We start from the raw sequence: 56,365 nt of genomic DNA, 5'->3' as shown, positions 1-56,365 counted from the left end.
ATGTCGGTACGCATGATTCGTCTGCACCTTTCGATCGGGGGCACGCGACACACACCAAGGGGGGCGGGTGCGCCACGGGAAAGGAAAGGTCGAGATATCAAGAGGGCCGGGTGCGGTCACCCGCTCGGTGGCCCGGGGATGTAACCACCGTGGGCGGCCGGTCATTCCGGCGGCCCGGCACCCGGTCATCCCGACGCGGGTACTCGGTGGTCCGGGGGATGTAACCACGCCGGCCCGGTCCGCATTCCGCCGACCACCGGGCCGGCGAGCGGCCGGGTCACGCGGCCACGATGGTTACAACGACCCGGCGCCCCGGCCCATGCCCACCCCACCCGTGGCGCCCACCACCACAAACCCGGCATACAGGCATCATGCGCCCGATCGGTCGCGGCAGGGGCGAGTGCGTGCCGGTCGTGGTGAGGCGCGAAACGCCCAGACCGGCCACCTGCCGACACCACGCCTGCATGGTCGAACGGGGTGTGCGCGGGACGGGCGGCCGGACGTGGGCCGGGCGGGGCCCGCACGCCGGCAGCGCCGCTGCGCGGGTGGAGCCGCACAGTTGCGGGAGGCGGGTCAGGTGGTGGGCGGCAGGCGGCGCTCGATGGTGACGGTGGTGCCCTCGGCGGTGGAGACCAGGCGCACGTCGCCGTACGCGTTCATCAGCGTGGCGCCCCGCCCCCGGTCCATGGCCGGACGACGGTCCCGCCAGGTGCCGAAGTCGCGCACCGAGATCCGTACCGTGCCATCGGTCACCCGCAGTCGTACCCGCACCTCGGGACGGGAGGGGCGTTGGGCGTGCTCGACGGCGTTGTTGACCGCCTCGGAGGCGGCCAGCAGGAGATCAGCCACGGTGTCCGGATCGACGTCCAGGCTCTCCAGCGAGGTGCGCACGTCCCGGCGCATCGCGGCGGCGGAGGTGGGCTGCGAGGGGTACGTCCAGCCCGTGTCCAGCACGGCCGGGTGCTCGGGAGCCGGCCGCCGGGCCCCGTTGTGCGGGTGCTCCCCGTTGCGACCGCCCGACGTGCCGACGCCCGGCGCGGCAGGTGGGCCGCTCACCGGACCGCCACCCACGTCCACGGGACCGCCACCCGAGGCCGGTGACCCGGCCGGAGCACCCTGCGTGTCCGGGGTGCCGCCGCCGACGGCTTCGGCCGACGTCGCCGGCCGCGCCCCGGCCGCCGACCCGGGCGCGGTCCCGCCGAGGCCGCCCGCGTCGGCTGCCGTGCCGCCGGGGCCGCCCGCCGTGCCGCCGGGGCCGCCCGCGTCGGACGCCGTGCCGCCGGGGCCGTCCGGTTCGCGTGGCGGGCCGCCTGGGCCGTCCGCGACGGACGCCGTCCCGTCCCGGTGGTGCCCCCGGGTGCGGGCGCCGTGCAGGGCGGACCGGATCCGGGCGATCAGCTCGGCCGCGGCGAAGGGCTTGACGACGTAGTCGTCGGCGCCCAGGTCGAGCCCCTCCACGCTGGCGTCCCCGCCGGCGCGCGCGGAGAGCACCACCACCGGCAGCGTCCGGGTACCGGCCTGTCCGCGCAGTCGACGGACCAGCTCGAAGCCGTCGATCCCGGGCATCATCACGTCGGTGAGCACCAGGTCCGGCTGTTCCCGGCGGATCGCCTCCAGGGCCTGCCGGCCGTCACCGACCGTCTCCACCCGCCAGCCCTGCTCGCCCAGCAACCGGGCCAGGTACGCGCGCATGTCGGCGTTGTCGTCGGCGACGAGGATCCGCGCGTGCCGCAGCGCGTCCGCGCCACCGTACGCCGGCAGCGGCGGCCCGGCCGGCGCGGACGCCCCCGCCTGCGCCGGGTCGGCCAGCCAGCCGACCGCCTCCTGGACGGCGGCCCGGGCGGCGTCCCCGACCCCCTCCACGTCGGCGGCCGGCCGGGCGGTCCGCCGCGCGGCGGACCAGGGCAGCGCCACCGTGAACGTCGTCCCCGTCCCGACCCGGCTCTCCACCCGCACGTCGCCGCCTTCGAGGCGGGCCAGCTCGCGGACCAGGGCGAGCCCGATGCCGGTGCCCTCGTGGCTGCGCGACCGCGTGCCCTGCACCCGGTGGAAGCGTTCGAAGAGCCGGGGCAGATCCTCCTCGGCGATGCCGATGCCCGTGTCGGCGACGGTCAGCCGCACCTCCTCGTCGTCGGCGGTCAGCCCGACCCGGATCCGGCCGACGAAGGTGTACTTCAGCGCGTTCGACAGCAGGTTGGTGACGATGCGTTCCCAGTTGACCGGGTCGACGGAGACCGCGCGGGGCAGCGGCGGGCAGTCGACCTCCAGGCGCAGCCCGGCGCGTTCGACGGCCGCCCGGAAGACGCTCGCCAGCTCGGTGGTGAGCCCGGCCAGGTCGACCTCGCGAGCGTGGCTGTGTGCCTGCCCGGCCTCCAGGCTGGAGAACGTGAGCAGACTGTTGACGAGGGTGAGCAGCCGGGTGGCGTTGCGCCAGGCGGTGTCGACCCGTTCCCGCTGCGTCGCCGGCAGGGGATGCTCGTTGTCGTTGAGGGCGTCGGCCAGCGGGCCGAGCATCAGCGTCAGCGGGGTCCGGAACTCGTGGCTGACGTTGGTGAAGAAGCCCGTCTTGACCCGGTCCAGCTCGGCGAGCGCCTCGGCCCGCCGGCGCTCCTCCTCGTACGCCTGCGCGTTGCGCACGGCGACGGCCACCTGCTGGGCCAGCAGCGCGTGGAACGACCGGTACGCCTCGTCCAGCCCCCGGCTCGGGCTGACCCCGACCAGCAGCACCCCGAGGGGCTGGCCCGCCTCGGCGGACGGCAGCGGCAGGGCGAGGGCGGTGCCGACCGGGTCGCCCCACGGCCCTGCGGGCAGGGCGAGCCGCCGGGCGACGCCGGTCACCTCGGTCGTCGTGCCGGCGGCGGCCGCCGCCAGCCCCCACTCGTGCTCCTCGCCCGCCGGCAGCGTGCCGGGCAGGGCGGCGGCCACGGGACCTCCGCCGACGTGCGCGGCGCGGCGCAGCAGCGCGCCCTCGCGCAGGTAGATCGCGGCGAACGGGACGTCCAGCGGGTGCCCGCCGATGGCCTCGGCGAGCCGCGCGCAGGTGCTCTCGACGTCGACGGTCCGCCCGTCGCCGCCGACGGACAGGTCGCGCAGCAGGCGCAGCCGGCGCTCGCCGACAACCTGTTCGGTGACCTCGCTGCACACGGTGAGCACCCCCACCGTGCGTCCCTCGTCGTCGCGGGCGGGGGCGTGCGAGACGCTGAAGTACGCCTCCTCGCGGTAGCCGGCGCGGTCGAGCAGCAGTTGCAGGGCCGGCACCCAGCTGGCGACCCCGGTCGCCATCGCCTCGTCGATCAGGGGGGCCAGCACGTCCCAGCCCTCGGCCAGGGTGACCCGCACGTCGCCGCCGAGCGCGTCGGGGTGCTTGTCGCCGATCAGGGCGGAGTACGCGTCGTTGTAGAGCTGGGTGAAGCGGTCCCCCCACAGCAGCAGCATCGGGTAGCGGGAGGAGAGGACCATCCGGACGGCGGCGCGCAGGCTCTGCGGCCAGCCGTCGACCGGGCCGAGTGGGGTGGCGGCCCAGTCCAGGCGCGCCATCAGCCGCCCGGTCCCACCACCGTCGGCGAACAGGTCCCCCGTGGGTCGCGTCACCCTCGGTCGCACCCCATCGCAGCCCTCACTTCCGGGCCCCGACGACCCTTGCTGGTGTTACCCGCACATCCTGGCACCCGGCTTCAGCTGCACGTCCGCCGGCACCCCAGCGGGTGTCTGTACCCAGGCCTCCGCGTTTCCACACCTCGACCCATCAGGCCGGGTCGCAGGGGCGGACGGCGGGCCTCCTCCGGCGTCCAGACGCGTCCCCGCGTGGGCCGGAGCGGTCAGCCCTCGGCGGCCGCCCGGCGGCGCAGCAGCTCGACCGCCTCGTCGACCAGGCCGCCCTCGGTGAGCAGCGTCAGCAGCAGCGGCAGGTGCCGCCAGTCGCCGCCGTCGACGGCCTGCCGCAGCAGGTCGATTGCCTCGTCGCGCCGGCCGCGGGCGGCCAGCAGGGCGGCCAGCTCGTCTCGGGCGCGCGGATCACCCTGCTCGGCGGCGATCCGCCAGTATCGTTCGGCCTCGTCGGTGCGGCCCTCCCCGGCGAGCAGCGCGGCGAGCCGGGTGGCGGCGTGCCAGTCGCCGTGCTCGGCGCGGATCCGCAACTCATCCGTCCGCCCCCGGTCCGCCAGCAGGTCGACCAGGACGCTGCCCGCCCCGTTCGCGCCGGCGCGGTCGAGGTCGCGCAGGTAACCGGTCGGGTCGGGCACCGCCACCAGCCCGGCGGACTCCGGGCCGAAGAAGCGGCTGCCGCCGAACTCCCGCCGGAGCTGGTCGTCGAGGTCGTCGGCGAGCGCGATCATGGCCCGCAGGGCCAGCAGCAGATGGGTGGGGGCGAAGTCCTGCCCGAAGACGGGGATGGACGCCCAGACGGTGTCGCCGGTGCAGTAGACCCGCCCGACCACGAGCCCGTTGGTGAGGTCGGAGAGCCGCCGGTACAGGGACTCGGTCGGGTCGACGCCGGTGAGCAGCGGGGAGAACACGTCGACCAGCGGCGGGTCGTCCTGCGCCCGTACGAAGATCATGGCCGAGCCGGCGCGGATGCCGACGTCGCCGTCGGCGTCGACGCGCAACTGGTCGGTGGTGACGCCGAGGAGGCCGGCGAGCACCGCCCTGACCCGGTGGGTCAGCTTCCCGCCGCCGTCGTCCTCGGCGTCGGGGCGGGGGAGCGGGCCGGTGCCGCGGGCGGTGACCGGCCGCGCGGCCAGCGCGGCGGCGAGCCTCGTCCGGGCCGGTACGGGTACGGCCGTGGCGGTGGTGGCCGGGCGGGCGGCCAGCGCGGAGACGAACCTGCCCAGCAGGTCCTCACGCGGCGTCATCGTGCTCGCCGCTCGTGCCGCTCGTGCCGTCCCGACCGCTGTCGGCCGGTCGTTCCGCCACCCGGACCTGGTCGAACATCTTGGCGATCACCAGCGGGGCCGCGACCCCGAACGTGAAGCTGGCGAAGGCCGTGGTGGCCAGGCCACCCGCCCCGGCCGCGGCGGCGAGGCCGGTGCCGGCCACGGTCCTGAGCAGCACCGCGAACACGACGATCGGGGCATCCCGCCGGTCCCGCCACGGCCACTGCCACCGGCCCCCGGACTCGCTGGTCGGGCGCATCATCCCGGAGAGGTTCAGCGCCTCGGCCACCGCGCTGCCGACCAGTCCCCACATCGCGGCCATCCATAGAGACACATCCCTACCGTACTGACCGCCCGCCGCGGCGGTCGCACCAGCCCTCGGCTTCTCCGGCGGCCACGTCGACGCCATCCCCGACGGTAGGGCGCGGGGGCAACGGGCCGCCAGTCGACGCTCCGCGGTCCCGTCTTCTCGCCGTCGGCGACGGCTCGTATCCTTTCCGCGAACCTTCGGTGGGCTTTCGAGGATGAAAGGACACGGTGTGAGCAACCGGGCCGAGACGTTGGAGTTCCAGGCCGAGGCGCGTCAGCTGCTCCAGCTGATGGTCCACTCGATCTATTCGAACAAGGACGTCTTCCTGCGTGAACTGATCTCGAACGCCTCGGACGCGCTGGATAAGCTGCGTCTGGCGTCGATGGTCGACAAGGAACTGGAGGTCGACACCTCCGACCTGCACATCGAGATCGAGGTCGACAAGGCGGCGCGCACGCTGACCGTGCGGGACAACGGCATCGGCATGTCCCGCGACGAGGTGGTCCAGGTGATCGGCACGATCGCCAAGTCCGGGACCGCCGAGCTGCTGCGCAAGCTGCGCGAGTCCTCCGACGCCGGGGCGCGGCAGGAGCTGATCGGCCAGTTCGGCGTGGGCTTCTACGCGGCGTTCATGGTCGCCGACCGGGTGGAGCTGGTGACCCGCCGGGCGGGGGAGAGCGGCGGCACCCGGTGGGAGTCGGCCGGTGAGGGCACGTACTCCGTCGAGTCGGTCGAACAGGCGCCGCAGGGCACCTCGGTGACCCTGCACCTCAAGCCGGCCGACGACGAGGACAACCTGCACGACTACACCGCCGAGTGGACGATCCGGGAGATCGTCAAGCGGTACTCGGACTTCATCGCCTGGCCGATCCGGATGACCGTCGAGCGACCCGGCGAGGGCGACCAGACCAGCACCGAGACCCAGACGCTCAACTCGATGAAGGCGCTCTGGGCCCGGTCCCGCGACGAGGTCGACGAGGCCGAGTACAAGGAGTTCTACAAGCACGTCAGCCACGACTGGGCCGACCCGCTGGACATCGTGCACATGAAGGGCGAGGGCACCTTCGAGTACGAGGCCCTGCTGTTCATCCCGTCGCACGCGCCGCTGGACCTGTTCGCCCCGCAGGGCCGCCGCGGCGTGCAGCTCTACGTCAAGCGCGTCTTCATCATGGACGACTGCGAAGCGCTCATGCCGAACTACCTGCGCTTCGTCAAGGGCGTCGTGGACGCGCACGACCTGTCGCTGAACATCTCCCGGGAGATCCTCCAGCAGGACCGGCAGATCCAGGTCGTCCGCCGCCGGCTGGTCAAGAAGATCCTGTCCACCGTCAAGGACATGAAGGCCAACCACGCCGAGCGCTACCGGACCTTCTGGACCGAGTTCGGGGCCGCCGTCAAGGAGGGCCTGATCGACGACACGGAGAACCGGGACACTCTCCTGGAGATCCTGTCGGTCGGCTCCACCAACGACCCGGCCGAGCCCACCGACCTCGCCGGCTACGTCGGCCGGATGAAGGACGGGCAGACCGACATCTACTACGCCACCGGCGACTCGCGCACGATGATCGAGAACTCGCCGCACATGGAGGCGTTCCGCGCCAAGGGCTACGAGGTGCTGCTGCTCACCGACCCGGTCGACGAGGTGTGGATCGAGCGCGTCGGCCAGTACGACGGCAAGACGCTGCGCTCCATCGCCAAGGGCCAGGTCGACCTGGACACCGAGGAGGAGAAGAAGGAGGCCGAGGCCGAGCGCGAGCAGCAGCGCAAGGACTTCGCCGACCTGCTCACCTGGATGGGCGCCACCCTCGCCGACTCCGTCAAGGAGGTCCGCCTCTCCTCCCGGCTGACCACCTCGCCCGCCTGCGTCGTCGGCGACGCCCACGACATCACCCCGACGCTGGAGAAGATGTACCGGGCGATGGGGCACGAGGTGCCGACGGTGAAGCGGATCCTGGAACTCAACCCCGGGCACCCGCTGGTCACCGGCCTGCGCAAGGCACACGAGCAGGGCGGCGCCGAGGAGTCGCTGAAGGAGATCGCCGAGCTGCTCCACGGTCTGGCGCTGCTCGCCGAGGGCGGGGAGCTGGCCGACCCGTCCCGGTTCACCCGCGTGCTCGCCGACCGCCTCGCCCGTACCCTCTAGCACCACGCACGGGCCGGTCGGCGGAGCGCCGCCGGCCGGCCCGTGACCGGTCGGCTCCCACGCCCCGGCGGGCCGCGGGTGGCCCGTCGCCGGTCGCCGGTCGCGGGCCGACCGCGCGTCGTCCTGCTCGGCGAGCACACCGCCGTCCGCGTCGCGCCACGCGCGGACCCGAGTCGTCCTCGTAATCCGCCGCGTCCTACCGGGGAAAAATCCTGCCGGCATTCGGTCGGCCGTTCACGGAACGCATCGTGAGCCCTGTTTCTGGTACGCGTGCGAACGCCCGTCGGCTTTTCGCGGCCATCCCATCGGCCGATGTCGCACCGCCTTTCCGCCTGGCCGTCCGGGACACGCGGGACCGTGGCGCGACGGAGTGCCCGATGTCGGCGGCTGCGTCGTCTACCCTGTTCATCGCCGCGACCGGCGAGCAAGGAACATCCCGCAACTTGCAGGACGACGCGGTGCACGCGTGACCGAAGGCGTGGAAATTGCGCATCGGCACATTGAAGAACGCTGATATTGACTTGCTCTCGGAATGGGCGCACCGTGAAGGCGTGCGGCGATAACCGGATCCTCGGAAGTCGTTCGGCAATTCCGTTCGTGACCATGGCGCTCCAGGAGGCGGTCATGCGATTGGATCCGTTCGCGGGGGCGTATCTCGTCGATCCGGCACAGGTGTGGCGGCGGCTGCTCGACGAGCCCGAGGGGGTGCACCACGACCCGGATCTGGGGCTGTGGCTGATCACCCGGCACGCCGACGTCCGCCGCGCGCTGAGTGACGCGGAGGCCTTCGGCAACGCCCTCACCCTCGCTCCGATCTACGACGTCTGCCCCGAGGCGATGGAGTTCATCGCCCGCATCGACGCGCCGCCCACCACCGCCGCCGCGGACCCCCCGGTGCACCCCAGGACCCGCCGGGCCCTGCGGGCGACCTTCGCCAACACCGCCGAACGCGTGGAGCGCCGGTACGGTGCGATCGTCCAGCGTCGGGTCGACGAGCTGGTGTCCCGGCTCGTCGACCGCCCCGGCGGGCGGGCGAACCTCGTCGGCGAGTTCACCACCGAGCTGCCCCTGCTGGTCCTGCTCGACATCCTCGGCGTGCCGGAGGAGGACATCGGGCGGGTCAGGGCCTGGGGGGACGGTCAGATCGCGTTGCTCTGGGGGCAGCCGGAGCCGGCCGAACAGGTCCGGCTGGCCCGGGGTCTGTGGGAGTTCTGGTGCTACTGCGAGCAGTTGGTCGGCGCCCGGCTCGGCGGTGGCCGGTACGGCGACGACTACGTCAGCCAGTTGCTGGCGTACCGCGACGGCGACGACGAGGTGCTCACGGTGGCCGAGGTGTCGAGCATCGTGTTCAACCTCCTGGTCGCCGGGCACGAGACCACGGCCGGGCTGCTCGCCCACGCGCTGGACCAGGCGCTGTCGAGCCCGGACAGGTGGCGGGAGCTCGGCGAGGACCCGCGACGGATACCCGCGTTCCTGACCGAGACGCTGCGCTTCGCGCCCGCCATCGACGGTTGGCTGCGGGTGACCCGCCGGTCCGTGACCCTGGACGGCGTCACCATTCCGGCGGGTGCGCGCTGCCTGCTGCTGATCGGCGCCGCGAATCGGGATCCGGCGGTGTTCGCCCGTCCGGAGCAGTTCGATCCGCACCGGTCCGACGCGGACGGGCACCTGTCGTTCGGGCACGGGCCGCATTTCTGTATCGGCGCGGCGCTGGCCCGGCTGGAGGCGAGGATGGCGTTGACCCGGCTCTGCCGGGCGGTTCCCGGACTGCGCCTGACCCCCGACCATCGCCGTTCGTACAAGGCCAACATCGCCTTCCGCGCGCACCGGAGCCTGCCGGTGGTCATCGACGCGACGGTGCCGTCCGGTCCTCCGCCGGCGCCCGTCGCCGGGTGACCGGTCGCCTCGCGGCTGCGCCGGTCCTGATGCCCGGGCGGGTGTGCGTCGGCCCGTGCCGTGCGGCGCTGGGCCGGCTGTGCGCGGACCCGTCGGGTCGGTGGGGCCGGCCCGGTGGCCTCCGGCGGGCGACTACCCTCCGAAGTCACGTCTTCACACCCGTCGGCTGATGGGTTAAGAATTGTCCCCTGCGAATACCCATTCATCGCCCAATATCTATTGATGCCGACGCCGGCCGGTCGGCGTCGTGAAGGTGAACACATGGATCGCACGCCCCCGTCGAGCGCCGACCGCTCCGGTGCCATCCACCGGTTCCGCTCCGAGCTGCGCACCTGGCGTACCCGTCAGGGGTTGACCCAGCGGGCGCTCGCGGAGCGGGTGCGGTTCAGCCGCGAGACGGTCGCGGCGGTCGAGTCCGGTCGCCGGTACGGCAGTCACGAGTTCGCCGTCCGCTGCGACGAGGTGCTCGGCACCGGCGGTTGCCTGGCAGCGTTGTGGCCGCAGGTCGCGGCGGAGCAGCTGGCGGCGGACGGCCGCCGGGGCCCCCGGTTCGCAGTGGCGGGGCTCGACCAGATTCCCGCGCCACCGGTGGCGCGGCGGGACGCGCGCGACCCGGAGGCGGTCGTGGCCGCGATCGACGAACTGCGGGAGTTGATCGGCCAGGTGCTCGGCGGGCAGCCGGAGGCGGACCTCCCGCCGCACCCGTCAGGCGAGCGGTCCGGACGCCCCTGACCTGCCCGGGATCGGGGTCGCGGGGCGGGCCCGGCGCTGCTGACGCTGGGTACAGATGCCGGTACGGGCCGTTTGTACCACCGTCAGGTCTTCTCTGCGGGCGCGGGTTCCGGCGGAATGAGACGTGCAAATGGCAAGGTGCGCATTGGCCGTCTTGGATGAGTCGCGGGAGTCAATCTTGGCGTCGAGCACGAGGTCCCACGCGGCCCGACCCTACCCGACCGGCCGCCGCGGCTGGAAGATCGGCACCCGGATGCGCCTCATCGTGGCGGCCCCGCTGGTCGCCGTGATGGGATTCGCCGGGCTCGCGTTGACCGAGAGCGTCCGCCAGACGACCCGCGCGAGCGACCTCGGACTCCTGGCGCACCTCGGCGCCGACGCGGGCGACCTGGCCCACCGGCTGCAACGCGAGCGCGTCGTCGCCGCCGACCTGCTCAGCCGGGGCGCGGCCGAGCAGCAGGAAGCCTTCGCCGACGCCACCGGGAGCACCGACGACGCCGTCGCCCGCTACCGCCGGCAGCGGGCGCTGGTGCCCCCCGGACCCGCCGCCGGCCAGACCGCGCTCCAGCGGATCGACCTGGCGCTGGAGGGCCTGCCGCCGCTGCGCGCGCAGGTGCGTACGGCGGCGCACGCCTCGGTGTCGGCGATGACCTTCAGCTACCGGATCGTGATCGCCGACCTGCTCAGCCTCCGCGAGAGCGTCACCCTCGGCGCGGTCAACGCCCGGATCACCGACGGCATGCGGGCCTCGGCGGTGCTGTCCAAGGCGGCCGAGGCGGCCGGCCAGCAGCAGGTCGCCGTCCTGCGCGCGGTCGCGGCCGACCAGCTGACCCCCGCCATGCAGCAGGACATCACCGCCGCCCGGTCCGGCTTCACCGAGTCGAGCCTGTCCTTCCTGGCCCTCGCCCGGCCCGCCTGGCGGGGCTGGTGGGAGCAGGCCGGCAGCGGCGAGGACGCCCTGCTGCTCCAACGGCTGCAGGACGAGGTGTCCAGGACCCGCGCGGGGAGCCGGTTGCGGCTGGACCTCGGCGCCTGGGTCGCCGCGACCCAGCAGTGGTCCGTCCGCCTGGCCGAGCTGCGTCAACGGGTCGACGCGGCGGTGCTCGACGACATCCGGTCCGCGCACGCCGACCAGCGGCGGCGCACGGCCGTGGAGGCGGCGGCCGTGGTGCTGGCCCTGTTGCTCACGGCCCTGGTCACCTGGGCGGTGGCCCGGCAGATCACGCGGCGCCTACGTCGGCTGCGGGACGCGGCGAACGCCGTCGCCTTCGAACGGCTGCCGCAGGTGGTGGCCCGGCTCCAGCACCCGGACAGCTCGTCGGTGGACCCCGACGAGCTGGCCCGCCGGCAGTCCGAGGACGCCCTGGAGCCGTCGCGCGGCGACGAGATCGGCGAGGTGGGGGAGGCGTTCGCGGCCGTGCACCGGGCGGCCGTGCGTACCGCGGCCGAGCAGGCGGTCATGCGGGCCAACACGGCCGACATCTTCATCCACCTCAGTCGCCGCGAGCAGCGGCTGGTCGACGCGGTGCTGGCCCAGGTCGACAGGGTCGAGCGGGACGAGACCGACCCCGAGCGGCTGGACCAGCTCTACACGCTGGACAACCTCGCCACCCGGATGGGACGGATCAACGCCAGCCTGCTGGTGCTGGGCGGGGTGGGGGTCGGGCGGGTACGCCAGCACGACGTGCCGCTGCAACAGGTGTGCCAGGCCGCGCAGAGCCAGATCGAGCACTACGCCAGGATCCGCCTCGGCATGGTCGACGGCGACGTCGCCGTCGCGGCCGACTCCGTCGACGAGGTCGTGCACCTGCTGGCCGAGCTGATGGACAACGCCACCGGCTACTCCGCGCCGGATACCGAGGCGTGGGTGACCGGCCGCAGCCTCGGCGACCGGGTGATCGTCCAGGTCAGCGACGAGGGCGTGGGGCTGTCCCCGCAGCGTCGGCAACAGCTCAACGACCTGCTGGCCCGCCCGCCCGCCATCGACGTCGCGGCCGTGCGGGCGATGGGGCTGGTCGTCGTGGGACAGCTCGCCGCCCGGCTGGGCGTGGCCGTCCAGCTCCGTCCGGGCCCCCGCCGCGGCACCATCGCCGAGGCGGCGCTCCCGGGGGCGATCATCCGACCGCTGCCCCCGGAGGAGTTCCTGCTCACGCCCACCAGGCCGTCGCGGCGGGCGGCGCGGAGCACCCTCGCGTCGCCCGCGTACACCGCGGCCCCGGAACCGTGGGCGGGGAGCCCGGCGCAACCGTGGGCGGGCAGGCCGCCGGCCGAGCGGGCACTGCCGGTGGCGCCGGTGTTCCGGCCCGCGCCCGCGCCGGCCGGGCGAGGTGACGAGCCCACCGAGGAACTCGTCATCTTCGAGGAGGTCAACCACTGGTTCCAGGCCGGCCACGACGACGCCACGAACGGCGGTCCGTGGGCCAGCCCCGCCGACGAGGCCTGGCGGACCGCCGCCAGGGCCGACGCGCCCGAGGTCGTCGCCACCACCACGTCCGGTCTGCCGCGGCGTCAGCCGCAACAGCACCTCGTCCCGGGCGGCGTCGCCGTGCCGCAGCAGCGCTCCGCGCACCGCGACCCGACCCAGGTGGCCACCGCGATGGCCGCGTACGCGCGGGGCGTCGCGGGCCGCCGGCCCAACCTGATCAACAACTGACCCGACAGGGAGAGCACGTGACCGACCACCAGGATCTCGGCTGGCTGCTGGACGCCTTCGCCGAGCGCGCCACCGAGGTCAGCCATGCGATCGCGATCTCCAGCGACGGCCTGATGGTGGCCGCCACCAGGGGCCTCCCGCCGGACCGGGCGGACCAGTTGGCGGCGACCGGTAGCGGGCTGGTGAGCCTGCTGCGCGGGGCGGCGGCCTTCTTCGACGCCGGCGCGGTGATCTCCAACGTGACCCAGCTCGAGGGCGGCTTCATGTTCTCGATGGCCTTCAACGACGGCGCGTCCCTGCTCGTGCTCGCCGACCCGCAGTGCGACGTCGGCAAGGTCTCCTACGAGATGACCGAGCTGGCGAACCGCATCGGCGACGCGCTGACCCCGGCGGCGCGGGCGGCACTCAGCCGCAGCCGCTGACACCCCGGCACCTCACGCCGGGACCCCCATCCCTTCTGGAGAAGACATGTCGCTGACCATCCCCCGGCGCAGCCGTGCCCGCACCGCGGCCCTGCTCGCCCTCGTCCTGTTCGCCGCGACCGCCTGTGCCGACGGCGGACGCGGCGCCGGCGCCGCCGGATCGATCAAGATCGGCCTGCTCGCGTCGCTGTCCGGCACGTACCAGGCGGTCGGCAAGGAGATCCGCGCCGGCTTCGAGCTCTACCTGGCCACCCACGACGGCAAGCTCGGCGGCCGGCAGGTGGAACTCGTCGTCGCCGACGAGGGCAACGGCGCCGCGACCGCGGTGCCCGCCGCGACGAAACTGCTCAAGCAGGACCGCGTGGTCGCGCTCACCGGGATCGTCGGCGGTGGCTCGGTGGCCGCGGTCTATCCGCTGCTCAACGAGACCAAGGTGCCGTTCGTCGGCTCGAACGGCCGCCCGGAACTCAAGGACGTGTCCCGGATCTGGCACACCTCGTACCTCTCCGACGAGCCCGGCGAGGCGATCGCCCGCCACGTGCGCGACAACGTCGAGGGCAGCGTCTACGCCATCGGCCCCGACTACCAGGGCGGCTGGGACGAGCTGCGCGGCTTCACCGACGCCTTCGTCAAGGAGGGCGGCAGGCTCGCCAACGCCGACGGTAAGACCACCTTCACCCCGTTCCCGACGACCACCAACTTCACCCCGTACTTCGCCCGGATCAAGGCCTCCGGGGCGGACGCCGTCTACACGTTCTACGCGGGCAGCGCGGCCGTCGACTTCGTCAAGCAGTACGCGCAGTCGGAGATCAGCGACCTGCCGCTCTACGCCGCCGGGTTCCTGACCGAGGGCGGGGTGCTCGACGCCCAGGGCGAGGCCGCCCGCGACGTCTACTCGGTGCTCAACTACTCGCCGGACCTGGACAACGCGGAGAACCGTGCCTTCGTGGCCGCCTGGAAGGCGAAGAACGACGGCTCCCCGACCACGTACGCCATGGCCTCCTACGACGCCGCGGCCGTGCTGGACCGGGCCATCGAGGCGGCGGGGGACGACCCGACCCCGGAGAGCATCAACGCGGCCATCGGTCAGCTGGGCCAGATCGCCAGCCCGCGCGGCACCTGGCAGTTCTCGCCGAGCACGCACGCGCCGGTGCAGAAGTGGTACCTGCGCCAGGTGCGCCAGGACGGCCGGGCGCTGTCCAACACCGTCGTGGGTGACCTCGCCACCGTCGGCGGGTGAGCGCCGTGGCGGGCGGCATCCGGATCGACCCGTACCTGGTCCCGGCCCTGGACGGGGTGGCCTACGGGCTGCTGGTCTTCGTCGCCGCGGCGGGACTGGTGCTCTGCTTCGGCGTCGCCGGCATCCTGAACCTGGCGCACGGCACCCTGTACGCGATCGGCGGGTACACCGCCGCCGCGCTGCTGGACGGCGGCTGGCCGAGCCTGGTGCTGGCGCTGGCCGTCGGGACCGTCGCCGCCACCGCGGCCGGCGCGCTGGTCGCCGGCCTGCTCACCCGGGTCGCCGCGCGCAGTCATCTCACGCAGGCGCTGCTGACCTTCGGGGTGGCGCTGGCCGGGGGCAGCCTGCTCGTGGGGGCGTTCGGGCCGGACGACCCGCCGGTGCGCGTGCCGGCGGCGCTGGACGGGTCGGTGGTTGTGGCCGGGCACCGCTACGCGGCGTACCGGCTGGTCTTCATCGTCGTCGCCGCCGTGCTCGCCGGCCTGCTCCACGTCGCGGTGCGCCGCACCCGGGCCGGGATGCTGGTCCGCGCGGCCGTCGACGACGCCGAGATGGTCGCCGTGCTCGGCGTGAACCCGGCGTGGATCCGCGTCGGCGTGCTCGCCGTCGCCGGGGCGCTGGCCGGCGCCGCGGGCGTGCTCGGCGCGCCGATCATCGGTCCCGGGCCGGACACCGCCGACGCGGTGCTGCTGCTGTCGCTGGTGGTCGTCGTCCTCGGCGGGCTCGGGTCGATGACCGGCACGCTGCTCGCGGCCCTGGCGGTCGGGCAGATCCAGACCCTCGGGGTGGCGCTCGCCCCGTCGGCCGCCCCGTTCCTGCTCTTCGCCGCCATGGCCGCCGTCCTCGCGGTGCGGGCGCGGGGCCTGGCCACGGCCCGGAGGGCGAGGTGAGGGACGAGGCGGTACGCGCGCTGCGGCGCGGTGTCGCCGTCCTCGTCCTGGCCGGCCTGGTGCTGGCGCCGTGGGCGGTCGACGACTACACCGTGGCGCTGCTGGCCCGTACCCTCGCGCTGGGCCTGGTGGGGGTGAGCGTCGCCCTGCTCACCGGCGTCGCGGGGCTGCCCACCCTGGGGCAGACCGCGCCCTACGCGGCGGGCGCGTACGCCAGCGCGGTCGTCGGCAGCCGGCTCTCCGACGTGGCGGTGGTGCACCTGGTCGTCGCGGCGGTGGCCGGGGCGGCGCTGGCGGCGGCGACCGTCCCGCTCGTGGTGCACGCCCGCGGTGTGATCGTCCTGATGATCACCCTGGCGATCGGCGAGCTGGTGGTGACCGTCGTGGGGCGGTGGCGCTCGGTGACCGGCGGCACCGACGGGCTCGCCGGGGTTCCGCCGGTGCGTCCCCTGTGGGGGCTGCCGGTGCTGGCCACCGACCGTGCCCGCTACCTGTACGCCCTGGTGGTCGTCGCCGTGCTGGTCGGCGCGGTGCTGCTGGTCCTGCGCACCCGGGTCGGCCTGCTGCTGCGGGCCGGCCGCGACGACGAGGCGCGGCTGCGGGCCAGCGGCCACCGGGTGCCGGCCCACGTGGCGGCCGTGCACGTGGCCGCGGGGGCGGTCGCGGGCGCCGCGGGCTCGCTGCTGGTGGTCGCCCAGCAGTTCGTCTCGCCGGCCGACTTCGGCTTCGACACCTCCGCCCTCCTGCTGCTCGGGGTGGTGGCCGGCGGCATCGCGTCCGTGGGTGGCGCCCTGGTCGGCACCGCGATCGTGATCGCCGCCCGGGACTGGCTGTTCGGCGTGCTCCCCGGGCACGCGCCCCTGGTGCTGGGGGTGGCGTTCGTCGTCACCGTCTACCTGCTGCCCGGCGACGGGCGCCGGCCGGCCGGGGTGCGGGGCCGGCTGCTGCCGGGACTGCCGGCGGGCCCTCCTGGTGCGGAGCGGCCGGCGCCGACGGGGGCACGCGCATGACGCCGCTGTTGTCCGCCGGGGGCGTCACGGTTCGCTACGGATCGCTGGTCGCGCTGGACGGGGTCGACCTGCGGATCGACCACGGTCAGCGGCACGCCCTGATCGGGCCCAACGGCGCCGGCAAGAGCACGTTGCTCGACGTGCTCGGCGGGGCGACCCCGGCGGGCGGCGGCCGGGTGCTCCTCGCCGGCCGGGACGTCACCCGGCTCGGCCCGGCCGCCCGGGCCCGGCGGGGCATCGGCCGGATCCACCAGCGTCCCGCCGTCTGGTCGACCCTGACCGCCACCGAGAACGTGGTGGTCGCCGCGCTGCCCCACGCGGTGCGGCCCGGCCGGTGGCGGCCGGGCGCGCGGCGGTGCGCCGCCGAGCGTACGGCGGGCGCGTGGTTGGAGCGGATGGGCCTGCGCGACCTCGGCGCGACTCCCGCCGGTCAGCTCGCCCACGGGCAGCGCCGGCAACTCGAGATCGCCATGGCGCTGGCCGGTCGCCCGCGGCTGCTGCTGCTCGACGAGCCTGCCGCCGGCCTGTCCGTCGTCGAGGTCGGCCGGCTGGTGGAGTTCCTGCGGACCCTGCCGCGCGCCGTCGCGGTGCTGCTGGTGGAGCACCGGCTGGACCTGGTGTACGCGCTCTGCGACCAGGTGACCGTGCTGCGGGACGGCCGGACGGTGGCCACCGGGACGCCGGCCGAGATCCGTGCCTCCGGTCCGGTCCGGCAGGCATACGCGGAGGGGGTGTCGTGATGCTGCGGACGGAGCGGCTCTGCGCCGGCTACGGCGGTGGGATCGTGCTGCACGAGGTCACGCTCGACGTGGCGGCCGGCACCGTGCAGGCGGTGGTGGGCCGCAACGGGGCCGGCAAGAGCACCCTCGTGCACGCCGTCGCCGGGCTCGTGCGGCCCTCCGGGGGGCGGATCGAGGTCGACGGCGTGCCGGTCGCCGGCCGGCAGCCGCACCGGATCGCCCGGTGCGGGGTCGGCCTCGTCCCGCAGGGCCGGCGGGTCTTCTCCCGGTTGACCGTGGCCGAGCACCTCGCCCTGGCGGCGGTGCCGTGGCGCGCGGCGACACCCGGGGGCGAGGGGTGGACCGTCGCGCGGATCCTGGAGCTGCTGCCCCGGCTGGCGGCCCGGCTGCGCCACCGCGGCGACCAGCTCTCCGGCGGCGAGCAGCAGATGCTGGCGATCGCCCGGGCCCTGCTCGGCCAGCCCAGGGTGCTGCTGCTCGACGAGCCGTGCGAAGGGCTCGCGCCGGGCCTGGCCGCCCGGGTGCGCGACCTCGTCGGCACCCTGGCCGGCACCGGGCTGGCCGTGCTCCTCGTCGAGCAGCAGCTCCAGCACGCCGTCGAGATCGCGGACCGGATCGCGGTGCTCGAGTACGGCCGGGTGGTCTACGACCGCCCGGCGGACGAGGCCCGGGCCGAACCGGGCCGGCTGGCGGCGATGCTCAGCGTCGCCGTCGTCGCGGAGCTGCCGGCTCCCCGACCGGTGCCCGGGCTCTGGGCCGATCCCGTGCACCTGACCCGACCACCTTCCACAGGGATGAGCGACGATGCCGACAGACATCCGTGACACCGAGTACACCTTCGACAACGGTTCCCCGGAGGCGGTGCCCCAGCTGCGGGCGCTGGAGTCCTTCCTGGATCCGATCACGGCGGCCCGGATCGGCGCACCGGTGCTCGCCCCGGGCGCGGTGTGCTGGGAGATCGGCGCCGGCGGGGGCTCGGTCGCCCGGAGCATGGCCGAGGCGGTCGGCCCGGCGGGGCGCGTGCTGGCGACCGACATCGACGTCGCGCGCCTCGCCCCCGCGGCCAACCTCGACGTCCGTCGGCACGACGTGCGCAGCGAGCCGCCGCCCGGCGACGCCTTCGACCTCATCCACGCCCGGCTGGTGCTGCTCCACCTGCCGGAGCGGCGGCGCGTGCTGGCCTCGCTGACCGGCGCGCTGGCCCCAGGCGGGTGGCTGGTGGTCGAGGAGTTCGACTGCACCGCCCCGCTGCGCGTGCTGACCGCGCCGAGCGACGACGCGGCGAAGCTCTTCGCCCACGTGACGGACGCGATGCTCGGCGTCCTGCAGAGCAACGGCGCGGACCTGGCCTGGGCGCAGGACGTGCACGGGCACCTCGCGTCGGCGGGACTGGTCGAGGTCGACACGGTCACCCACTCGCGGAGCTGGCCCGGCGGCTCGCTCGGCGCCTCGCTGTACGAGACGAACTCCCGGCAGCTGGAGCCGGAGCTGATCGAGGCGGGGGTGTCCCCGGGGCAGCTGGAGGCGTTCCGCCGGCTTCTGCGCGACCCCGGGTTCGTCGTGATGTCGTATCAGTTCGTGTCGACCCGGGGGCGGCGTCCGGCCCGACGATGAGGCCGCCCGCCTCGCTCGCGCCGCCCGTCGGCCGCAGGCGGCGCGGGCGGTGCCCGGGGCGCTGACGGTCGGCTGCCCCGGGCCCGCTCCCTGCGCGTCAGCGGAGGCCGTGGATCTCCACCTCGAAGATCCGGGCCAACCCGTCGGTCGGGCTGGGTTCGGTGAACACGAGCCGGACCTGTCGGACCCCGGCCGGCGCGCCGCCGAGGTCGACCCGGGCCGGGCTGGCGGTGTTCGCCCCGGCCGAACCGATGGTCGTCCAGGCCCCGTCGACCAGGGCCTCCACCCGGAACGCCCGCACCCGCAGGCTCTCCGAGCCGGCCACACCGCTGTAGAGGTCGAGCCGCTGGAGCTCCGCCGGCCCACCGAGATCCAGGGTGAGCGTCGGCGCCGGGTCGGCTGAGCCGGAGATCCAGCGGGCGCCCGTCCGGTCGCCGTCCACCGCGTTGGCGGCGACGTTGCCGGAGAGCACCGAACTCGCCCGCACGGCGGCGCCCCGGGCGAGGTTCTCCCCGGTCACGCCCACCCGCAGGGTCTGCGCGATCTCCTGCCGGTGGCCGGCCCGGGTGAACGAGACGGTCAACCGGACCGTGCCGTCGGTCACCGCGTCGGCGGGGACCTGCACGCTCACCGCGACCGGCGTGGTGGCGCCCGCGGGCAGCCGTGCGGTGTCCGGCCGCGCCCGCACCTGCCAGCCGGCCGGCGCGTCGGCGCCGACGGTCACGGCGGTGACCGGGCCGGGGCCGTCGTTGCGTACCCGCAGCACGGTGCCCCCGGTCCGGCCGGGCAGCACCCGGATCTCCGGCGCGTCCAGCGCGACGTGGGCGCCGGCCGGGCCGGGCGTCGCGCCGGTCACCCCGACCCCCAGGTACGCCACCTCGATCTCGGGCACGGTCCGGCCGGTCGTCACGTCGGCGACGGTGGCGCCCCACCGGGTGTTGGCCACGTTGTCCGGCCGGTAGCCCCGGGTGCCCCGGATCACGATCCCGCTGCTGTCGCGCAGCCCCACCGCGTACGGGTACGGGCCCTGCACGGTGGCGACGCGGAAGAAGACCGTGTTGCCGAACAGGACGTCGTGCACGTCGTCCAGCTCGACGGCCTGGGAGCGCCAGCCGTAGATGTGGTCCTCGGTCTGCAACGCGTGCAGCTGCCAGTTGCGGACGCGACGCAGCACGACCTCGCGGTGCTCGTGGTGCTCGACGGAGACCTCGTACATCCGGCCGCGCACCGAGGTGTTCTCGACGAGGAACCCGTTGTCGGCCCAGCCGGCGACGCTCCAGATGTTGGCGAAGGTCCCGCCGCCGCCCTGCACCCAGAAGCTGTACTTGTGCCGGCCCCGGTACTGGTAGCCGGGATCACCGGCGCCGGGGTCGCCGGGCGCGGTCTGCTCCGGGTGCCACTTGACGAACTGGGTGGCGATGTCGGCGAGGTAGCTCTGCGCGCCGGAGCGCCAGTGCACCTGCACCGAACCCGCGGTCTGCTGCGCGGAGTCCAGGCCGAGGCCGGTCACCTGGTTCCTCCCGCCGGGCGGGGTCTGGACCATCGCCTTCGGCCGGTCCGGGTCGGTGAATCCGGCGGCGCCGTCCGGCAGCTTCAGCCAGGTCTGGCGGGGATGCAGGCCGATCAGGTTGTTCTGCGGCCGCAGCCGCAGGGTGTCGCCGATCAGGTACCGCCCCATCGGCACGTACACGGTGTCGTGCTCGTCGAGGGCCCGCTGGAAGACGGCGTGGTCGTCGCTGGTGCCGGTGCCGACCGTGACGCCCCTGGCGGCGGCGTACTCGACCACGTTGACCCAGCCGCCGGTGGCCGGTGGCAGGGGCGCGTCGGTGCGTAGCAGCCGGGCGAAGCTCGCCGGCGCGGCCGGTGTCGCGGAGACCAGGACGCCGTCGGTGCGCCGCTCGGTGTCGCCGAGCGCGTCGTCGACCCGGAGCCCGAGCGTGGCGTCCCGCACCAGGTACGACGGGCCGGGGCCGACCCAGGTGCGTCCGCTGGGCACGGTCGTCAGCAGCGCGCCGGTCCCGGTGACCCCGGTGTCGACCACGTTGAGCTGGTTCTGGGCGCGGAAGAGTTCCGGCTCGCCGCCACCCGCGACGGATTCGCTGTCGTTGAGGGTGATCGCCGCCCCGCTGATGTTCTCGAAGACCGAGTCCTGCACGTAGAGGCGCTGGGTCTGGTTCGCGGTGGCGACGATGCCGGCCGGCGAGTCGACGAAGCGGTTGCGGATCAGGCTCAGCTTGCTGTCCGTGTGCAGCTTGACGGCCGCCTCGCGCTGACCGGTGAAGGTGGTGTCCAGCAGGGTGGTCTGCCAGCCGGGCGAGGCGGCGAAGGCCAGCATGCCGACGGTGCCGCCGTACACGTTGACCCGTTGGATCAGGTTGGCGTTGTGGTCGATCCCGGCGTATCCCGTACCCACGTGGATGTCGAGGTCCTGGAGCACGAACATCTGCGCGCCGCTGAAGCGTACGGCCACCGCGGCGGGGTTGCCGGGCTCGATCCGGATGTCCAGGTTGACCAGGCCGGTGCCGAAGGTGTCGTTGTTGCCGAAGCTGCGGGGCGCGTCGGGCTGGAAGGGCCGGCGCAGCGCGGCGAAGAGGAAGGACTGGTTGCCGTCCTGGAAGCCGGGGGTGGACTCGCCGAGGACGAACTCGGGCCGCTCGGCGCCGAAGCCGACCAGGCGTACCGAGGCGTGCAGGTCCACCTGCCGGGAGAGGCGGTAACGCCCTTCCGGCACGAAGACCACGCCGCCGCCGTCGCCGACGGTGACGTTGCGTGCCCCGCCGACGATGTTGCCCAGCCAGTTCTCGCCGCCCCGGCGGGAGGCCTCGTCGATGGCGGCCTGCACCGAGGCCGTGTCGTCGCCGACGCCGTCGCCGTGCACCGGGAACCGCGCGCTGCCGAGGACGACGGCGGTCGGGTCGGTCGGCATGCTCCGGTACACGGAGGTCGAGGCGGCCGGTCGGGTGAGGGCTGCCGCCGGCGGGGCGGCGACCGCCGGCGCCACGGCCGTGGCGGCCAGGAGGAGGGAACCGGCCAGCACGCCGACCCGTGCCCGGCCCGCTGGGGGTCGGCGGCCGGCTGCCCGCCGGGGTGGAGCTTGGATCATCGGTACGCCTTTCCTGCCCCTGCCGGGACCGGTCGGCGACCATGTGGTCATGCGCATAACCAGAATGTTTCCGCAGGCCCGAGCTGTCAAGAGCCGGGCCGCCAGAATATGAAACCCCCGCGTAACATTGACTCTCGGCGGCCCATGGGCTGATCATTCACGGCAGCCCGCTCCCGAGACGTCGCCGTGTGCGATCGTGTGGTCATGCGCATGACCAGCCGGGGCGACGGCGCGGGAGCGGGCCCCCGGCCAGCGGCCGGGACACGGAGGTGACGACGATGCCAGGCACCAACGGACGGGCCACCCAGGCCGATGTCGCCCGGCTCGCCGGTGTCAGCCAGGCGACCGTGTCACTGATCCTCAAGGGGGGCGACACGGGTCGCCGACGCGTCGGTGAGCAGACCCGTCAGCGCGTGCTCGACGCGATCCGGATGACCGGGTACGTCGCGAACCCCGCCGCGCAACGCCTGGCCGGGGGACGCACCCGGATCATCGGCGTCTTCACCTACGAGCCGGTCTTCCCGCGCGACAGCCGGGACTTCTACCACCCGTTCCTCGTCGGGGTCGAGGCCCAGGCCGAGGAGCTCGGTTGCGACCTGCTCTTCTTCACCAGCACCCCGTCCCGGCAGGGGCGGCGCCTGCTCGGCGACGGATCCCGCCGGCTCGGCGTCGCCGACGGCTGCGTCCTGCTCGGCCGGCACGACGACAAGCGTGACCTGGCGGACCTGCTCGGCCGCGACTTCCCGTTCGCCTTCATCGGCCGACGGGAGTCCGACGCCGGCACCGTGCCGTACGTCGGAGCCGACTACGTGACCGCCACCCGTCAGGTGGTCGAGCGGCTGTTCGCCCTCGGCCACGAGCGGGTCGGGTTCCTCGGCGACCTCCGCCGGGACGAGCCGTCGGCCGACCGCGCGCAGGGCTACCACCAGGCGGTACGCGCCGCCCGCAGCCGCCCGGTGGTGCTGGACGGCACCGGGCTGACCGGCGGCGAGGCGCTCGACCTGCTCGACGACAACGGGCTCACCGCGGCGGTCGTCTGGCCCTCCGGGTTGGCCCCGCGGATCCGGGCGGCGGCGCTGGCCCGGGGGATGTCCGTTCCCGGGGACCTGTCGCTGGCCCAGCTCGGCGACGTCGAGGACGGCAGTCCCGGTGATGTCGACTGGACCGGTTTCCGGATTCCCCGCGAGCAGATGGGCGCGGGCGCGGTGCGCCTCCTCTTCGAACAGCTGGTCGGTCCCGCGCCGGGCGCCGACGCCCTGCAACGCAGCCTGCCGTGCGCCATCGTGCCCGGCACCACCGCCGCGGCGCCGGCGGGCACCCGGCCACGCGCCGTCAGGTGAGCCGGGCCCCCGCCGGGGTGGCCGGCACCAGGCGACGGGTGATCCACAGCGGCGAGGTGACCGCGTTGCCCATCACCACCGAGTGGGCGCCCGCCGCGAACGCCTGCCCGATCTGCTCGGCGCTGCGGTAGCGGCCCTCGGCGATCACCGGCACGGACAGCACGCCGGCGAGCCGGGCCAGCAGCGTCAGGTCCGGTCCGTCGGTCGGCGGGCTGGCCGGGGTGTAGCCGGAGAGGGTGGTCGCGACGGCGTCCGCACCGTCCCGCACGGCGGCCACGCCCTCCTCGAGGGTGGAGACGTCGGCGAGAATCAGCGCGTCGGTCCGCTCCCGGACCGCCCGGACGGTGTCGGCGAAGCTGCGCCCGTCCGGGCGGGGACGGCCGGTGGCGTCGACGGCGACGATGTGCGCGCCGGCAGCGGCGACGTCGAGCGCGTGCGCCGCCGTGGGGGTGATGAACACCCCGTCGACACCCTGCTTGTGCAACCCGATGACCGGCACGTCGACGGCGGCGCGGATCGCCCGGACGTCGGCGGTGCCGTTGGCCCGGACGGCCACCGCGCCGCCCCGTACCACCGCCGCGGCCACCCGGGCCTGGACGTACGGGTCGCGCATCGGGTCGTCGGGATCGTCGAGCACCGGCTGGCAGGAGACCACGAGGCCGCCGGCCAGCTCGTCGAACACGTTCACGCTCTCGTCCTCTCGTCGGTGACCACGGCGGGGCTGTCGCCCGCCAGCCGGCCGTGGCCGGGGTGGTGGCCCGCCAGCCGGGCGGCGCCCACGACGACCGCGTCGGCGCCGAGCGCCGCGGGGAGCAGGGGCACGTCCGCCCAGGCCACGGGCAGTTCGGCGGTGAAGGCGGCGCGGGCGCCGGGGAGCAGCGCGTCGGCCGCCCCGCCCGCGAGCACCACCGCCTGCGGGTCGAGCAGGGCGACCAGCCCCGCGAGGGCCCGGCCGAGGGCCGTGGCGGCGCGGTCCACCACCTCCCGGGCGGTCGGTTCACCGGCCGCCGCCCGCTCGGCCACGGCCCGGCCGGTGATCCGCAGGCCGGTCCCGAGGGCGTACGCGGCGGACAGCCCCGTGCCCGAGGCGACGCCCTCCAGGTGCCCGTACCGGCCGCATCCGCAGCGCAACCGCTCGGCGCCGGGAGCCGGGAGGTGCCCGACCTCGCCGGCGCCGCCCCGGGAGCCCGTGGCGATCCGGCCGTGCTGGAGCATCGCGCCGCCCAGGCCCGTGCCGACGGCGACCAGCAGCAGGTCCCGCCGGTCCCGGCCCGCGCCGACCCAGCTCTCGCCGAGCGCGGCGGCGTTCACGTCGTTGGTGACCCGGACCGGTCGGGCAAGCCGCTCGGCCAACTCGTCGGCGACCGGCGTGCCGGACCAGCCGGGCAGGCTGTCGGTGGCGTACCGGATGGTGCCGGTGGCCGGATCGACCGTGCCGGCGGTGCCCACGCCGACCGGGCCGGCGCCGCCCCGGTCGAGCAGTTCCCGGGCGAGCCGCGCGGCGGTGTCCAGCACGGCGGCCGGCCCCGACCCGGCAGGGGTGGGTGCCAGGCGACGACCGAGCACCTCCCCGTCGGGTCCGACCAGCGCCGCCGCCGTCTTGGTGCCGCCGATGTCGAGGCCCACCAGGGGCGCCGGCACCGTCATCCCTTGAGCCCGGTGTGCGCCAGGCCCTCGACGAACTGCTTCTGCGCGATGACGAAGACCACCAGGACCGGCAGCGCGGTCATCGACGCCGCGGCGAGCTGGACGTTCCACATCGGGCCGCCGTAGGCGTCGACGAACTGGGTGAGCGCCTGCGGCAGGGTGAACTTCTCCGGCGAGGAGAGGAACACGATCGGTTCCAGGTAGAGGTTCCAGCTGTGCAGGAAGGTGAAGATGGCGACCGCGCCCAGCGCGGGCCGGGACAGCGGCAGGGCGATCTTCCAGAAGGTGGCGAACCGACCCAGCCCGTCCACCCGGGCCGCCTCCTCCAGTTCGCCGGGGAGGCTGATGAAGAACTGCCGCATGATGAAGGTCGCCAGCACGCTCGGCGCGCCGAGGATCGGCACCAGGATCAGCGGCCAGTGGGTGTCGACCAGGCCCAGCTTGAAGAACATCTGGAACAGCGGCACGATCGTCACCTCGCTCGGGATGAGCAGGCCGGCGAGGATCACCAGGAAGAGCACGTTCTGGCCGCGGAAGCGGATCCGGGCGAAGGCGTACCCGGCCAGCGCCGCCACCGCCAGGGTGCCGACGGTGACCACCAGCGCGATGTAGAGGCTGTTCAGGTACTGCTGGCCGAACGGCTGCAACTCGAACACCCGCCGGTACGCGTCCAGCTCCGCGTCGACCGGCAGTAGTTTCGGCGGGAAGGCGAAGATGTCCGCCACCGGCTTCAGCGACGAGGTGACCATCCACCAGGTCGGGAAGACGAAGGGGACCGCCAGGACCATCAGCACCCCGTAGAGCACCAGCTTGGTCCGGCGCGACAGCTCACGACTCATGGTGGACCCACCTCTTACGCATCTGCCACTGGAGCACGGTGAGCGCGAGCACGATGACGAACAGGACGATCGACAGGGTGGCGCCGTAACCGAAGTGGTGGAACTGGAACGCCTGCTGGTACAGGTAGTAGACGAGCACCGTGGTGGAGGTGCCGGGGCCGCCCTGGGTGAGCACCGCGATCTGCGCGAAGACCTGCAACGAACCGACCACCGTGATGATCGACGTGAGCAGGATGGTCGGGCTGATCATCGGTACGGTGATCCGCCAGAACTGGCGCAGCCGGCTCGCCCCGTCCACCTCGGCGGCCTCGTACAGCTCGGCCGGCACGCCCTGGAGCGCGGCCAGGAAGAGCACCATGTTGAGGCCGACGTTCTTGAACACCTGCACCACGACGACCGAGAGCATGGCGGTGCCCTCACCGCGCAGCCAGTTCGGCCCGTCCACGCCGACCGTGTCGAGCAGGCCGTTCACGCCGCCGTTGTCCTGCAGCAGGAACCCCCACACGATGGTCCAGGCGACCAGCGAGACGACCACGGGGGAGAAGAACAGGGTGCGGAACACGATCGTCCCGCGCAGCTTCTGGTTGAGCAGTACGGCGAGCAGCAGAGCCAGGCCGAGGTTGAACACCACCAGCCCGACCGAGAAGAGGCCGGTGGCCCGCAGCACCGAGCCGAGGTTGGTGTCGTCGGCGAGGTTCGCGTAGTTCTCGGTGCCGACGAACTCGAACGTGCCGGCCAGCACGTTCCACTCGTGCAGGCTGTACCAGACCACCAGGATCAGCGGCAGGATCACGAAGACGGCGCTACCGAGCAGTTGGGGAGCGATGAACAGGTAAGCGGTGAGCTGGTCGCGGCGGCGGCTGGTCCAGTACGGCCGCGACCGGTCCCGGGTGGGCGGGGCCTCGACCCCGCCCACCGTCGTGTCCGTCTGGGACATGGTCAGGCTGCCCTACTTCGCCAGCAGCGGCTGGATCTTGGTGCAGACACCGTCGAGGACGGCCTTGACGTCCGCGTCGGCCTTCCAGAGCGGGTCGAGCCCGGCGCGCACCTGCTGGCTGAGCTCGGCCTGCCCGGCGTGACTGGGCTTGACCACGCCGTTGGTGATGCCGTCGATGACGACCTTCTGCAACTGCTCGGGCTTGAGCGTCGGGTTCGACTTGGCCAGCGTCTCCGCGGTGAGCTGCGACTGGCGCGGCGGCGGGAAGAACTGGGCCAGCTTGGCCGAGTTGGTGGGGTTCGTCAGGAAGGCGAGGAAGTCCGCCGCCGCGTCCGCGTTCTTGCTCTTCTTCATCACGCCGACGCCGGCCTGACCGACCACGGAGTAGTTGCCCTTCGGCCCGGCCGGCAGCGGCACCAGGTCCCAGCCGAAGCCGTCCGGCTTCAGCAGCGAGGCGCGGGAGATCTGGGTGACCGTCATGGCGGCGTCACCGGCGAAGAAGTCGGCGGTCGTACCCGGGCCGGGCAGCGCCTTGCCGGTGAAGATCGCCTTGTGCAGGGTGGTCATCGCCTCGACCATCTCCGGGGCGGCGAAGCCGCAGGACTTGCCGTCCTCGCTCCACGCCTGGGCGCCCCAACCCGTCCACACGGTCGACAGGTTGTCCCAGCCCTTGTAGTCGAAGTCGCGGATCACCAGGCCGGCCTTGCCGGTCGCACCGGCGGTGGCGCCGGCGACGGTCAGCGCGGTGTCCCAGTTCCACTGCCCGGCCGCGATCAGCTCGGCCGGGGTCTTCTGCCCGGCCTTCTTGAGCATGTCGGTGTTGACGAAGACCCCGAACGGCGAGGTGGAGAACGGGTACGCATACAGCTTGCCCCCGTCCTGCCAGAGCTTGAGCGTGGCGGGGGAGATGTCCTCGTACTGGTAGCCCTCGGTCTTCTTGAGCCTGTCGTCCAGCGGCAGCAGCGCGCCGGAGGCGACGAAGTCGGGGGCCGAGTTCTCGAACACCCAGGCCAGGTCGGGCGCGTTGCCACCGGCGATCTGCGTGGTCAGCGTCGTGGTGTAGTTCTCGAACGGCAGCGGGTCGAACTTGATCGCCGCGACGTCCGGGTGGGTCTTGCGGTACTCGTCGGCGATCTCGTTGAACAGCTTGAGGTGCGCCTCGTTGGCGGACCAGATGGTCATCCGCAGACTCGCCGGCCCCTTGTTCTCGGCCTCGTCACCGCCACCGCAGGCGGTCAGCGCGAGGACACCGGCCAGTGTCGCCGCGACACCGCGCACAGCCTTTCCCAATCTCATGATCTTCTCCTAAACGGGGGTGTTCAGTAGCCCGCGATCTGAGGCCAGCGCAGTTCCACGCCGGCCGCCGAGAGGCGGTCCTGGAAGTCGGCCAGCAGGCGGGGGGTGCCGCGGACCGCGCGCGGGGACTCGCCCCGCGCCAGACAGAAGTCGGCGAGCAGGCCGGCGACCTCGCCGACGTTCCACTCGACCGGGTGCAGCCGGTAGCTGCCGTTGGTGATGTGGGTGGTGCCGATGTTCTTGCCGGCCGGGAGCAGGTTCTCGACCCGCTGCGGGATCAGCGCGCCCAGCGGGATCTCGAACGGGCACGACCCGACGTCGATGTAGTTGTCGCCACCGGTGGAGGGGTGCAGGTCGATGCGGTACATCCCGACGCCGATCGAGTCGGGGTAGGCGACCGCGCCGTGCTCGCCGCGCACGGCCAGCGACAGGTCCTGCTCGACCACCGTGTACTCGGCCCGGATGCGGCGCGACTCCCGGATGTAGGGCGCCTGCGCCAGGCCGTCACGGCTGCCGGTCACGTCGCCGCGCAGGCGCAGGCCGGGGAAGCCGGTCCCGCCGTCCGGCCGGGGCGCCTCGGTCTGCATCCAGTAGAGCACCGAGTACGACAGCTCGCGGGCCTTGCTCAGGTGCCACGACGCGTTGGGCACGTCGATGACCGGACCCTCGAAGTAGTCGATCATCGGCCAGTTCACCAGCGTGATGTCGCTGTCGTACGCGCCGTCGGTGAAGTTGCGCCGGGCGGCGATGCGCCGGAACGTCCAGAGGTTGCCGTCGCCGGGGTTGAGCCGCTGGTCGGCGTTGACGGCCAGCGGGTCGTCGTCCGGGTTGGGGGTGAAGCTGCGCTCGACGATCTCCAGGGTGCGCGGGTGCGGCGACCGCCAGGACAGCAGCCGGTCGCCCCAGAAGTCGGGCTTGTAGTCGCGCCAGAAGTCGTAGTTCGCCGGCCGCTCGATGGTGTGGTCGCCGTCGACGTGGTCGAGGGCGAAGCAGACGGAGACGGCCTGCATGTTCATCGGCTGCGCCTCGGCCGGCGCGCTGGGCTCGCCGGTGTCGGCCTGCGACTCGAAGCCGGTGACGTACTCGGTGCCGGTCAGCGGCAGCAGTTCGCCGGTCTCCGTCGCGTCGAGGATGTACGGCGCGACGAGGTCGATCCGCTCGTCGCGGTCGCGGTGCGCGACGGTCACGCCGACCACCCGGTCCCCGTCGGTCTCCGCGGCGACCGGCCGGTACGGCTGGAGCACCCTCAGCCGGCCGGAGCCGAGGAACGGCGCCAGCATCTGCTCGATGACGGCGACGGCCACCCGGGGCTCGTGACAGACCCGGCTCACCCAGCCGGCTCCCGGGTTGAGGTCGGTCCAGGCCCGCGACCGCTCGGTGAGCGGGTAGTGCCGGCGGTAGTAGTCGCGGATCCCGGTGCGCAGGGCCCGGTAGCTCGCGGTGGCTCCGAACTGTTCGATCCAGGAGTGCTCGTCCGGCGGGACGGCCTGGCTGGTGAGCTGTCCGCCGAGCCAGTCGAACTCCTCGGTCAGGATGACCGACCGGCCGGCCCGGGCCGCGGCGAGCGCCGCCGCCACCCCGCCCAGCCCGCCCCCGACGACGAGGACGTCCGCACGCATCTGTACCACTTGCTTCCTTCCGGGTTGCACGGTCACCGCTCAGCTGCGGTGGACCGCCGATCAGGGGTGCCGAGGGTGTCGCCCTCGACGAGTTCGCAGGGCAGGAGCCGCTGCTGGACGCCGACGGCGCTGCCGTCGATGACGCTGGCGAGCACCTCGACCGACTGCCGGCCCATCTCCTCGCGGGGGATGCGGAATCCGGTGAACGCGAGGTCGGTGGGAACCGGCACCGTCGGGTCGCCGAGCGTCAGGATCGACAGGTCGCCGGGCACGCTCAGGCCGCGCCGCCGGCTGGCCAGTTCCAGCGCCACGGCGGTGGCGAAGTCCTCGACGAAGGCCACCGTGGTCCGGTCGGCCAGCAGGTCGTCGAGGATGGCCTCGGCGTCCCGGGCGACGGTCGTCAGGTGGCGGGCGCTCTCCGTGGCCGTCGCGGCCTCGACGAACCCGCGCCGCCGGTCCGCCGAGGACTCCGCGCTCAGGTCCGTGTTCAGGTAGGCCAGGCGCCGGTGGCCGCGGGCGAGGGCCAGGGCCACCAGCTCGCCCACCGCGGCCGCGTAGTCGGCACCGACGTAGGGCACCGGGCCGCCCGCGTCGTCGCGGCGCCCGACGGCGACGTACGGGAAACCGTCGCGGTTGAGCCGGTGCAGCTCCGTGGCGTCGATCTCGCGCCCGAGCAGGATGCAACCGTCGGCGAGGCGGAGCCGGTTGTCCTGATGGAAGATGCGTCGCCGCCCGTCGACCACCGGGGCGCTGGTGAACAGCAGCAGGTCGCAGCCGGCCCGCTCCGCGTACTCCTCGATGCCCAGCAGGAAGGGGTGGAAGAAGTCGCGGCTGCCGCTGGGGAAGGCGGGCTCGTAGGTGAACACGCCGATGATCCGGTTGAACCGTGCGGCGAGCCGGCGGGCCACGGGATCGGCGGCGTACCCGGTCTCGGCGATGGTCCGCAGCACGCGGTCGCGGGTCTCGGGGGCGATGCGGACGTCGGCGTCGGCCCGGTTGTTGAGCACCAGCGACACGGTCGCCTGACTGACGCCGGCCAGCCGGGCGATGTCACGCTGCGTGACGCGTCGGGGTGTAGAGGGCACAACAGGTCCTTCCGGTGCGGCTAATGCGTATTAGCGCTCGGCGTTGGGGAGGAGCCTGGCGGGCCGACCGGGTTTGTGTCAAGGGGTGGGCGCAGAGATTTCGTGAAGATGAAGTCCCTGGAGTAATGCGGATTAGCTTGGGTCTATCGACGCGACGTTCGGGGGTGAGCGGCCCCCGACGGGTCCGATGGGCCGTCCCGCCGGGGCCGGCGGCCGACCTCTTGACAAGACTCGCCCGGGTCGAGCAACATTCGAGAAGCATTGATGGTAATACGTATTAGCAATCGAGGCGGACGGCCCGCTCACCGTCGTGGTGGCCGGCCGTCTCACGCAGCGTGACTTCGTGCCGCCCTGCGGCGGCGTGCCGCCCGACGTCCACAGTCGTCACCGGTGGGGACCCGTCCCCGCCCCCTGAAGCTTTCCGTCGACGGCCCGTGCGCCGGCAGCCCGTACCGGGGCGGCCGGGGAGCCCCACCACCCACCGACAGAGCAGGAACAGCGATGACGAAAGCACCCGTCCGAGTGCCCGGTCGCGCCGCCGTGGCGGCAGCCGGAGCGGGCATGCTGGTGACCGCGCTGGCCGGTGCGGCTCCGGCCGCCGCCGACCCGGCCCCCGACTTCCCGCGCTTCACCTACGCGGGCACCGCGTTCGACAAGAGCGCCCTGACCTACAACCCGACCAACGAGTTCATCTTCCCGAGCGTCATCCGGGCCGCCGACTACTTCCCCAACCCGCTGGGCACCTACTACCTGTACTACGCGCCCCACGAGCGGCCCGGCGGGATCGCCCTGGCGTACGCGGACTCGATCAACGGTCCGTGGACCGAGTACCGGGCCAACCCGCTGATCGGCAACACCTGGCTGCCCCACTACTCCACGGTCAGCCACATCTCCTCCCCGCACGCGGTCTGGGTCGAGGGGGAGCGCAAGCTGTTCCTCTACTTCCACGGCGAGAACTCGATCACCCGGTACGCCACCTCCGAGGACGGCATCCACTTCGACTACGGCGGGACGGCGATCAGCCGCGACGACAGCACCGGCGGGGAGACCTCCTACGCCCGGGTGTTCGAGCACACCGTGCCGCGGCTGGGCAGCCGGTACCTGATGCTCTTCATGGACAATCCGACCGCCGCGCCGCCCGGGCCGACCGGGCCGGTGTCCCGGCGGATCCGCTGGGCGGTCTCCCCGGACGCGCGGACCTGGACGGTCCAGCCCGACCCGATCGTCACCCCGCAGGGCGTCCAGGGCCCGAACGCCTCGGGCCCGTTCTTCCTGCGCTGGAACGGCCGCAACCTGGTGATCTTCCACGCGGCCGACGGCAACATGCACGCCGTGGACGTCGGCGACGACCTCGACCGGGAGGTCCACCTCGGCGTCGTGCACGACTCGATGGTCGCCGCGCCGGACCTGGGGCGCTCGGCCGCGCCGACGTTCTACTTCGACGGGCGCACCGCGCACATGTACTACGAGGCCGGCGGGCGGCTGACCGCGACGATCGGTCACGCCGTCGCCACCCTGGACCAGCCGGTGCCCACCCGTGAGGTGGACTGCGTGGTGGACCGGCCGGTGCTGTGGCCGCCGAACCACCAGATGGTCGACGTCACCGTGACGGCGGACCTGCGCGACGGGGTCCTCGGCCCGTACGCGCTCAACCTGACGGCGGTGACCGGCGGCGACGCCGCGGACGTCAGCGACTTCACCGTCGGCACGCCCGACACCAGCGGCCGGCTGCGGGCGGAGCGCGACGGCGCCGGTGGGGACAGGGTCTACACGCTGACGTACGCGGGCCACGACGAGATCGGCCGTCCGGTCGGCTGCACCGTGACCGTCACCGTGCCGCACGACCAGGGCCACGCCTGACCGGACCGGTGGACCGGTGGACGCCGGCCGTGCCCGCACGGGTACGGCCGGCGTCCGTGCGTGGACTCGCCCCCGCCGGCGCGGCCGGATACCGTACCCGCGGCGCGGGTCACCCCCCGCGTCGGGCCGTCGAGCGGTGGGAGGATCCGATGCGCCTGCACGTGGGGTGCGCCATGTGGACGCACAGGTCCTGGCAGGGGCGCTACCTGGCGCACCCGCTGCCGGCCCACGAGCGGCTGCGCGCGTACGCCGGCTGGTGCACCGCCGTCGAGGGGAACACCACCTTCTACGCCACCCCCAGCCGGGAGACGGTCGCGTCCTGGGCGGGGCAGACCGACCCCGACTTCCGGTTCGTGCCCAAGCTGCCGAAGGTCGTCACGCACGAGCGGCGGCTCGCCGGCGCCGACGCGGAACTCCGGGCCTTCCTGGACGCCGTCGAACCCCTCGGCCCACGGGCCCACGCCCTCTGGATCCAGCTGCCGGGCTCGTTCGGCCCCGCCGACGTGCCCGCGCTGGCCCGTTTCCTGCGCGGGCTGCCCGCCGCCCACCGGTACGCCGTGGAGGTCCGTCACCCCGCGTTCTTCGCCGACCCCCGGGCGGCGCGGACGCTGGAGGAGGCGCTCGCCACCGTCGGCGCGGAGTGGGTGCCCTTCGACACGACCGCGTTCTTCCGCACCCCGCCGACCAGCGACGCGGAACGCGAGGCGTGGACCAGGAAGCCGCGCACGCCGCTGCGCACCCGCGCGCTGACCGACCGGCCGATCGTCCGGTACCTCGGCCGGGACGACCCCGCACGCACGGTCGAGGGCTGGCAGCCGTGGCTCGACGCGGTGACCGGCTGGCTGCGTGAGGGCCGATCGCCGACGGTGTTCGTGCACACCCCGGACAACGCCGACGCGCCCGAGCTAGCCCGCCGGTTCCACGACGAGGTGCGGGCGCGCCTGCCCGGGGTCGAGCCGCTGCCGGAACCGGAGCCGGTCGGGCCGTCGACGCTGTTCTGACCGGCCACTCCCGGCGCACGCCGGTCCTGCCCGCCTGCCCGCAACCCCTGCGGCCGTCACCCGAGGAGAAGCCCGATGCCGTCGCTGGCCGTACCGCCGCTGTTCGCCGCGCTGGAGCCCGCCCGCACCGTGCTGATCGCCGGCGCGGGTGGCGGCTTCGACGTGTACGCCGCAATTCCGCTGGCCGTCGCGTTACGCGACGCCGGTCGGACCGTGCACCTGGCCAACCTCTCCTTCACGCGGCTCGAAACGCTCGACCTGGACGCCTGGGCGGCGCAGGACGTCGCCGCCGTCACCCCCGACACCGCCGGTCCGGACGACTACTTCCCGGAGCGGGCGCTGGCCCGCTGGCTCGCCGCCAACGACCAGCCGTGCACCGTGTACGCCTTCCCCCAGGTGGGCGTGAAGCCGCTGCGCGACGCCTACCGGCATCTGGTCGACGCGCTCGGGGTGGACGCGGTGGTGCTGGTCGACGGGGGCACCGACATCCTCATGCGCGGCGACGAGGCCGGCCTCGGCACCCCCGTCGAGGACATGACCAGCCTCGCCGCGGTCGCCGGCCTGGACGTGCCGGTGAAGCTGGTGGTGTGCCTCGGGTTCGGCATCGACGCCTACCACGGGGTGAACCACACCCAGGTGCTGGAGAACATCGCCGCCCTCGACCGCGACGGCGCGTACCTCGGGGCGCTGTCCATCCCGGGCGCCAGCCGGGAGGCGCGGCTCTACCGGGACGCGGTCGCGTACGGGCAGGCGGCCACGCCGTTGCGGCCAAGCATCGTGCACGGGCAGATCGCCGCCGCCATCCGCGGCGCCGACGGGGACGTGCACGTGACCCGCCGCACCCGGGGCAGCACCCTGTTCGTCAACCCGCTGATGGCGATCTACTTCAGCTTCGACCTCGACGGCCTGGCCCGCCGCTCGCTCTATCTCGACCGCCTGGAGCACACCGTCGGCATGCGACAGGTGGCCTCCCGCATCGAGGACTTCCGCGACGAGATCGAGCGGCGCGCGCCCCGGGCCTTCCCGCACTGACCCGGCGGCCGCGCGGGCGGCCGACTCAGGCCCCGTCCGGCTGGTTCGGGTCGATCAGCACCTTGGTGTGCTCGCTGCGTCCCGAGTCGAGTTCGTCGAGGACGTCCTTCAGCGACGACAGCCCGAAGGTGCCCGTGTGCAGTGTCGCCACGTCGATGCGGTGAGCGGCGATCGCGTGCATGGCGCCCACGAAGTCCTCGTGGTGGTAGGCCAGCGACCCGATCACCGTCAGTTCCCGGCTCTGCCAGTCGCCGTAGCTGACGCTCGAGTTCTCCAGCGGGTAGCCGAGCAACGCGAGCGTCCCGCCCCGGCGCACCAGCTCCGCCGACGGCTGGAACAGCGACGGAACGCCGCTGCACTCGTACACGACGTCGGCGCCCATGCCCGCGGTGAGTTCGTCCAGCGCGGCCCGCAGGTCCGCGGGCTCGACCACGTGGGCGAAGCCGAGCTGGCCGGCCAGCGCACGACGCGCCGCCGAGGGCTCCGAGATGATCATCGGCCCCGCCCCGGCGTTGCGCGCGTGCTGGGCGGTGAGCAGCCCGATCGGGCCGGCGCCCTGGACCAGGGTGGTGCTGCCGTACTCCGCCGCCACCCGCCGCACGGCGTGGAAGGTGACCGTGGCCGGCTCCACGAGCGCCGCCTCCACCGCCGAGAGGCTCTCCGGAACCGGGATCACCCGCCGCGCCGTGACCTGCACCCGGGTGGCGAAGGCGCCGTGCGGCGGTGCGTCGGCGTCGACCCCGTTGGCCTCGGCGAACACGGTGTCGCAGTTGCGGGCGTGCCCGGCGAGACACTGGCGGCAACGGCCGCACGCCGGCCCCACGCCGCCCACCACGCGCTGGCCGACCCGCAGCCTTTCCACTCCGTCGCCCACCGCCGAGATCGAACCGGTCCACTCGTGCCCGAAGACCGCTGGCGGCAGCATGTGCCCGTCGGTGTAACCGTGCACGTCCGTGCCGCAGATCCCCGTGTACGCGATGTCGACCGTCACCCGGCCTGGCCCCGGCTCGGCCACGGACACCTCGCCCTCCCGGAGCTCGCGCGGGCCGGCGACCGCAAGGTAACGACCAGCAGACATACGGGATCCCCCCTCGGCGACAGCCTCAGTCTTCCACCCGAGCTGCGCCACCAGGCCCGCTACCAGGAGAATCAGGCGGCCCAGCGCGCGGTCGTCGCCGGTGTCGCGCCACCGGAACGCCACGGATCGCGGATCATGCCCCGTTGCCCGGATCGGGCGCGGGGCGCCGGCGGACCAGGGCCGGCGGGGCGGGCAGGGCGCGTCGGTCGACCTTGCCGTTGGCGGTCGCGGGCAGCTCCGGTAGGACCACGTACCGCAGGGGCACCATGTGGTCGGGCAGCTGCCGCGCCAGGAAGGCGCGCAGCGCGGGTTCGGCCACGGCGTCCGGGTCGGCGTCGCGCTCGGCCACCACGTACGCCACCAGGGTCGCGGCGGCGCCCAGGTCGTCGCGCAGCAGCACGACGCTGTTGGCGACGAGCGGTGCCGGTTGAGCACCGACTCGATCTCGCCCAGCTCGACCCGCTGCCCGCGGATCTTCACCTGGGTGTCGATGCGCCCGCCGTAGTGCAGGTGCCCGTCCGGCGACCACCAGGCCAGGTCGCCGGTGCGGTACACCCGCTGCGGCTACCCGGCGACTGTCACCTCGACGAACCGCTCGGCGGTCAGGTCGGGCCGCCCGGCGTACCCCCGGGCCAGGCAGTCCCCGCCCAGGACCAGTTCCCCGGGCACGCCCAGCGGGGCCAGCTCGCCGCGCTCGTTGAGGACGTACGCGGCGACGTTCGCGATCGGCCGGCCGATGGGGACGGTGTCGTCCGGTTCGGGTCGGCAGCACGGCCAGGCGGTGACGTCGATGGCGGCCTCGGTGGGCCCGTACAGGTTGTGCACCTCGACCTGCGGCAGCGTTCCGGTGAGCTTGTTGACCAGCTTCGGCGGCAGCGCCTCCCCGCTGCAGATGACCCGGCGCAGGCCGGCGCAGCGACCCAGGCCGGCCTCCTCGACGAAGAGGGCGAGCATGGACGGCACGAAGTGCATCGTGGTCACCGACTCGTGGGCGACGACCTCGACGATCTCCTGCGGGTCGCGGTGGGCCTGCGCCTCGGCGGTGACCAGCGTCGCGCCGGCCATGAACGCCCACAGCAGCTCCCACACCGACACGTCGAAGGTGTACGGCGTCTTCTGCAGCACCACGTCGCCGGGGCCGATGGGGTACGCGTCCTGCATCCACACCAGCCGGTTGGCCAGCGACAGGTGCGTCATCTGCACGCCCTTGGGCGCCCCCGTGGAGTCGGAGGTGAAGATGACGTACGACAGGCCCCGCACCACCTCCTCCGGGGCCTGGTAGCCGCGCCAGTCGACGGGCGCGGTGGGCAGGTCGCCTCCCGTCAGCGGCCGTACGGGCACGGACGGCTCGCCGCCGCAGCCCAGCGCGGTCCGCCCCGCGTCGTCGGCCAGCACCAGCACGGCGTCGGCCGGGCACCCGCTGCCCGCCCTCCCGGGCCATGCCGGTGAGCGCGGTGCCGGCCCGACCTCGACCAGGACCGGGTCGGGTAGGCCCAGCCCGGTCAGCAGTGCGTCGTGGTAGCGCACGGGGCTACGCAGCTGCGCGCCCCAGTAGCCCTCGGCGCGCGGCAGCCCTCTGCCCAGCAGCGTGCCGTCGACGGTGCTGATCACCGGGACGGTCCGGGGTCGCCGGGCGACGCCGTCGGCCTCGGCGCCGAGCAGCCGCGCCACGTCGGCCATCATCCGCGAGTGGAAGGCGCGCTGCGCCGGCAGCGCCCGGCAGTGCACCCCGCCCGCGTCGAGGCGCTCCCGGAACGCGGCGAGCTGCGCCACCGGCCCGGCCACCACGGTGAAGTCGGGGGCGTTGCGGGCGGCTACGTCGAGGCCGTCCAGGCCCGCAAGTGCTCCTGCACCATGGACGGCGGCGCGAGCACGGCCAGCATGCCGCCCTCGGGCGCGTCCTGCATCAGCCGGCCGCGGGCCGCGACCAGGCGGAGCATGTCGTCGGCGGCCAGCTCGCCGGCCAGCGCCGCGGCGGCGAACTCGCCGACGGAGTGGCCGATCAACGCCGCCGGGCGTACGCCCCACGACACCAGCAGCCGGCCGAGCGCGAGCTCGTGCAGCGCCAGCGCGGGCTGGGTGACATCGGTGCGGTGCACGACCCCGGGCGGGTCGTCGTCGACCAGCACGTCGCGCAGGTCCAGCCCCAGGAGCGGGGCGAGCAGCCCCGCCCCGTGGTCGAGCTCCGCCCGGAAGGACGGGTAGCGGTCGTAGAGGCCCCGCGACATGGCGGGGAACTCCGCCCCCTGGCCCGGGAACAGGAACAGCACGCTGGGCCGGCGCGCGGCCTCGCGGACGGGCGCCCTGCGCAGCCGGGCCAGCGCCGCCGGGACGTCCTGCGCGGCGACCGCGAGCCGGTGCGCGAAGTGCCTGCGGTACGTCTGCGACGTCAGCGCGACGTCGGCGACGGCCAGGTCGGGGCGCTGACGCAGGTGCTCGCTCCACTGCTCGGCGGCCGCGCGGACCGCCTCCGGGTCGCGCCCGGACAGCACGATCAGCTCGGTACGACCGTCGGCCGCCCCGGGACCGGACACGGCCGGGCCGTCGGCCTCCTCCAGCACCACGTGCGCGTTGGTGCCGCCGAGGCCGAAGGAGCTGACCGCCGCCCGGCGTGGCCCGTCGGCCTCCCAGGGGCGGGCCACGCTGTCGACGGTGAACGGGGTCGACCCGTCGAGCAGCTCGGGGCGGGCCTGCTTGAGCCCGGCCAGCGGCGGGATCTGCCGGAAGTGCAGGGCCAGCGCGGCCTTGATGAGCCCGGTGACGCCGGCGGCCGCGTCGAGGTGGCCGACATTGGCCTTGACCGAGCCGATCGAGCACGGCCGCGCGCCCCGGCGGAACACCTCGGTCAGCGCCGACAGCTCGATCGCGTCGCCGACCTCGGTGGCGGTGCCGTGCGCCTCGAGCTAGCCGACGCTGGCGGGGTCGACGCCCGCGGCGGCGTACGCGCGGGTCAGCACGTCGATCTGCCCGGCGATGCCGGGCGCCGTGTAGCCGACCTTCATGCCGCCGTCGTTGTTCACCGCCGACCCCTTGATGAGGGCGCACACGGTGTCCCCGTCGCGGCGGGCGTCCTCGGCGCGTTTGAGCGCCACCATGGCGACGCCGTTGCCGGGGACGGTGCCGGCGGCCGAGGCGTCGAAGGGCCGGCACGCGCCGTCGGGCGACATGATGCCCTTCGTCTCGTAGAGGTAGCCGGCCTGCTGCGGCACGGCCACGCAGGCGCCGCCGGCGAGCGCGACGTCCGAGTCGCCGGTACGCAGGCTCTGACAGGCCAGGTGCACCGCCACCAGCGACGTCGAGCAGGCGGTCTGCACGGTGACCGCGGGACCGCCCAGGTCCAGCCGGTACGCGACCTTCGCGGCGAGGTGGTCCTTCTCGTTGCCCAGCACGACCGAGAGCAGCCCCTGGGTCTCGACGAGGCCGGGCTGCGCGTACACGTGGTGCAGCGCGTAGTAGTTGAACCCGGCCCCGGCCAACACGCCGACCCGGCCGAAGGGGTGCCGGGTGGCCAGCCCGGCGGACTCCAGGGTGGCCCACGCCGTCTGCATCAGCAGCCGGTGCTGCGGGTCCATGGTCTCGGCCTCCCGCGGCGTGATGCCGAAGAAGGCGGCGTCGAACAGGTCCGGGTCGGCCAGCACGCCGCGCGCCGGCACGTACGCGGGGTCGTCGAGCTGGTCGGCGGGCACGCCCCCCGGCCAGCAGCTCCCCGCGGGTCAGCTCGCTGATCGTGATCTTCCCCGCGACCACGTTGGACCAGTACTCCCAGACGTCGGCGGCGCCGGGGAACCGGCCCGCCATGCCTACGATCGCGATGTCGCCGTTCATGAGGATGCGCCTGCTCCTTCGGTCTGGGCGTGCAGATGCCGGGCAAGGGTCTGGACGGTGGGGAAGCGGTAGAGGTCGGTCAGCGGGATGGCCCGTCCGGCCAGCCGCTCCTGGAGCAGCCGGCGCACGATCGCCAGTCGCAGCGACTCCCCGCCGACGTCGAAGAACGCCTCGTCGACGTCGAAGTCATCGGTGCCCAGCGCCTCCACCCAGGCCTCCGTCACCAGCTCCTCGAACTCGGTCAGCGATGCCGAGCGCGGGGCGGGGACCCGTGCCGGCTGCCCCGGTGGCCGTCGCGGCAGCGGGCTGCGCCACCCCGGCCAGCGCGCCCAGGGCCCGCAGATCGACCTTGCCGTTGCGGTCGAGGGGGGAACTCGGCCACGGTCACCCACTGCTGCGGCCGGGCGTAGGGGCCAGCTCGGCCTCCACGGCACGGCGCACGCCGGCCACGTCCAGGCCTTCGGGGGCGGGCTTGAGCGCGGCGACAGGCGTACGCCCGTCACCGGGTCGCCGGTGGTGAACACCACCGCGTCGCGTACCCCGGGCCGCGCCCGCAGCCGGCGCTCGACGTCGACCAGCTCCACCCGGTGCCCAGCGATCTTCACCTGACGGTCGTTGCGGCCCAGGAAGCGCAGCTGCTCGTCCGCACCCCAGCGCACCAGGTCCCCGGTGCGGTACAGGCGCACCCCCGGGTCCCCGAGCCGGACGAAGGACGCGTCGGTGCGCGCGGGGTCGTCGAGGTAGCCGTCGGCGAGCCCGGTGCCCGCCGTGCCCAGCTCGCCGATCGCCCCCGGCGGGACGAGGCGCCTCGCCGGGTCGGCGACGTACAGGTCGGTGCCGTGCACCGGCGCGCCGATCGGCAGCGGGTCCGGCGTCGCGTCGGCGTGGTCGACGGACCAGGTGGTGGTGAACGTGGTGTTCTCGGTGGGGCCGTAGCCGTTGGTGACCCGCAGCCCCGGGCAGGCCCGCAGCACCCGGCGCACGTGCGCGGGGGAGACCACGCCGCCGGCGAAGAGCTGCCGCAGCCCGGCGAAGGCGTCCGGGCGGTGGTCGGCGACCAGGTGGAACCCGCCCGAGGTGAGCCACGCGTGGGTGATCCCGGCGGTGCGCAGGAACTCGGTCAGGCTGGTGGGCGTCGGTTCCCCGGGCGGGAACACCACCACCGTGTCGCCGTTGGCCAGCGGCACCAGCAGCTCCAACGTGGACGCGTCGAACGCCAGCGGGGACAGCCGCATCATCCGCATGCCCGCCCGGTCGGCGAACAGCGCCGGGTCGTCGGCCAGCCGCAGCACCGCCCGGTGCGGCACGACCACGCCCTTGGGTACGCCGGTCGAGCCCGAGGTGAAGGAGACGTACGCGGTCCGCGCCGGGTCGGCCGGGGCCGCCTCGACCGGGTCGGTGTCCGGCAGGGGCCGGTGCCGACACCCGGGTGCACTAGCGCCGACGTGGCCCGGACGCGCGAGGAGTCGCCTCGACCAGGCACCGCGTGATCCACAGTGGTGAGGTGACGGCATTGCCCATGACGACGGCGTGTGCCCCGGCCTCGAAGGCCTGCCGGACCTGCTGCGCCGTACGGTAGCGGCCCTCCGCGATCACCGGTACCCCCAGCCGCTCGGCGAGCTGGGCGACGAGTCGTAGGTCGGGGCCTTCCGTCGGCGGGCTGGCCGGCGTGTAGCCGGACAGGGTCGTGGCCACCGCGTCGGCACCGGCGTCGACCGCGGCCATGCCCTCGGCCAGGGTGGAGATGTCGGCCAGTACCAGGGCGGCGGTGCGCGAGTGCACGGCGCGTACCGTGTCGGCGAAGCTGCCTCCGTCCGGGCGGGGCCGGTCGGTGGCGTCGACGGCCACGACGTGGGCCCCGGCCGTGGCGACCTGCACCGCGTATGCCGGGGTCGGGGTGATCAGCACCCCGGTGGCGCCGTGTTTGACCAGGCCGATCACGGGCACATCGACGGCGGCACGGATTGCCTCGATGTCGTCCAGCCCGTTGGCGCGGATCGCCACCGCACCGCCCGTCGCGGCCGAGGCGGCCACCCGGGCCTGCACGTAGGCGTCCCGCATCGGGTCGTCGGGCTCGTCGGGCAGCGGCTGGCAGGAGACCACCAGACCACCCCGCATGACGTCGAAGACTGTCACGTGTCCTCCATTGCCATTCGGGCTGCACCGATCGCCACGGCGTTGTCACCCAGCGCGGCCGGTAGCAGCGGTACGTGGGTCCAGGCCGGTAGCACTTCCGCCTGGTAGGCCCGGGTCGCCGCGGACAGCACCGCCGGCGCCGCGCCGCCGGCCAGGACGACCGCCTCCGGGTCGAGCAACGCGACGAGTCCGGCCAGGGCCGTCCCCAGCGTCTCGCCGGCGTGATCCAGCACCCGCCGGGCGACGGCGTCGCCGGCTGCGGCCCGGGCGGCGACCTCCCGCCCGCTCACCTGCTCACCGCCGGCCAGGGCGTAGGCGGCGGCGATCCCGCTACCGGACGCCACGGCCTCCAGGTGCCCCTGGCGCCCGCAGCCGCAGCGCAGCTGCCCCGCGCCGGGAACCGGCAGGTGGGCAACCTCGCCTGCCGCCCCCCGGGCGCCGCGGTCGAGGCTGCCGCGCCGGATCAGCGCCCCGCCGAGGCCGGTTCCGACGGCGACCAGGAGCAGGTGTTCCCGGCCGTGCCCCGCACCCGTCCACGCTTCTGCGAGCGCGGCGGCGTTCACATCGTTGTCGACGTGTACCCGGCGGTCCAGTCGGGCGCCCAACTCGTCGGCGATCCTGGTGCCGCGCCAGCCGGGCAGGCTGTCCGTGGCGTACCGGACGGTGCCGGTGGCCGGATCCAGCGTGCCGGCGGCACCCACCCCGACGCCCGCGACCCGACCGCCGGCCAGGAGCCGCCCGGCCAGTTCGGCGGCGGTGTCGAGCACCATCGCCGGCCCGTGCCGGGCGGGGGTGGGGGCCTGGACCCCGCCGGCCACCTGCCCGTCGGGGGTGACCATCAGGGCGATCGTCTTCGTGCCCCCGATGTCGATGCCGAGATACGCGACGTCCGCGTTTCCCGTTGCGATGCTGTCGATCATGGATCCGTTTCTCGGGTGGGCGGTGGTTGTCGTGTCGGTTCTAGTGAGATCTCGCATGACCTAGTATCGGCCCTGACCGTAAGCTACGCTACGGCGGATCAGAGGCGTGCACCGGGATCGATGCTCGCCGCCCACCGCTACGCTGCGTCCGCGTCCGGTGAGTTGTCGCGTCGGCGCCGCTGGTCGAGGTTCTTGATCCGCGCCGGCTCCGGATGGATTACGGACCGGACCGCAACGCTTCGAGCCGCACCCCATCGATCAGTGAAGGAGACCGATGAAACGGACAAGGCTGCGGTCCGCCGCCCTGCTCACCGCCGGCGGACTGCTCGCCGGCTTCCTCGTCGCCACCGCCAACGGCGCGGCGAACGCCGCCCCGCCGCCGGCTCCCGCCCCGATCGTCGGCGCAGAACAGGACCTGGGTCACGCCATCAACTCGCGGGTGCTCTCGCAGTACCAGGCGCAGGGCGTCGACCAGCAGGGGCGCCCACAGGCATACTGGGTGACCGCTGGCAACAGCGAGGTCGCGGCGATGTTCCAGGTCACGGACATCAGGTCGGGGAAGGTGGTCTTCGGCGAGCGACTGCCCTCCGGCACCGGTAGCTGGGCGGTCACCTTCGCCAGACCGCAACGTGCCGTCTACTTCGGCATGACCAACGGCGCCGTATACACCTGGTCGCCCGGAGACCCCTCAGTCACGTCGCTGGGTGTGCCGTACCCGGGCGAGCAGATCTGGCGGATGGCCGCGGCGCCGGACGGTGTCGTCTACGGCGGAACGTATCCCAGCGGAAAGCTCTTCTCCTACAACCCGGCGACCAAGCGGTTCAGCGATCACGGCCAGATCGTCCCGGGGGAGACCTACGGCCAGGCGCTCGCCGTCGACGACCGGTACGTCTACTTCGGCACCAAGCCGAACGCGAAGCTGGCCCGCTTCGACCGCACCACGGGCGAGGTACAGCCGATCATGCTGCCCGCGCGGTACGCGGACGAGGAAGCCGTCTACGACATGACCCTCGCCGGGGGGTACCTGTTCATCCGGCTCGACCACACCAGTGACCTGCTCGTCTACCGGCTCAGCGACGGAGTCGTCGTGAAGACGGTTCCCGCGATCTCCGGTCGGATGGTGTCCGAGATCGATCCGACGGGCCGGTACGTCTACTTCCGGATGGTGGCCGAGGGCATCGTCCGGTACGACCTGCAAACCCACACCTATACGCCGGTCGGATGGAAGCCGAACGCGCTGCCGGGCAGTTGGGAGTGGATCGACCTGGGCGACCCGGCGTGGCCCGGACTGACTCTGTCGATGACGTACTACTACGGCCGCGTCTACCTGTGGAATCCGCAGACCCGGTCGACGCGGTACATCGGCGAGGAGGACCTGGAGGGTGCCCCCAACCCGATCCAGGCGATGGGGACCGGGCCGGACGGATCGGTCTACATGGGCGGATTCCTGTCCCCACCCGGCATGGCGCGCTTCGACCCGGCCGACGACTCCATGACCCTGTTGTCCGGCGCCGGGCAGGTGGAGGGTTTCGGGATCCGCGGCGACCACCTGCTGTACGGTCGCTACCCGGACGGCAACCTGCTCTCCTACGACACCACCAAGCCGTGGGCGTACGGGTCGAACCCGGCCCCGCGGGCGGTCCTCGGCGAGGAGCAGCAGCGGGCGCAGGCCTTCGTCGACCTGGGTGAGACGGTGGCCGTCGGCAGCATCCCCCGCGCGGGTCGCCTCGGTGGCGCCCTGAGCTTCTGGACGCCGTCCACCGGGGCGGTGCAGACCTACCGGGACGTCGTGCCGCAGCAGAGCGTGGTCAGCCTGATGGAGCACGACGGGCTGCTCTACGGGGGCACCTCCATCAACGGTGGGTACGGCATCGAGCCGACCGCCACCGAGGCTGAACTGTTCGTGTTCGACCCGCAGACCCGCCAGGTGGTCGAGCGGGTGGTTCCCGCGCCCGGCGGCTCGGCCGTGAACGCGCTGGTCGTCGATCCGGCCGGCATCATCTGGGGACTGTCCGACGGCACGCTGTTCACCTTCGATCCGGCGACCCGCAGGGTCACCAGGTCGGAACGGCTCTTCCCGGACGAAACGACGATGTACGGCCACGAGCGGGGTCTCGTCCTCGCCGACGACGGCTTCTTCTACGCGTCGGTGTCCGACAGCCTCTGGCGGATCAACCCGGCGACGTGGGACGCCGTCGAGCTGGCCTCCGGCCGGGTGGCCTTCCTCACCAAGGGCGGGGACGGCAACCTCTACTACGGCCGGGTGTCCCGCCTGTACCGGTGGAACTTCGCGCTCCCTGCGGTGTGCGGCCGCATCGTCAGTGGCACGTACGCGGGGCCGCTCGACGTCACGACGGGGACCACCTGCCTGCGGAATGCCACGGTGTCCGGGCAGGTTTCGGTGGGCAACGGGGCGGCGCTGGTGGTCCGGGACAGCACCATCGAGGGACCGGTCGTGGCCCAGCGGGCCGCCGGCGTGACCGTACGGGACAGCTCGATTGTCGGGCCGCTCTCCGCCAGTGGCACCACCGGTGACCTCAGGCTGGTCGACTCGTCGGTGGCGGGGCCGGTGACGGTGGTCGACGGACGAGGGCCGTCGATACTGGCGGGCAACGTGATCAAGGGCCCCCTGCGCTGCACCGGCAACGAACCGGCACCGCAGGACGACGGTCAGCCGAACGAGGTGACCGGCCCCATGCAGGGGCAGTGCGCCAAGCTCTGACCTCGCGTGATCCCGCGGCCGGCACCCCGGATGCCATCCGGAGCGCCGGCCGCGACACGCCTTGTCCAGGTGCGGAAGTCGGGGCTTGTCCTGCGCACCGCATCGGGGCGCAGGTTCTGGCGGGATCGGGGCTGGGCCCGCCGATCATGGCAGCAGTGCTGCCGCATGTCGGCAAGCCGTTCGCTTGACCACCAGCTACGCATGCTGCGAGCAGCGACAGGTCCATAGGCCGTCGCTCAGGCCGCGCGAACGGTATCGGCCAGCCTCTAGTACCCGCCGCGCCCGAAGGCGGCCAGCTCCGCGGAGTGCCCGGGGTTGCTGACGTACGTCGCCCCGATCGGGGCGGTCACCCGGCACCACATGTCGAGCCGCTCCACGTCGATGCCGGCCGCCGCGGCCAGCTCGTCACGCCGGCGCAGCATCTCCGCGCGGTCCAGGCCCTCCAGCACGTAGTCGACCGCGTCGAAGCACGGGTCGCCGGCGCAGGCCATCGGGTCGATGGCCACCAGGCCCTTCGCGCCGCCGCTGAGCACGTTGCCGAGGTGCAGGTCGCCGTGCAGCAGCACGGTGTCGGTGGGCGCGGCGAAGAGGTCGTCGCGCAGCCGCTTCGACTCGGCGAGGTCGGCGCTCCGCCGCACCGCCGAGTTGAACAGCACGTCGATCCAGTCCTCCAGCCTCCGCGGCGCGGCGGCCGGATCCCCGGCGCCGTGCAGGTCGGTGAGGAACCCGGCGTACTCCTGCGGCGACGGCGGCTGCGGCATCTTCTCCACCAGGGGGCCCGGGTGGATCGACTCGAGCAGCACCGCGCCCTCGGCCGCCGCGAGCACCGCCGGCACCCGTCCGCTGGGCGCGAACTGGCGCAGCATGTCGACCTCTTCCCGCACGGCGTAGCTGTCGGGCGACAGCTTGAGCACCGCCTCGCCACCGGCCTGGCGGCACCGGAACACCACGGAGGAGTTGCCGGACTTGAGCGGGTCGCCGAGGTCGAGCTCCCACTGCGCGACGAGTTCGTCCAGCCGCTGGGTCAGCGTGCCGACCCAGCGGTGCGCCGCCTTGCCGAACCGCGGCTCCAGCCGGTTCGCGATCGCTTCCAGATCCAGGGCCATCCCGTTCACCTTTCCGTCGATTGCGCGCCGGCGTACGCGGCGCAGCCGCCCGCTCCGGCATGGGTGTGGCGCCGTGCCCATGGGTCAGCGGGGGACTGCCGCCGCGCATCGGGTCGGGATCCGGCCCGTACGGCCCCACGCGCTCCAGCCTGGCCTTGCGGGCGACCTCGATCGCCTCGTACCGGTCCGACACGTTGAGCTTGCTGAAGATCGTCGAGATGTGGTTGCTGACCGTCTTCGGCGAGAGGTTCAGCTGAGTGGCGATCGCCCCGTTGCGCAGGCCCGACGCGATCAGCTGGAGCACCTGCCGCTCGCGCGTCGTCAGCTCCGGGAAGAGCTGCTGGTTGCGTGGTTCCCGGCCGAGCTGCCGGACGATCTGATCGGCCACGCGGGGGCCGAGGATCACCTCGCCCGTGGCCAGGCCCCTGATCGTCCGGACGATGCCGTCGCCCGGGCAGCTCTTGAGCACGTAGCCCCGTGCGCCCGCACGCATAGCCGCGAAGACCGCCCCCTCGTCCTCGACCGCGCGGTGAAGACCAGCACCGCGGTCGTGGGTGACATCCGGGCGATCTCCTGCAGCGTCACGCCCACCTGGAAGCCCGGCAGCTCGATGTCGAGCACGAGCACGTCGGGGCGCAGCGACGCCGCCGATCTCATCGCCTCCCGCGTGGTGCCCGCCTCGGCGACCACGGTGACCTCAGTCGAGGGGGACAGCAGGGCGTGCAGGCCCCTGCGCACCACCGGCTGGGCGTCGGCCAGCACAACTGTCACGGCGCGACGTTTTGTGCCGTCGGCGACATCTCCCGGATCGCGCCTCATCGTATGAGCCGGTTCCGAGGTCGAGCCAACGCTGACCATTACCACACCTCACCCGCCCTAACTGGCTCCGCGACGCCTCCCTGTTCTGGAGGCGTCGCGGAAGCGCCGACCTCCGATCGGCGTGAACGTCTTCTGACGGGCAACAGAACAACACATGAACGTGGGCATGACGACAGTGATGTAAGTCATCTGACGCATTCTCTGCGACCAATTAATTAAAAGCGTCGAAGGCGATTCTCGGCTTGAATGGAACAGGCCACGACAGAACGGGAATGCCGGGACGAGGCGCCTGCGGCCCTCGTCGCGCGGCCCGGGGAGCGTCCCGCCCCAGGCCGGCGGCTAGCGCACCACGTTCCGGGCGTCCGCGGGAAGTTTCCCTGGTGGTCCGGGGAAGTCGTCCCGCCCGCGCTCCGCCGAACGCCCTGTCCCGCCCGGCGTCGTCGCCGCGAGGATTGACGCGACCGTTCCATCACATCAGGATGTGCAAATATGCCCTTGTCTCGATTGATTGATTATTCGTCCCGTTTGGTGCCGGCCGATCCGCTGCGCAGGAAACTGATCGCGATCCGGCTGGCCGAATCGATCGGCAAGGGAGTCTTCCTCAGCGGCAGCGTCGTCTACTTCACACTTCGCGTCGGGCTCGATCCCAAGCAGGTCGGCCTGGGTCTGTCGGCGGCGGGCCTGTCCGCCTTCATCTCGTCGGTCCTGTTCGGCGTCATCGCCGACCGGGTGGGGCCGCGCAGGTTGCTCATCATGCTGTTCGCCGCGCTGGCGGTGGGCTTCGGGCTCTACGCGCTGGTGGACAACGCGATCCACTTCTTCGCCCTGGTGGTCACCGTCGGCTTCATCGAGTACGGCACCGGCCCGACCAACGGCGCTCTCGTCGGCAACCTCGTGCCCGCCGAGGAGCGGGTCAAGCTCAAGGCCATGATGCGGTCGGTGTTCAACATCGGTTTCAGCATCGGCATCGGGGTGGCCGCCGTCGCCGCGCCCGACCAGCGGCTGCTCGTGCTGATCCCGCTCACCACCGCCCTGCTGATGGCCGGCGCCGCGCTGCTGGTCACCCGCCTGCCCGACGCGCCGTCGCGTCCCGTCCGGTGGGCTTCAAGCGCTTCGCCGCCGTACGCGACCCCCGCTTCCTCTCCGTCATCGGCGTCTCGACGGTGCTCGCCTCCCACGTCACCGTCATCCTGATCACGATGCCGCTGTGGGCGCTCAACCGCACCTCGCTGCCGCACTTCCTGATCCCGCTGCTGCTCATCTTCAACACGGTGTTCGTCATCCTCTTCCAGGTGCGGGCCAGCCGTGGCGCGGACACCGTGGAGGGCGCCGGCAGGCTCGCCCGCCGCTCCGGCTACTGGCTGGCCGGTGGCTGCGCCGTCATCGCGGTGAGCGCCCTCGACGACAACGTCGTGCTGGTGTCCGTCGCGATCGTCGCCGCGGTGCTGATCCTGTCGGTGGCCGAGGTGATGCAGGCCGCCTCGGGCTGGGGCCTCGCGTTCGGCCTCGCCCCCGGGCACGCGCAGGGCGAGTACCTGGGCGCGTTCGACCTGCACGTGATCACGCAGAACATCATCGGCCCGGCCGCGCTGTCCGGCCTGGTCATCGCCTTCGGCTTCTGGGGCTGGCTCGGCATCGCGGTCGCCGTGCTGGTCGCGTCGGCGCTGATCATCCCGGTCGCGCACCGCAGCCAGGCCACCCTCGTCCCCGGGACGGCCTCCGCGACCAGCCCGTAGGCCCCGCCACCGCCCGGCCGTGACCGCGCGTGTCGGCCGGGTCGCCGACTGCGAAACATATCTTCATTGCCGACGGGTCAACATGTAGACAATATTCGTCGTTCTGTCTATCGTCAGCACCACTTAGCGATGTCCTTCGATTGAAAGAGGTCGTCAATGGTGCACATCAGACGGTGGACCGGCATCGCCACAGCGCTGCTGGCGACGGAACTCCTGGTCGCGGGCACCGCCGCGCACGCCGCCGCGCCCACACCGGACCCGGTGCAGGTGAGCGTCGAGGACGCCGTGACCGCCAAGCTTCGCGGGCAGGTCCAGGCCGCGGCGGCGGAACACGCCGACAGCTCCGAGGCGGAGCACGCCGAGAGCTCCGAGACCCGCGTGACCGTCACCCGCAAGAACGGCAAGTGGGCCTTCGGCACGGCCGTGGCCGTCACCGGCCACGAGAAGGACGTCCACCCGACCGGCGCGATCTTCATCGCCCGTGCCGAGGCCGGCACGTGGCGGGTGAACTTCGACGGTGAGGCCGGGTTCAGCGAGCTGGCCGCCGAGTCGCCCCTGGTGAACAAGCAGGAGAAGGCGGTCTTCACGAGCGCCCCGAGCAACCCGAGCGGCCCGAGCACCATGCAGGCGGGCGGCGACTACCGGACCGGGATGGCCCTGCCCTTCGCGGTCGGCCAGACCTGGACGCTGACCGGCGGCCCACACGGCTGGGGCGGCTCCGAGACGCCGTACAGCTCGATCGACCTGGCCGGCGGTGACCAGGTGGTCCGCGCGGCGCGGGCCGGCACGGCGTACACGATGTGCACGGGGTGGATCCGGGTGATCCACGACCGGGGCTACTCCACCGACTACTACCACCTGTGGAGCAGCATCTCGGTCAACGGCGCCGCCGTCGGCCAGGGCGCGTACCTCGGCTACACGGGCACCGACGTCACCTGCGGCGGGGCGGCCTCCGGCCGGCACGTCCACTTCGGGCTGCGGCAGAACAGCGCCTACGTCTCCATCGGTGGGCACGGCCTCGGCAAGTGGGAGTTCGTCAACGGCGCCGGCCCCTACCAGGGCGGCGCGCGGCACGGCTCGGCCTGGGCCGGCGCCGGTGCCGGCCTCTACAACTACGGGGCGCTGGGCTTCAACCAGGCGGTGGTCGATGCCAACGGTGGGGGCTCGGTGAACAAGCGGTCCGGGCCCGGCACCGGCTACGCCGTGCGCGGATCGGTCGGCGACGGCGCCACGGTCACCGTCTCCTGCTCCGCCAACGGCACCTCCCACACCGGGCGGTACGGCACCACCGCGCTGTGGAACCGGCTGAGCGACGGCACCTGGATCTCCGACGCCTACCTGGCGAGCGGGGTGAACGGCCCGATCAACGGCTGGTGCTGACCGGCACCCGACCGTAGCGTCGACGCAGGGGCTCCGCCATCTCGGCGGGGCCCCTGCGCTTCGTGGGCGGCCGGGCGTCGGCGGTCAGCCGGGCAGGCCGAACTGGAGCGAGACGTGGACCCGCTCGGTGACCGCCTCCCGCCCGCCGAGGGCGTCGCGGACCTCGGCGGTGAACGCAGCCCGCTCCGGTGGCGGGGGCAACAGGTGGGGTGACATCGCGGAGAAGACGCCGCCGACCATGTCGTGCACGGTGAGCAGCGCGGCGTACTCCACCGACGACTCCACCACCCGGTAGCCGGCGGCGGCGAGGGCGTCCCGGTTGCGCCGGCGGCCGGCGGCGTCGGTCTGGCACGTCGCGGTGACGGGATGCCCGAGCAGCCCTTCCAGGCATCCGCGCAGGGTCTGGGACCACTCGGCGTCCTGCGACCAGAGCGGGTCGCCGTTGGTGATCACGACGATCCCGCCGCCGGGGCGCAGCAGCGGCCGGGCGGCCCGGAACAGCGCCTCGCGGTCCATGAAGTGGATCGCGACGGCGACGGACAGGGCGCCGACCGCCCCGTCACCCAGCAGCCGGCCCAGGACGGGCAGGTCGGTGTCCGCGCCGAGCAGCCACGCGGCGTTGGTCGCTCCCGCGTCGAGGGCGGCCCGGCGGGCCAACGCCAGCATGTCCGGCTCCGGATCCACGCCGACGACCGCGCCCACCCGGGCGGCGAGCGGCAGGCTCAGCTGGCCGGTGCCGCAGCCGAGGTCGACGACGGTGTCGCCGTCGTCGAGACCGAATGCCCCGACGACGGCGTCGATCACCTCCGGCGGGTACCCGCGCCGGTGTCTCGCGTAGTACGTGGCCACCTCGCCGCTGAAGCCCGTTCCCATGCCGCCAGCCTCCGGCGGCACGGCCCGGAAGGCGAGCGATTCTGCTCAGGGCAGCACGACCCGAGCTGCCGGGGGACCGCCGGCGGGCCGGGGCCTCAGTCCGGTGCTCCGACGAGGAGGGACTCGTGGCGGCTCCACAGCCACCGCAGGTACTGCTGGAGTTCCTCGAGGGTGGCGACCCAGCCCTTGTCCGCGTAGTTGAGGATGCGTTTCACCTCGCCCGGCAGGAGATCGTAGGCGGTGGCTCCGATCTCCGGGACGGGAGTGTCCGGGGAGACGGCCACGGGGACCGGTATGACGGGCAGGCGGAGGCCACTGCGGTCGAGTGCCTTGAGGACCGTGAGGTAGGCGCGGGGCAGGTGGTAGGGGGAGACGGCGAGCGCGAGGCTCGCGATGCGCCGGCCGTGGACCTGTTCGGCGATCCACGCGGCCTGCCGGCCGGTGTCGGGGGCCGGCCCGGCCTGGACGCAGAGCCCGTCGAGGCGACGGAGGCCGAGGCTGCGCAGGTGAGCGAGCGTGGGTTCGACGTAGGTCTCCTCAGCCGGGTTCCCGTTCGCCACCAGGAGATGGCGGAGGTCCAAGTTCGTCTCCCAGCTGCGGATGGCGTGGGTGAGGCGCCACTCCTCGCCCTGCCCGGTGGCCACGGCGAGGGCGTCGACGCGGTCGGCCGCCGACTGGGGCAGCGCGAGGATCATCGTGAGGGCCTTCGTCACGTCCAGAAGCTGGCCGGCGGTGAAGCCGACGAGGTCCGCTTCCCCGACGATCCGGGCGGCGGCCGCATGCGAATCCATCGAATGCTCCGCCCCCCATGCCCGATCGAAGGCCCACGCCGTGGCCGACGGGCACAGTCCGGTGCGCCACCGTCACCTGACCCTACGCGGCAGTCTCACGAACCATCCGGCGGCGGTCCGACGAGGGGTTCGCCACTGTCCGGCGGTCTACGGCTGCGCGGACGAAGGCAACCTCCCCAGCGTGCGCAGCGCGGTCGAGGACACCGTGGCCAGTTCGGGCTGCGCAGGCAGAAACACCGTGGGGACACCCAGCGACTGGTTCATCGCGGCGAGCTGGCACTCGGTCCAAAGGTCGGTGGTGTTACACACGCCGCGGACGATCACTCCTACTTCATGGTCACGGCAGTAGGTGAGGTCAACCCGCTCCAGTCCGCAACGGTGACGGAGGTCCACCCGACCGGCAGAACGGCCCGCACAGCGGCCGCTCGCTCCTCTACGCCGGTGCCCGGATGCTTGCTGCTGTTGACCGCGACGAGCACGACCACTTCGTCGAAGAGGCCGCGTGCCCGGTCCACCACGTTCAAGTGCCCGGGAGTGAAGGGATCGAAGCTGCCGGGGTAGACGGCTCGCACGCGTACGCGACCGGGGGTGCGCGCGGTCGAACGTGGCCCCGCCGACAGCTCAGCTTCATGGCAACGGAGCCGGCCCGCACGCCTTCGTCGGTGCTCATGGCCCGACTGTGGTATCGGCTGTCGGATCCGCTGGCCCTGGGGCGTGGGCGATATGTCACAGCGCCGTGGATGCCTGGCTGAGGGTCGGCAGCCCCCAGCACCCCGACGTCACCTGGTTCCGGTGTCAAGCGTGGCACGAGCACGCCGCCCGGCGAGGCGCTATCCGCCGCGCCTGCCGTCGTACCGGCCCGCCGAGTCCGTGAGTTCCCAGAACTCGGCCGGCAGGTGGGTGACGACGTCGTCGTAGTCACCGGGTGGGAGGGCCTCGCGGAGGGTGTCGAACACCGCGCGTACGCCGGCCTCCGCCGTCGCCCCGTCTACCTCGGCCCGCCCGCCGACCTGCTGGACGAACACGTCGAGCCCGAAGCGCTGGGCCTTCTCCCGGGGCGCGAACGCGTAGGCCCGCAACTCGTCGGGCAGCAGGGCGGAAAGATCGCGCGCCTCGCCCCCGTCGATCCGCTCCGCCAGCGTCGTCAGTGTGGCGCGCGTGATGGCGGTCGCCTGCTCGGGCGACGTGCGCAGGCGTCTCGCCACCGAGCCGATGAACTCGCTGTTCTCCACCCTTGGCGCCTTTCTCTCTGCCGGATGGCGGCGTCTACCCGCGCGCCCGCGCGGCAAACCGCACGGGCGAAGGTGCGCCCGCGCGTACGCCGTCAAGGACGTGAATCTCGTGTGTGCGAACAGCCCGTCGCGGCGACGCTCGGGTTCCGACATCATGTCGCAATGACCTTCCTGTCCGTGGACGCCGGGCCGCTGCGGCCGTCCCGCCGGTGGTACGCCGTCGCGGCGGTGACCCCGCTGCTCGCTCTGGTCACGGGCGCCGGGCTGGCGTTCCTGCCGGGACGGCTGGGCGGCTCCGTCGGACAGGGCGTTCCGGCGGGGCGGTCGGTCCCGGTGCGCTTCGCCGCCGGCGAGGAGGCCGACAGGATGGTGTGGATCACCGGGGCCGGCCCGACAGTGCCGGAGGTGACCTGCGAGCCCTCGGCGCTCGACGTTCGGGAACTTGAGGAGTGGCACAGCGTGTCGACGACCGGGGACGAGATCGTCCGGAGCGCGGGCGGACGGCAGTGGCGAGGCGTGCTCGTCATCCGAGCCGAGCCACCCGGCCGGTACGCCGTGCGCTGCGACGTGGTCCCGGCCCAGCCCGGCCTCGAGCTGTCGATCGGTGGGCCGCCCTGGCTCTTCGGGGTGAAGGCTCGGGCGCTGACTCAGCTCGGCGCGGTCAGCCTCGGCCTGACCGGGACGGTCGGCGGCGGGGCGCTCGCGATCATCGTCGCGGCCCGCAGGAGCGCGCACCGGCGCCGGCTGTCGCTGCTGCCCTGAGGAGTCGTGTCCCGGCAGGCGGCAGCTGACCTCCCGCCAGGCCAACGCCGGCCCGGCCAGGCCCGGCCGGCGTTGGTGCGCTCGGTGAGCGGGGGTGCCGTCACCTGGCGGTGGCGGCACGCACTTCCGGCGTCAGCAGCCGCAGGTGTAGAAGAGGATGTCCCAGTGGCTGCCTTCCTTGGTGTAGAGGTTGCCGGAGGCCGCCCGGTACTGGTAGCCGAAGCCGGAGATGTAGCCGACGTAGGTGTAGTGGGCCGAGATGTAGTTCTGTATGCAGGTGCTCAGCGCGATGTCGAGCTTGTAGCCGTTCCAGTGGCTGTAGGTGCCGCCGGCGTGTCCGACCTCGGTGCCGGCGGTAATCGTCACGGCGCAGCCGCTGGCGCGCTTGAAGGTGATGATCCCGTCGATGGTCGCTTGCCGGACGCCGTCGAACGAGGTGCAGGTCGAGACGTAGCGGTCGCTGCAGTTGCCGCTGGAGGTCCAGGAGATGCCGGCGGCGCGCAGCTGCGAGGTGGCACTGGAGTGGCTGATGGCGAAGGCCGGACTGGCGAGTCCGAGCGTTGCTCCGGTCGCGGCGGCGATGGCGACCAAGAGCGTGAGCAGGCGGCGGCGCAGGGTGGATCGGGTGGACGACATGGCTCTCCCGTTCGCGTGGGGGATTTCTGCGATGAGAAGGCCGACCTTGCAGGATTTCTACCAGACATCGATGGGCGTGACTAGATTCGTTGGCTCCGAAGTGCGGATCCCGCGGGTCGGCGGTGGGCGATGGCGGGCCGCGCCGTGCCCGTCCTCGTGCGTCGACCCATCGGCGGGCCGGGGAGGACTGACAGGATGGGGCCATGCGGTATGACGACACGTGGCGTCGCGCGGCGGTCGTTTGCTGTGTGCTCCTGCCACTCGTGGCGTGCACGTCCTCGCGGGACGCGACCCGGGGTCCCCGGCCCTCGACGCGGGCTGCGGCTCCGGTGGGTGCGGGCAGCGGGGCGCCGGTCCCGACGCCCGGTGGTCCGGGCGAGGTGGCGTGCGCGCATGCGATCGACGCCATGCCGGAGCCGCCGGCCGGCTACCGGATCGTCGCGGGGGACGTCGCGGTGCCCGGTTCGCCTGTGATGCAGGTGGCGGAATCGGGGTACGCCGACCCCGCCACGCGGCTGTTCGCCAAGTGGGGACTCGTGGTGCGCTCCGGCGCGGTGGTTGACATTCAGGTGGCGCCGGGCTGGGAGGGCGAGGCGCGCATCGGATGGGGCGCTGCGGTCGCGAAGTGTGACAGGGGGGACCGTCAGTAGTGCAGAACCGAAGGCCGAACCGCCCCTACCGGTAACAATGGGAAGTATCGACCGGCACCAGTTTCCTCACAGAGCGGTCGGTGGTTGTACGAGACGTGACGGCAACCTCGCACTCCATCATGGCGGCCCCGGCGTCGGCGCAGTCCATGTGGCAGATCAGGTGGGCGGAGCGCGAGAACCACCGGCGGCGGCGCGCGTACGACGCGAAGGCCGCGGCCTGGCGGCGGCACCACGACCACCTGGTCCGGCTGCGGAGCGAGGCGGCCGGGTTCCTCGGGTGCACGCAACCGCGCGCCGGCCTGCCGGTGGACCTCGCCGACGACGAGGTCGTCTACCGGTTGCTACCGGTCGCGGACCTCGTCGAGGTGGCCGCGCGGCACGGCACCGGGCTGCCCGCCCCGGGGTTGACCGTCGCCACGGCCGGCGTCGCCGGTGACGCGCTGCCGAGGGGCGTGCGGGCCGTCGACACGGGGATGGCCGTCGTGACCAACCACCGCGTCGCCTTCTCCTCCGAGCGCGGGCGGCGGCACGAGTGGAGGTACGCCGACCTCGTGGGGCCCGCGCATCATCCCGCGGTGCCGCTCACCCTGCTGCACGCCACCGACGGCGGCCGGCTCCTCGGGCTGCGGGTACCGTCCGCCGCGACCGTGAACTTCCGCTTCTACCTCACCCTCGCCTTCGCCGCCGCCACCGGCGCACGGGCCGCCGTCGCCGAGCAGCTCGACGCCCTGCTGGCCGCCCACCGGCGCGCGCAGCCGGTACCACCGCCGCCGGTCCACCCGCATCAGGCCCCGTCGGTCGGGCCGCCTGCCGAACGTCGCGGGGCCCTCGCCGCCGTCGTCGTGGCGGTGGCGTTCGTGACGCTGACCGCCGCCGGCACGGTCGGGCCGGAGCGGGCCGGCCCGCCGTACCGGGCGGGCGAGGGCGCACGGGGCGCCGCCGCCGCGCCGCCGAACCTTGTCGAGGCCACCGCCCCGGCCACTCCCGGCGAGCCGGCGGCGTGGGCGACGGGCACGGCGACGTCGGGGGCCGGTGTGCTGGCGACTTCCACCAGGGGCGACGTGATACGGGTACGCGCGCCGATCAGGACGCCGGAACCGGTGCCGACCGGCGGTGTCGCCGCGCCGGCGGCTCCCTCGACGGCCCCGGTGCCCCCGCCGCCCCGGACCAGTCGTCCGGCCCTGACCGCCACCCCGCTTCCCACCCCCGAACCGGCTGCATCTCAACGGCTCACAGTCGACCTCTGCGTCGACGTCGCGCTGGTGCCACTGGTGCGGTGGCTTGCCTGCCCGCAGGGCGAGCCCGACGGCGGCGCTCCGCCCGGCCCTGAATGACCCGTGACGCGGCCCCTAGCCCAGGGGCGGTGCGGCCTCGGTCGGCAGCGGTTGGGGCGCGTGCGGGCCCACGTAGCGCGAGTCC

At 73.4% G+C, this 56,365-nt stretch carries 47 protein-coding genes and 3 pseudogenes (1 of these 50 cut by a window edge); 22 read left to right on the top strand and 28 right to left on the bottom strand.

The window, feature by feature from the left end; translation table 11 throughout:
• Positions 1–573: 573 nt before the first annotated feature.
• The 3 genes from ACLQ22_RS17935 to ACLQ22_RS17925 all read right to left on the bottom strand — a co-directional run bounded on the left by ACLQ22_RS17935 (position 574) and on the right by ACLQ22_RS17925 (position 5,205).
• Positions 574–3,591, bottom strand: a complete 3,018-nt coding sequence (locus ACLQ22_RS17935) for an ATP-binding protein (RefSeq protein ID WP_425693308.1) — start codon at positions 3,589–3,591, stop codon at positions 574–576.
• A 227-nt stretch (positions 3,592–3,818) separates the two neighbouring features.
• Positions 3,819–4,850, bottom strand: a complete 1,032-nt coding sequence (locus ACLQ22_RS17930; protein ID WP_425693307.1) for a T3SS (YopN, CesT) and YbjN peptide-binding chaperone 1 — start codon at positions 4,848–4,850, stop codon at positions 3,819–3,821.
• A complete protein-coding gene (locus ACLQ22_RS17925; protein WP_148710088.1) occupies positions 4,837–5,205 on the bottom strand; it encodes a hypothetical protein in 369 nt (122 codons plus the stop codon). Before ACLQ22_RS17925 ends, ACLQ22_RS17930 begins: the two co-directional genes overlap by 14 nt.
• 205 nt (positions 5,206–5,410) lie before the next feature.
• Here ACLQ22_RS17925 and htpG point away from each other — a divergent pair, with 205 nt between their 5' ends.
• From htpG to ACLQ22_RS17870, 11 genes are all read left to right on the top strand, one after another.
• The gene (htpG, locus tag ACLQ22_RS17920) at positions 5,411–7,324 is read left to right on the top strand and encodes a molecular chaperone HtpG (RefSeq protein ID WP_425693306.1); all 1,914 of its coding nucleotides are present in this window, start codon (positions 5,411–5,413) and stop codon (positions 7,322–7,324) included.
• A 624-nt stretch (positions 7,325–7,948) separates the two neighbouring features.
• Positions 7,949–9,220 (top strand): cytochrome P450, encoded by a 1,272-nt coding sequence (locus tag ACLQ22_RS17915; protein WP_425693305.1) that lies wholly within the window; start codon positions 7,949–7,951, stop codon positions 9,218–9,220.
• 261 nt (positions 9,221–9,481) lie between these two features.
• Positions 9,482–9,952, top strand: a complete 471-nt coding sequence (locus ACLQ22_RS17910; protein ID WP_425693304.1) for a helix-turn-helix transcriptional regulator — start codon at positions 9,482–9,484, stop codon at positions 9,950–9,952.
• A 253-nt stretch (positions 9,953–10,205) separates the two neighbouring features.
• The gene (locus tag ACLQ22_RS17905) at positions 10,206–12,605 is read left to right on the top strand and encodes a sensor histidine kinase (RefSeq protein WP_425693303.1); all 2,400 of its coding nucleotides are present in this window, start codon (positions 10,206–10,208) and stop codon (positions 12,603–12,605) included.
• A 17-nt stretch (positions 12,606–12,622) separates the two neighbouring features.
• A complete protein-coding gene (locus ACLQ22_RS17900; protein WP_121398599.1) occupies positions 12,623–13,027 on the top strand; it encodes a roadblock/LC7 domain-containing protein in 405 nt (134 codons plus the stop codon).
• 46 nt (positions 13,028–13,073) lie between these two features.
• Positions 13,074–14,267, top strand: coding sequence for an ABC transporter substrate-binding protein (locus ACLQ22_RS17895; protein ID WP_425693302.1), 1,194 nt, complete (start codon positions 13,074–13,076; stop codon positions 14,265–14,267).
• Complete coding sequence (locus tag ACLQ22_RS17890) at positions 14,264–15,157, top strand: branched-chain amino acid ABC transporter permease (RefSeq protein WP_425693301.1); 894 nt, start codon at positions 14,264–14,266, stop codon at positions 15,155–15,157. Before ACLQ22_RS17895 ends, ACLQ22_RS17890 begins: the two co-directional genes overlap by 4 nt.
• The gene (locus ACLQ22_RS17885; protein WP_425693300.1) at positions 15,154–16,167 is read left to right on the top strand and encodes a branched-chain amino acid ABC transporter permease; all 1,014 of its coding nucleotides are present in this window, start codon (positions 15,154–15,156) and stop codon (positions 16,165–16,167) included. Before ACLQ22_RS17890 ends, ACLQ22_RS17885 begins: the two co-directional genes overlap by 4 nt.
• Positions 16,164–16,907 carry an ABC transporter ATP-binding protein gene (locus ACLQ22_RS17880; RefSeq protein ID WP_425693299.1) on the top strand — a complete coding sequence of 248 codons (744 nt, stop codon included), beginning with the start codon at positions 16,164–16,166 and terminating at the stop codon, positions 16,905–16,907. Before ACLQ22_RS17885 ends, ACLQ22_RS17880 begins: the two co-directional genes overlap by 4 nt.
• The gene (locus ACLQ22_RS17875) at positions 16,907–17,731 is read left to right on the top strand and encodes an ABC transporter ATP-binding protein (protein ID WP_425693298.1); all 825 of its coding nucleotides are present in this window, start codon (positions 16,907–16,909) and stop codon (positions 17,729–17,731) included. Before ACLQ22_RS17880 ends, ACLQ22_RS17875 begins: the two co-directional genes overlap by 1 nt.
• Positions 17,712–18,521 carry a class I SAM-dependent methyltransferase gene (locus ACLQ22_RS17870; RefSeq protein ID WP_425693297.1) on the top strand — a complete coding sequence of 270 codons (810 nt, stop codon included), beginning with the start codon at positions 17,712–17,714 and terminating at the stop codon, positions 18,519–18,521. Before ACLQ22_RS17875 ends, ACLQ22_RS17870 begins: the two co-directional genes overlap by 20 nt.
• Positions 18,522–18,618: 97 nt before the next feature.
• Here ACLQ22_RS17870 and ACLQ22_RS17865 read toward each other — a convergent pair whose 3' ends face one another.
• Positions 18,619–21,624, bottom strand: a complete 3,006-nt coding sequence (locus tag ACLQ22_RS17865) for a glycosyl hydrolase family 28-related protein (protein WP_425693296.1) — start codon at positions 21,622–21,624, stop codon at positions 18,619–18,621.
• Positions 21,625–21,902: 278 nt separating this feature from the next.
• Here ACLQ22_RS17865 and ACLQ22_RS17860 point away from each other — a divergent pair, with 278 nt between their 5' ends.
• The gene (locus ACLQ22_RS17860) at positions 21,903–22,964 is read left to right on the top strand and encodes a LacI family DNA-binding transcriptional regulator (RefSeq protein WP_425693295.1); all 1,062 of its coding nucleotides are present in this window, start codon (positions 21,903–21,905) and stop codon (positions 22,962–22,964) included.
• Here ACLQ22_RS17860 and ACLQ22_RS17855 read toward each other — a convergent pair.
• Genes ACLQ22_RS17855 through ACLQ22_RS17825 form a run of 7 tightly spaced genes read right to left on the bottom strand, consistent with a single transcriptional unit; the run spans position 22,957 to position 30,387 of the window.
• Positions 22,957–23,652 carry an N-acetylmannosamine-6-phosphate 2-epimerase gene (locus tag ACLQ22_RS17855; RefSeq protein ID WP_425693294.1) on the bottom strand — a complete coding sequence of 232 codons (696 nt, stop codon included), beginning with the start codon at positions 23,650–23,652 and terminating at the stop codon, positions 22,957–22,959. The two genes, ACLQ22_RS17860 and ACLQ22_RS17855, sit on opposite strands and share 8 nt — an antisense overlap.
• Positions 23,649–24,605 (bottom strand): ROK family protein, encoded by a 957-nt coding sequence (locus tag ACLQ22_RS17850; RefSeq protein ID WP_425693293.1) that lies wholly within the window; start codon positions 24,603–24,605, stop codon positions 23,649–23,651. The genes ACLQ22_RS17855 and ACLQ22_RS17850 overlap by 4 nt, the downstream gene beginning before the upstream one ends.
• Positions 24,606–24,607: 2 nt before the next feature.
• Positions 24,608–25,450 (bottom strand): carbohydrate ABC transporter permease, encoded by an 843-nt coding sequence (locus ACLQ22_RS17845; protein WP_132239790.1) that lies wholly within the window; start codon positions 25,448–25,450, stop codon positions 24,608–24,610.
• The gene (locus ACLQ22_RS17840; RefSeq protein WP_425693292.1) at positions 25,440–26,387 is read right to left on the bottom strand and encodes a carbohydrate ABC transporter permease; all 948 of its coding nucleotides are present in this window, start codon (positions 26,385–26,387) and stop codon (positions 25,440–25,442) included. The genes ACLQ22_RS17845 and ACLQ22_RS17840 overlap by 11 nt, the downstream gene beginning before the upstream one ends.
• Positions 26,388–26,399: 12 nt before the next feature.
• Positions 26,400–27,683 (bottom strand): ABC transporter substrate-binding protein, encoded by a 1,284-nt coding sequence (locus tag ACLQ22_RS17835; protein WP_425693291.1) that lies wholly within the window; start codon positions 27,681–27,683, stop codon positions 26,400–26,402.
• Positions 27,684–27,706: 23 nt separating this feature from the next.
• Positions 27,707–29,302, bottom strand: a complete 1,596-nt coding sequence (locus ACLQ22_RS17830) for an FAD-dependent oxidoreductase (RefSeq protein ID WP_121398587.1) — start codon at positions 29,300–29,302, stop codon at positions 27,707–27,709.
• 32 nt (positions 29,303–29,334) lie between these two features.
• Entirely contained in the window at positions 29,335–30,387 is a 1,053-nt protein-coding gene (locus tag ACLQ22_RS17825) for a LacI family DNA-binding transcriptional regulator (protein WP_425693290.1), read from the bottom strand.
• Positions 30,388–30,888: 501 nt separating this feature from the next.
• Between ACLQ22_RS17825 and ACLQ22_RS17820 the strand changes: the two genes are divergently transcribed.
• The 3 genes from ACLQ22_RS17820 (at position 30,889) to ACLQ22_RS17810 (ending at position 34,280) form a co-directional block, all read left to right on the top strand.
• On the top strand, positions 30,889–32,247 hold the full coding sequence (locus ACLQ22_RS17820; protein ID WP_425693289.1) for a hypothetical protein: 1,359 nt from the start codon (positions 30,889–30,891) through the stop codon (positions 32,245–32,247).
• 173 nt (positions 32,248–32,420) lie between these two features.
• The gene (locus ACLQ22_RS17815; RefSeq protein WP_425693318.1) at positions 32,421–33,248 is read left to right on the top strand and encodes a DUF72 domain-containing protein; all 828 of its coding nucleotides are present in this window, start codon (positions 32,421–32,423) and stop codon (positions 33,246–33,248) included.
• A 75-nt stretch (positions 33,249–33,323) separates the two neighbouring features.
• Positions 33,324–34,280, top strand: a complete 957-nt coding sequence (locus tag ACLQ22_RS17810; RefSeq protein WP_425693288.1) for a DUF1152 domain-containing protein — start codon at positions 33,324–33,326, stop codon at positions 34,278–34,280.
• A 25-nt stretch (positions 34,281–34,305) separates the two neighbouring features.
• On the opposite strand, the gene ACLQ22_RS17805 is transcribed toward ACLQ22_RS17810, so the two are convergent.
• The 7 genes and pseudogenes from ACLQ22_RS17805 to ACLQ22_RS17775 form a co-directional block, all read right to left on the bottom strand.
• Positions 34,306–35,358, bottom strand: a complete 1,053-nt coding sequence (locus ACLQ22_RS17805; RefSeq protein ID WP_425693287.1) for a zinc-dependent alcohol dehydrogenase — start codon at positions 35,356–35,358, stop codon at positions 34,306–34,308.
• A 133-nt stretch (positions 35,359–35,491) separates the two neighbouring features.
• Positions 35,492–35,887, bottom strand: coding sequence for an AMP-binding enzyme (locus tag ACLQ22_RS17800; protein ID WP_425693286.1), 396 nt, complete (start codon positions 35,885–35,887; stop codon positions 35,492–35,494).
• A 35-nt stretch (positions 35,888–35,922) separates the two neighbouring features.
• Positions 35,923–39,105, bottom strand: a pseudogene (locus ACLQ22_RS17795) (beta-ketoacyl synthase N-terminal-like domain-containing protein); the annotation flags it as partial.
• Positions 39,076–39,183 (bottom strand): annotated as a pseudogene (locus ACLQ22_RS17790) (beta-ketoacyl synthase N-terminal-like domain-containing protein); the annotation flags it as partial. The pseudogenes ACLQ22_RS17795 and ACLQ22_RS17790, both read right to left, overlap by 30 nt.
• Positions 39,180–40,697 carry a non-ribosomal peptide synthetase gene (locus ACLQ22_RS17785; RefSeq protein ID WP_425693285.1) on the bottom strand — a complete coding sequence of 506 codons (1,518 nt, stop codon included), beginning with the start codon at positions 40,695–40,697 and terminating at the stop codon, positions 39,180–39,182. The gene ACLQ22_RS17785 and the pseudogene ACLQ22_RS17790, both read right to left, overlap by 4 nt.
• A complete protein-coding gene (locus ACLQ22_RS17780) occupies positions 40,618–41,319 on the bottom strand; it encodes an N-acetylmannosamine-6-phosphate 2-epimerase (RefSeq protein ID WP_425693284.1) in 702 nt (233 codons plus the stop codon). Before ACLQ22_RS17780 ends, ACLQ22_RS17785 begins: the two co-directional genes overlap by 80 nt.
• A complete protein-coding gene (locus ACLQ22_RS17775) occupies positions 41,316–42,239 on the bottom strand; it encodes an ROK family protein (protein ID WP_425693283.1) in 924 nt (307 codons plus the stop codon). Before ACLQ22_RS17775 ends, ACLQ22_RS17780 begins: the two co-directional genes overlap by 4 nt.
• A gap of 274 nt (positions 42,240–42,513) precedes the next feature.
• On the opposite strand from ACLQ22_RS17775, the gene ACLQ22_RS17770 reads away from it, so the two are divergent.
• The gene (locus tag ACLQ22_RS17770) at positions 42,514–44,961 is read left to right on the top strand and encodes a hypothetical protein (protein ID WP_425693282.1); all 2,448 of its coding nucleotides are present in this window, start codon (positions 42,514–42,516) and stop codon (positions 44,959–44,961) included.
• A gap of 266 nt (positions 44,962–45,227) precedes the next feature.
• Here ACLQ22_RS17770 and ACLQ22_RS17765 read toward each other — a convergent pair whose 3' ends face one another.
• The 3 genes and pseudogenes from ACLQ22_RS17765 to ACLQ22_RS17755 form a co-directional block, all read right to left on the bottom strand.
• The gene (locus ACLQ22_RS17765) at positions 45,228–46,067 is read right to left on the bottom strand and encodes an aminoglycoside phosphotransferase family protein (RefSeq protein ID WP_425693281.1); all 840 of its coding nucleotides are present in this window, start codon (positions 46,065–46,067) and stop codon (positions 45,228–45,230) included.
• Between the two features lie 220 nt (positions 46,068–46,287).
• A pseudogene (locus ACLQ22_RS17760) lies at positions 46,288–46,560 on the bottom strand (LuxR C-terminal-related transcriptional regulator); the annotation flags it as partial.
• Positions 46,470–46,886, bottom strand: coding sequence for a response regulator (locus ACLQ22_RS17755; RefSeq protein WP_425693317.1), 417 nt, complete (start codon positions 46,884–46,886; stop codon positions 46,470–46,472). The gene ACLQ22_RS17755 and the pseudogene ACLQ22_RS17760, both read right to left, overlap by 91 nt.
• Before the next feature lie 489 nt (positions 46,887–47,375).
• On the opposite strand from ACLQ22_RS17755, the gene ACLQ22_RS17750 reads away from it, so the two are divergent.
• The 3 genes from ACLQ22_RS17750 (at position 47,376) to ACLQ22_RS17740 (ending at position 50,002) form a co-directional block, all read left to right on the top strand.
• Entirely contained in the window at positions 47,376–48,080 is a 705-nt protein-coding gene (locus ACLQ22_RS17750) for an MFS transporter (protein WP_425693280.1), read from the top strand.
• Positions 47,984–48,622, top strand: a complete 639-nt coding sequence (locus tag ACLQ22_RS17745) for a hypothetical protein (RefSeq protein ID WP_425693279.1) — start codon at positions 47,984–47,986, stop codon at positions 48,620–48,622. The genes ACLQ22_RS17750 and ACLQ22_RS17745 overlap by 97 nt, the downstream gene beginning before the upstream one ends.
• 156 nt (positions 48,623–48,778) lie before the next feature.
• Entirely contained in the window at positions 48,779–50,002 is a 1,224-nt protein-coding gene (locus ACLQ22_RS17740) for a peptidoglycan DD-metalloendopeptidase family protein (protein ID WP_425693278.1), read from the top strand.
• A gap of 84 nt (positions 50,003–50,086) precedes the next feature.
• On the opposite strand, the gene ACLQ22_RS17735 is transcribed toward ACLQ22_RS17740, so the two are convergent.
• The 5 genes from ACLQ22_RS17735 to ACLQ22_RS17715 all read right to left on the bottom strand — a co-directional run bounded on the left by ACLQ22_RS17735 (position 50,087) and on the right by ACLQ22_RS17715 (position 52,898).
• Entirely contained in the window at positions 50,087–50,875 is a 789-nt protein-coding gene (locus tag ACLQ22_RS17735) for a class I SAM-dependent methyltransferase (protein WP_425693277.1), read from the bottom strand.
• A 95-nt stretch (positions 50,876–50,970) separates the two neighbouring features.
• A complete protein-coding gene (locus tag ACLQ22_RS17730; RefSeq protein WP_425693276.1) occupies positions 50,971–51,666 on the bottom strand; it encodes a hypothetical protein in 696 nt (231 codons plus the stop codon).
• 147 nt (positions 51,667–51,813) lie between these two features.
• Positions 51,814–51,975 carry a hypothetical protein gene (locus ACLQ22_RS17725; protein ID WP_425693275.1) on the bottom strand — a complete coding sequence of 54 codons (162 nt, stop codon included), beginning with the start codon at positions 51,973–51,975 and terminating at the stop codon, positions 51,814–51,816.
• Between the two features lie 17 nt (positions 51,976–51,992).
• Positions 51,993–52,238, bottom strand: a complete 246-nt coding sequence (locus ACLQ22_RS17720) for an adenylyltransferase/cytidyltransferase family protein (RefSeq protein WP_425693274.1) — start codon at positions 52,236–52,238, stop codon at positions 51,993–51,995.
• 258 nt (positions 52,239–52,496) lie between these two features.
• Positions 52,497–52,898, bottom strand: coding sequence for a DUF2267 domain-containing protein (locus tag ACLQ22_RS17715; RefSeq protein ID WP_425693273.1), 402 nt, complete (start codon positions 52,896–52,898; stop codon positions 52,497–52,499).
• 162 nt (positions 52,899–53,060) lie between these two features.
• On the opposite strand from ACLQ22_RS17715, the gene ACLQ22_RS17710 reads away from it, so the two are divergent.
• A complete protein-coding gene (locus tag ACLQ22_RS17710; RefSeq protein ID WP_425693272.1) occupies positions 53,061–53,660 on the top strand; it encodes a hypothetical protein in 600 nt (199 codons plus the stop codon).
• 132 nt (positions 53,661–53,792) lie between these two features.
• On the opposite strand, the gene ACLQ22_RS17705 is transcribed toward ACLQ22_RS17710, so the two are convergent.
• A complete protein-coding gene (locus ACLQ22_RS17705) occupies positions 53,793–54,296 on the bottom strand; it encodes a hypothetical protein (protein WP_425693271.1) in 504 nt (167 codons plus the stop codon).
• A 407-nt stretch (positions 54,297–54,703) separates the two neighbouring features.
• Here ACLQ22_RS17705 and ACLQ22_RS17700 point away from each other — a divergent pair, with 407 nt between their 5' ends.
• Positions 54,704–54,946 carry a hypothetical protein gene (locus ACLQ22_RS17700; RefSeq protein ID WP_425693270.1) on the top strand — a complete coding sequence of 81 codons (243 nt, stop codon included), beginning with the start codon at positions 54,704–54,706 and terminating at the stop codon, positions 54,944–54,946.
• Between the two features lie 95 nt (positions 54,947–55,041).
• Complete coding sequence (locus tag ACLQ22_RS17695; protein WP_425693269.1) at positions 55,042–56,280, top strand: hypothetical protein; 1,239 nt, start codon at positions 55,042–55,044, stop codon at positions 56,278–56,280.
• Positions 56,281–56,295: 15 nt separating this feature from the next.
• Here the strand turns inward: ACLQ22_RS17695 and ACLQ22_RS17690 are convergent, their stop codons facing one another.
• On the bottom strand, positions 56,296–56,365 hold the final stretch of the coding sequence (locus ACLQ22_RS17690; protein WP_425693268.1) for a citrate synthase. The gene runs 1,088 nt beyond the window's last position; only the last 70 of its 1,158 coding nucleotides appear in the window; its start codon lies off the right edge, out of view — the gene reads right to left on this strand; its stop codon occupies positions 56,296–56,298.

It is taken from the genome of Micromonospora sp. DT178 (assembly GCF_049841695.1).
Lineage (GTDB): Bacteria > Actinomycetota > Actinomycetes > Mycobacteriales > Micromonosporaceae > Micromonospora.
This window is presented reverse-complemented; position numbering and strand designations above follow the sequence as displayed.

Coding starts and splice junctions, on each gene's coding strand:
- ACLQ22_RS17705 (WP_425693271.1), bottom strand. CDS start 54,296: ATGTCGTCCACCCGATCCACCCTGCGCCGCCGCCTGCTCACGCTCTTG.
- ACLQ22_RS17815 (WP_425693318.1), top strand. CDS start 32,421: ATGTGGACGCACAGGTCCTGGCAGGGGCGCTACCTGGCGCACCCGCTG.
- ACLQ22_RS17910 (WP_425693304.1), top strand. CDS start 9,482: ATGGATCGCACGCCCCCGTCGAGCGCCGACCGCTCCGGTGCCATCCAC.
- ACLQ22_RS17845 (WP_132239790.1), bottom strand. CDS start 25,450: ATGAGTCGTGAGCTGTCGCGCCGGACCAAGCTGGTGCTCTACGGGGTG.
- ACLQ22_RS17870 (WP_425693297.1), top strand. CDS start 17,712: ATGCCGACAGACATCCGTGACACCGAGTACACCTTCGACAACGGTTCC.
- ACLQ22_RS17770 (WP_425693282.1), top strand. CDS start 42,514: ATGAAACGGACAAGGCTGCGGTCCGCCGCCCTGCTCACCGCCGGCGGA.
- ACLQ22_RS17835 (WP_425693291.1), bottom strand. CDS start 27,683: ATGAGATTGGGAAAGGCTGTGCGCGGTGTCGCGGCGACACTGGCCGGT.
- ACLQ22_RS17755 (WP_425693317.1), bottom strand. CDS start 46,886: ATGAGGCGCGATCCGGGAGATGTCGCCGACGGCACAAAACGTCGCGCC.
- ACLQ22_RS17710 (WP_425693272.1), top strand. CDS start 53,061: ATGACCTTCCTGTCCGTGGACGCCGGGCCGCTGCGGCCGTCCCGCCGG.
- ACLQ22_RS17930 (WP_425693307.1), bottom strand. CDS start 4,850: ATGACGCCGCGTGAGGACCTGCTGGGCAGGTTCGTCTCCGCGCTGGCC.
- ACLQ22_RS17765 (WP_425693281.1), bottom strand. CDS start 46,067: ATGGCCCTGGATCTGGAAGCGATCGCGAACCGGCTGGAGCCGCGGTTC.
- ACLQ22_RS17810 (WP_425693288.1), top strand. CDS start 33,324: ATGCCGTCGCTGGCCGTACCGCCGCTGTTCGCCGCGCTGGAGCCCGCC.
- ACLQ22_RS17915 (WP_425693305.1), top strand. CDS start 7,949: ATGCGATTGGATCCGTTCGCGGGGGCGTATCTCGTCGATCCGGCACAG.
- ACLQ22_RS17830 (WP_121398587.1), bottom strand. CDS start 29,302: ATGCGTGCGGACGTCCTCGTCGTCGGGGGCGGGCTGGGCGGGGTGGCG.
- ACLQ22_RS17860 (WP_425693295.1), top strand. CDS start 21,903: ATGCCAGGCACCAACGGACGGGCCACCCAGGCCGATGTCGCCCGGCTC.
- ACLQ22_RS17905 (WP_425693303.1), top strand. CDS start 10,206: ATGCGCCTCATCGTGGCGGCCCCGCTGGTCGCCGTGATGGGATTCGCC.
- ACLQ22_RS17880 (WP_425693299.1), top strand. CDS start 16,164: ATGACGCCGCTGTTGTCCGCCGGGGGCGTCACGGTTCGCTACGGATCG.
- ACLQ22_RS17805 (WP_425693287.1), bottom strand. CDS start 35,358: ATGTCTGCTGGTCGTTACCTTGCGGTCGCCGGCCCGCGCGAGCTCCGG.
- ACLQ22_RS17785 (WP_425693285.1), bottom strand. CDS start 40,697: ATGCCGTCACCTCACCACTGTGGATCACGCGGTGCCTGGTCGAGGCGA.
- ACLQ22_RS17820 (WP_425693289.1), top strand. CDS start 30,889: ATGACGAAAGCACCCGTCCGAGTGCCCGGTCGCGCCGCCGTGGCGGCA.
- ACLQ22_RS17775 (WP_425693283.1), bottom strand. CDS start 42,239: ATGATCGACAGCATCGCAACGGGAAACGCGGACGTCGCGTATCTCGGC.
- ACLQ22_RS17875 (WP_425693298.1), top strand. CDS start 16,907: ATGCTGCGGACGGAGCGGCTCTGCGCCGGCTACGGCGGTGGGATCGTG.
- ACLQ22_RS17840 (WP_425693292.1), bottom strand. CDS start 26,387: ATGTCCCAGACGGACACGACGGTGGGCGGGGTCGAGGCCCCGCCCACC.
- ACLQ22_RS17895 (WP_425693302.1), top strand. CDS start 13,074: ATGTCGCTGACCATCCCCCGGCGCAGCCGTGCCCGCACCGCGGCCCTG.
- ACLQ22_RS17865 (WP_425693296.1), bottom strand. CDS start 21,624: ATGATCCAAGCTCCACCCCGGCGGGCAGCCGGCCGCCGACCCCCAGCG.
- ACLQ22_RS17735 (WP_425693277.1), bottom strand. CDS start 50,875: ATGGGAACGGGCTTCAGCGGCGAGGTGGCCACGTACTACGCGAGACAC.
- ACLQ22_RS17730 (WP_425693276.1), bottom strand. CDS start 51,666: ATGGATTCGCATGCGGCCGCCGCCCGGATCGTCGGGGAAGCGGACCTC.
- ACLQ22_RS17700 (WP_425693270.1), top strand. CDS start 54,704: ATGCCGGAGCCGCCGGCCGGCTACCGGATCGTCGCGGGGGACGTCGCG.
- ACLQ22_RS17740 (WP_425693278.1), top strand. CDS start 48,779: ATGGTGCACATCAGACGGTGGACCGGCATCGCCACAGCGCTGCTGGCG.
- ACLQ22_RS17750 (WP_425693280.1), top strand. CDS start 47,376: ATGCCCTTGTCTCGATTGATTGATTATTCGTCCCGTTTGGTGCCGGCC.